At 55.7% G+C, this 57,671-nt stretch carries 51 protein-coding genes (2 of these 51 only partly in view); 18 read left to right on the top strand and 33 right to left on the bottom strand.

Annotation, left to right across the window (positions count from 1 at the left end):
- Positions 1–1,430 carry the 3' portion of an OmpA family protein gene (locus MKJ04_RS03660; protein ID WP_241639500.1) on the top strand. The gene continues 553 nt to the left of window position 1, outside the view, so the window shows 1,430 of its 1,983 coding nt (coding positions 554–1,983); its start codon lies beyond the left edge, outside the window; the stop codon is at positions 1,428–1,430.
- Positions 1,431–1,610: 180 nt separating this feature from the next.
- Here the strand turns inward: MKJ04_RS03660 and MKJ04_RS03655 are convergent, their stop codons facing one another.
- The 12 genes from MKJ04_RS03655 to MKJ04_RS03600 form a co-directional block, all read right to left on the bottom strand.
- Entirely contained in the window at positions 1,611–3,410 is a 1,800-nt protein-coding gene (locus MKJ04_RS03655) for a hypothetical protein (RefSeq protein ID WP_241639499.1), read from the bottom strand.
- Positions 3,411–3,422: 12 nt separating this feature from the next.
- Positions 3,423–3,917: a DUF1905 domain-containing protein gene (locus MKJ04_RS03650; RefSeq protein WP_241639498.1), complete on the bottom strand. Its 495-nt coding sequence runs from the start codon at positions 3,915–3,917 to the stop codon at positions 3,423–3,425.
- Positions 3,918–4,107: 190 nt separating this feature from the next.
- Positions 4,108–6,300 carry a DUF4175 domain-containing protein gene (locus MKJ04_RS03645; RefSeq protein ID WP_241639497.1) on the bottom strand — a complete coding sequence of 731 codons (2,193 nt, stop codon included), beginning with the start codon at positions 6,298–6,300 and terminating at the stop codon, positions 4,108–4,110.
- Between the two features lie 2 nt (positions 6,301–6,302).
- Complete coding sequence (locus MKJ04_RS03640) at positions 6,303–7,811, bottom strand: BatA domain-containing protein (protein WP_241639496.1); 1,509 nt, start codon at positions 7,809–7,811, stop codon at positions 6,303–6,305.
- A gap of 194 nt (positions 7,812–8,005) precedes the next feature.
- Positions 8,006–8,899, bottom strand: coding sequence for a DUF58 domain-containing protein (locus MKJ04_RS03635; RefSeq protein ID WP_241639495.1), 894 nt, complete (start codon positions 8,897–8,899; stop codon positions 8,006–8,008).
- On the bottom strand, positions 8,892–9,446 hold the full coding sequence (locus tag MKJ04_RS03630; protein WP_241639492.1) for a hypothetical protein: 555 nt from the start codon (positions 9,444–9,446) through the stop codon (positions 8,892–8,894). The genes MKJ04_RS03635 and MKJ04_RS03630 overlap by 8 nt, the downstream gene beginning before the upstream one ends.
- Positions 9,447–9,474: 28 nt before the next feature.
- Positions 9,475–10,470, bottom strand: coding sequence for an AAA family ATPase (locus MKJ04_RS03625; protein WP_241639491.1), 996 nt, complete (start codon positions 10,468–10,470; stop codon positions 9,475–9,477).
- A 176-nt stretch (positions 10,471–10,646) separates the two neighbouring features.
- A complete protein-coding gene (locus tag MKJ04_RS03620; RefSeq protein WP_241639490.1) occupies positions 10,647–11,264 on the bottom strand; it encodes a DUF4159 domain-containing protein in 618 nt (205 codons plus the stop codon).
- 350 nt (positions 11,265–11,614) lie between these two features.
- Positions 11,615–12,931 carry a TldD/PmbA family protein gene (locus MKJ04_RS03615; RefSeq protein WP_241639489.1) on the bottom strand — a complete coding sequence of 439 codons (1,317 nt, stop codon included), beginning with the start codon at positions 12,929–12,931 and terminating at the stop codon, positions 11,615–11,617.
- A gap of 65 nt (positions 12,932–12,996) precedes the next feature.
- A complete protein-coding gene (locus MKJ04_RS03610) occupies positions 12,997–13,362 on the bottom strand; it encodes a four helix bundle protein (protein WP_241639488.1) in 366 nt (121 codons plus the stop codon).
- A gap of 44 nt (positions 13,363–13,406) precedes the next feature.
- Complete coding sequence (locus MKJ04_RS03605) at positions 13,407–15,053, bottom strand: TldD/PmbA family protein (protein WP_241639487.1); 1,647 nt, start codon at positions 15,051–15,053, stop codon at positions 13,407–13,409.
- A gap of 229 nt (positions 15,054–15,282) precedes the next feature.
- Entirely contained in the window at positions 15,283–15,768 is a 486-nt protein-coding gene (locus MKJ04_RS03600; protein ID WP_241639486.1) for a septal ring lytic transglycosylase RlpA family protein, read from the bottom strand.
- A gap of 347 nt (positions 15,769–16,115) precedes the next feature.
- On the opposite strand from MKJ04_RS03600, the gene MKJ04_RS03595 reads away from it, so the two are divergent.
- Positions 16,116–17,024 carry a DUF72 domain-containing protein gene (locus MKJ04_RS03595; protein ID WP_241639484.1) on the top strand — a complete coding sequence of 303 codons (909 nt, stop codon included), beginning with the start codon at positions 16,116–16,118 and terminating at the stop codon, positions 17,022–17,024.
- A 31-nt stretch (positions 17,025–17,055) separates the two neighbouring features.
- On the opposite strand, the gene MKJ04_RS03590 is transcribed toward MKJ04_RS03595, so the two are convergent.
- From MKJ04_RS03590 to MKJ04_RS03580, 3 genes are all read right to left on the bottom strand, one after another.
- Positions 17,056–17,859 (bottom strand): carboxypeptidase-like regulatory domain-containing protein, encoded by an 804-nt coding sequence (locus tag MKJ04_RS03590; RefSeq protein WP_241639482.1) that lies wholly within the window; start codon positions 17,857–17,859, stop codon positions 17,056–17,058.
- A 189-nt stretch (positions 17,860–18,048) separates the two neighbouring features.
- A complete protein-coding gene (locus tag MKJ04_RS03585; protein WP_241639481.1) occupies positions 18,049–18,711 on the bottom strand; it encodes a hypothetical protein in 663 nt (220 codons plus the stop codon).
- A gap of 1 nt (position 18,712) precedes the next feature.
- A complete protein-coding gene (locus MKJ04_RS03580; protein ID WP_241639479.1) occupies positions 18,713–19,222 on the bottom strand; it encodes an RNA polymerase sigma factor in 510 nt (169 codons plus the stop codon).
- An 84-nt stretch (positions 19,223–19,306) separates the two neighbouring features.
- Here MKJ04_RS03580 and MKJ04_RS03575 point away from each other — a divergent pair, with 84 nt between their 5' ends.
- Positions 19,307–19,471, top strand: coding sequence for a hypothetical protein (locus MKJ04_RS03575; RefSeq protein WP_241639477.1), 165 nt, complete (start codon positions 19,307–19,309; stop codon positions 19,469–19,471).
- A gap of 75 nt (positions 19,472–19,546) precedes the next feature.
- Here the strand turns inward: MKJ04_RS03575 and MKJ04_RS03570 are convergent, their stop codons facing one another.
- From MKJ04_RS03570 to MKJ04_RS03545, 6 genes are all read right to left on the bottom strand, one after another.
- A complete protein-coding gene (locus tag MKJ04_RS03570; RefSeq protein ID WP_241639476.1) occupies positions 19,547–21,634 on the bottom strand; it encodes an insulinase family protein in 2,088 nt (695 codons plus the stop codon).
- A 141-nt stretch (positions 21,635–21,775) separates the two neighbouring features.
- Entirely contained in the window at positions 21,776–23,113 is a 1,338-nt protein-coding gene (locus MKJ04_RS03565; protein ID WP_241639474.1) for a M16 family metallopeptidase, read from the bottom strand.
- A gap of 184 nt (positions 23,114–23,297) precedes the next feature.
- Positions 23,298–24,527 carry a hypothetical protein gene (locus tag MKJ04_RS03560; RefSeq protein WP_241639472.1) on the bottom strand — a complete coding sequence of 410 codons (1,230 nt, stop codon included), beginning with the start codon at positions 24,525–24,527 and terminating at the stop codon, positions 23,298–23,300.
- A 15-nt stretch (positions 24,528–24,542) separates the two neighbouring features.
- Entirely contained in the window at positions 24,543–25,916 is a 1,374-nt protein-coding gene (dgt, locus tag MKJ04_RS03555) for a dGTP triphosphohydrolase (protein WP_241639470.1), read from the bottom strand.
- Positions 25,917–26,643: 727 nt separating this feature from the next.
- Positions 26,644–27,885, bottom strand: a complete 1,242-nt coding sequence (rocD, locus tag MKJ04_RS03550; RefSeq protein WP_241639469.1) for an ornithine--oxo-acid transaminase — start codon at positions 27,883–27,885, stop codon at positions 26,644–26,646.
- Between the two features lie 118 nt (positions 27,886–28,003).
- Positions 28,004–28,318, bottom strand: a complete 315-nt coding sequence (locus tag MKJ04_RS03545) for a hypothetical protein (RefSeq protein WP_241639468.1) — start codon at positions 28,316–28,318, stop codon at positions 28,004–28,006.
- Positions 28,319–28,462: 144 nt separating this feature from the next.
- Here MKJ04_RS03545 and MKJ04_RS03540 point away from each other — a divergent pair, with 144 nt between their 5' ends.
- From MKJ04_RS03540 to rimO, 8 genes are all read left to right on the top strand, one after another.
- On the top strand, positions 28,463–28,636 hold the full coding sequence (locus MKJ04_RS03540) for a DUF5522 domain-containing protein (protein WP_241639467.1): 174 nt from the start codon (positions 28,463–28,465) through the stop codon (positions 28,634–28,636).
- 134 nt (positions 28,637–28,770) lie between these two features.
- On the top strand, positions 28,771–29,010 hold the full coding sequence (rpmB, locus tag MKJ04_RS03535) for a 50S ribosomal protein L28 (protein WP_241639466.1): 240 nt from the start codon (positions 28,771–28,773) through the stop codon (positions 29,008–29,010).
- Between the two features lie 331 nt (positions 29,011–29,341).
- Positions 29,342–29,530, top strand: coding sequence for a 50S ribosomal protein L33 (gene rpmG, locus MKJ04_RS03530; RefSeq protein WP_241639465.1), 189 nt, complete (start codon positions 29,342–29,344; stop codon positions 29,528–29,530).
- Positions 29,531–29,532: 2 nt separating this feature from the next.
- Entirely contained in the window at positions 29,533–29,685 is a 153-nt protein-coding gene (locus tag MKJ04_RS03525) for a DUF4295 domain-containing protein (protein ID WP_101444291.1), read from the top strand.
- 108 nt (positions 29,686–29,793) lie between these two features.
- Positions 29,794–30,750 carry a signal recognition particle-docking protein FtsY gene (gene ftsY, locus MKJ04_RS03520; RefSeq protein WP_241639464.1) on the top strand — a complete coding sequence of 319 codons (957 nt, stop codon included), beginning with the start codon at positions 29,794–29,796 and terminating at the stop codon, positions 30,748–30,750.
- A 141-nt stretch (positions 30,751–30,891) separates the two neighbouring features.
- Positions 30,892–31,422 carry a carboxypeptidase regulatory-like domain-containing protein gene (locus MKJ04_RS03515; protein ID WP_241639462.1) on the top strand — a complete coding sequence of 177 codons (531 nt, stop codon included), beginning with the start codon at positions 30,892–30,894 and terminating at the stop codon, positions 31,420–31,422.
- A gap of 371 nt (positions 31,423–31,793) precedes the next feature.
- Positions 31,794–37,154, top strand: a complete 5,361-nt coding sequence (locus MKJ04_RS03510) for an SBBP repeat-containing protein (RefSeq protein ID WP_241639460.1) — start codon at positions 31,794–31,796, stop codon at positions 37,152–37,154.
- A gap of 168 nt (positions 37,155–37,322) precedes the next feature.
- Complete coding sequence (gene rimO, locus MKJ04_RS03505; RefSeq protein ID WP_241639459.1) at positions 37,323–38,636, top strand: 30S ribosomal protein S12 methylthiotransferase RimO; 1,314 nt, start codon at positions 37,323–37,325, stop codon at positions 38,634–38,636.
- Positions 38,637–38,947: 311 nt separating this feature from the next.
- Here rimO and MKJ04_RS03500 read toward each other — a convergent pair whose 3' ends face one another.
- Positions 38,948–42,295, bottom strand: coding sequence for a polysaccharide lyase family protein (locus MKJ04_RS03500; RefSeq protein ID WP_241639457.1), 3,348 nt, complete (start codon positions 42,293–42,295; stop codon positions 38,948–38,950).
- A 201-nt stretch (positions 42,296–42,496) separates the two neighbouring features.
- Between MKJ04_RS03500 and MKJ04_RS03495 the strand changes: the two genes are divergently transcribed.
- Positions 42,497–42,739: a hypothetical protein gene (locus MKJ04_RS03495; protein WP_241639454.1), complete on the top strand. Its 243-nt coding sequence runs from the start codon at positions 42,497–42,499 to the stop codon at positions 42,737–42,739.
- 34 nt (positions 42,740–42,773) lie between these two features.
- Here MKJ04_RS03495 and MKJ04_RS03490 read toward each other — a convergent pair whose 3' ends face one another.
- Together MKJ04_RS03490 and MKJ04_RS03485 are read right to left on the bottom strand one after the other, a co-directional pair.
- On the bottom strand, positions 42,774–43,154 hold the full coding sequence (locus MKJ04_RS03490) for a PH domain-containing protein (RefSeq protein WP_241639451.1): 381 nt from the start codon (positions 43,152–43,154) through the stop codon (positions 42,774–42,776).
- A gap of 57 nt (positions 43,155–43,211) precedes the next feature.
- Positions 43,212–43,469, bottom strand: coding sequence for a hypothetical protein (locus MKJ04_RS03485; RefSeq protein WP_241639448.1), 258 nt, complete (start codon positions 43,467–43,469; stop codon positions 43,212–43,214).
- A gap of 316 nt (positions 43,470–43,785) precedes the next feature.
- On the opposite strand from MKJ04_RS03485, the gene bshC reads away from it, so the two are divergent.
- Positions 43,786–45,363 carry a bacillithiol biosynthesis cysteine-adding enzyme BshC gene (bshC, locus tag MKJ04_RS03480; protein WP_241639445.1) on the top strand — a complete coding sequence of 526 codons (1,578 nt, stop codon included), beginning with the start codon at positions 43,786–43,788 and terminating at the stop codon, positions 45,361–45,363.
- Entirely contained in the window at positions 45,363–45,932 is a 570-nt protein-coding gene (locus MKJ04_RS03475) for a 5-formyltetrahydrofolate cyclo-ligase (protein WP_241639442.1), read from the top strand. The genes bshC and MKJ04_RS03475 overlap by 1 nt, the downstream gene beginning before the upstream one ends.
- Before the next feature lie 16 nt (positions 45,933–45,948).
- Here MKJ04_RS03475 and MKJ04_RS03470 read toward each other — a convergent pair whose 3' ends face one another.
- The 4 genes from MKJ04_RS03470 to mnmD form a co-directional block, all read right to left on the bottom strand.
- Positions 45,949–47,034, bottom strand: coding sequence for an endonuclease/exonuclease/phosphatase family protein (locus MKJ04_RS03470; protein ID WP_241639438.1), 1,086 nt, complete (start codon positions 47,032–47,034; stop codon positions 45,949–45,951).
- 307 nt (positions 47,035–47,341) lie between these two features.
- Entirely contained in the window at positions 47,342–47,650 is a 309-nt protein-coding gene (locus tag MKJ04_RS03465) for a hypothetical protein (protein WP_241639435.1), read from the bottom strand.
- Positions 47,651–47,922: 272 nt separating this feature from the next.
- Positions 47,923–48,411 (bottom strand): glutathione peroxidase, encoded by a 489-nt coding sequence (locus MKJ04_RS03460; protein ID WP_241639432.1) that lies wholly within the window; start codon positions 48,409–48,411, stop codon positions 47,923–47,925.
- Between the two features lie 220 nt (positions 48,412–48,631).
- A complete protein-coding gene (gene mnmD / locus MKJ04_RS03455) occupies positions 48,632–49,309 on the bottom strand; it encodes a tRNA (5-methylaminomethyl-2-thiouridine)(34)-methyltransferase MnmD (RefSeq protein ID WP_241639430.1) in 678 nt (225 codons plus the stop codon).
- Between the two features lie 199 nt (positions 49,310–49,508).
- Here mnmD and MKJ04_RS03450 point away from each other — a divergent pair, with 199 nt between their 5' ends.
- The 3 genes from MKJ04_RS03450 to rlmN all read left to right on the top strand — a co-directional run bounded on the left by MKJ04_RS03450 (position 49,509) and on the right by rlmN (position 52,095).
- Positions 49,509–49,937: an acyl-CoA thioesterase gene (locus MKJ04_RS03450; RefSeq protein WP_241639429.1), complete on the top strand. Its 429-nt coding sequence runs from the start codon at positions 49,509–49,511 to the stop codon at positions 49,935–49,937.
- 234 nt (positions 49,938–50,171) lie between these two features.
- A complete protein-coding gene (locus MKJ04_RS03445; protein ID WP_241639427.1) occupies positions 50,172–50,783 on the top strand; it encodes a hypothetical protein in 612 nt (203 codons plus the stop codon).
- 238 nt (positions 50,784–51,021) lie between these two features.
- A complete protein-coding gene (gene rlmN, locus MKJ04_RS03440) occupies positions 51,022–52,095 on the top strand; it encodes a 23S rRNA (adenine(2503)-C(2))-methyltransferase RlmN (protein ID WP_241639425.1) in 1,074 nt (357 codons plus the stop codon).
- Between the two features lie 138 nt (positions 52,096–52,233).
- On the opposite strand, the gene MKJ04_RS03435 is transcribed toward rlmN, so the two are convergent.
- The 5 genes from MKJ04_RS03435 to MKJ04_RS03415 all read right to left on the bottom strand — a co-directional run bounded on the left by MKJ04_RS03435 (position 52,234) and on the right by MKJ04_RS03415 (position 57,355).
- Complete coding sequence (locus MKJ04_RS03435) at positions 52,234–53,196, bottom strand: YihY/virulence factor BrkB family protein (protein ID WP_241639423.1); 963 nt, start codon at positions 53,194–53,196, stop codon at positions 52,234–52,236.
- A gap of 390 nt (positions 53,197–53,586) precedes the next feature.
- On the bottom strand, positions 53,587–55,041 hold the full coding sequence (locus tag MKJ04_RS03430; protein ID WP_241639421.1) for a DUF4403 family protein: 1,455 nt from the start codon (positions 55,039–55,041) through the stop codon (positions 53,587–53,589).
- A gap of 96 nt (positions 55,042–55,137) precedes the next feature.
- Complete coding sequence (locus tag MKJ04_RS03425; protein ID WP_241639418.1) at positions 55,138–55,455, bottom strand: thioredoxin family protein; 318 nt, start codon at positions 55,453–55,455, stop codon at positions 55,138–55,140.
- Positions 55,456–55,905: 450 nt separating this feature from the next.
- Entirely contained in the window at positions 55,906–56,553 is a 648-nt protein-coding gene (locus MKJ04_RS03420; protein WP_241639415.1) for a hypothetical protein, read from the bottom strand.
- Positions 56,554–56,629: 76 nt separating this feature from the next.
- Entirely contained in the window at positions 56,630–57,355 is a 726-nt protein-coding gene (locus tag MKJ04_RS03415; RefSeq protein WP_241639412.1) for a DUF3891 family protein, read from the bottom strand.
- Positions 57,356–57,653: 298 nt separating this feature from the next.
- On the opposite strand from MKJ04_RS03415, the gene MKJ04_RS03410 reads away from it, so the two are divergent.
- Positions 57,654–57,671, top strand: partial view of a transposase gene (locus MKJ04_RS03410; RefSeq protein ID WP_262918045.1) — the start only. The gene runs 267 nt beyond the window's last position; 18 of the gene's 285 nt are visible here — the first part of the coding sequence; its start codon is at positions 57,654–57,656; its stop codon lies off the right edge, out of view.

The following is a 57,671-nucleotide window of genomic DNA, read 5'->3' as shown; positions in this document are numbered from 1 at the left end:
GGCAAACGGAGCGCAGCAACTGGACGGGCAACGGCTACATCCAGCTATACATCGCCAAGGCCACCTCCGACAGCACGTATGCCGCGCCTGTGCCGCTGCCCGCCTCCGTAAACACCGCCTACCACAACGGCCCAGCTGTTTTTCTGGAGAAAGAGCAGACGCTCTACTTTACCCGCACGCAGGTAGTGAAAAGCAGCGGCGGCCGCGCCAACTCCGACCCGACCAGTTGGTTTAAGGGCAGCGACAACGGCACCCATACCAACCGCCACGGTCTTTATACCGCCGTGCGCAAAGGCGATAAGTGGGACAATGTGAAAGCCTTCAAGTACAACAGCACCAGTGAGTTCTCTATCGGCCACCCGGCCATCACCCCGGATGGGCAGGTGCTGTATTTTGTGTCTGACATGCCGGGAGGTTTCGGCGAGACGGATGTATACTACTGTGAGCGCCAGCCCGACGGTTCCTGGGGCGAGCCCGTGAACGCGGGCAGCGCCATCAACACCAGCGGGCGCGAGAGTTTCCCCAGCCTGAGCGCGGGCGGTACCCTGTACTTCTCCTCCGACGGGCACCTGGGGATGGGCGGTCTGGACATCTTTAAAGCTATCGGGGCGCACAAGGCATGGACGGGAGTGGAGAACCTGAAGTACCCGCTCAACACCTCGCACGACGATTTTGGCATCCTGGCCGACAGCGCGGGCACCAGGGGCATGCTTTCCTCGGGCCGCATGGGGCAAAGCAGTTCCGACGAAATCTTTACGTTTGAGGAATACCACGTGCCCTGCACGCTGATCGGGCGCACCGTGGAGCGCTTCGCCGTTGCGGGCACCTCCCGAAAAAAGGAGGAACCGGTAGCGCGCGTGCTGCTACAACTGACCGAGGAGGGCGGCGGGACCCCGCTCGAAGTATACTCCGACAGCAACGGCGACTTCGCTTTTCAGGTGAAGGCGGGGATCAGCTATGTTATCCGGGGCTCCAAGCCAGAGTACCTGACCCAGACGCGGAGCCTCACGCCCGACTGCCGCTTCAACACAGACTCGCTGAAGGTGGAGATGGTGTTTAACCGCAGCACGCCCAACAAGCCCATCGTGCTCGATAATATCTTTTACGACCTCGACAAATACAACATCCGGCCGGACGCCGCCAGAGAGCTGGACCAACTGGTGCAGATGCTGAACGATAACCCAGAAATTCGCATCGAGCTGAGCTCCCACACCGACAGCCGCCAGTCTGACCGCTACAACGAGATGCTCTCGCAACTCCGGGCGCAGGCCGCCTCAGACTATGTCGTGTCCAGGGGTATAGACCGGGATCGGCTCAAGGCCAAAGGCTACGGCGAGACGCGGCTCATCAACCGCTGCAAAGACGGCGTGTCCTGCTCCGAAACAGAGCACCAGGAAAACCGCCGCACCGAGTTCAAAATTCTGAGGTAACACCCGTCCCATACCCCCGACCTGACCTGACCTCACAGTGTCCGAAGGTCCTGTGAGTGTCTGGGAATGCAGTGCCCGAGAATATCAACATCTGAGAATGCAGTGCCTGAGAAGACCAGTGCCCGAGAATATCAGTATCCGGGAAGTTCAGCTATCCGGGAAGGCCAATATCCAGAAAGATCAGAACTTTTCCTCCAGCCACAAAAAGCCGCTGCTTAGCACAAACAGCAGGAAGAACCACAGGAGTGGCAGGGGCTTTTGGGTATAGGCAATGGCGCCATCGGCTGTAGGGGAAGCCTGCTGCTGTGCCAGGAAAGCCTGCGTTTCCTGCCGCCTCGCCTGCAAATCTGCGAAAACCCAGTCGGAAGTATCCTGCACAAAAAAGAAATAAGGCGCGGTATCCGGTGCCTGGGCGCGGTGCCAGCCACTGCGGTGGGGCCGGAAGGTGCCGCTGAACTGCGCAGGTTGCACCGGGTTTTGCGCCAGCGGCAAGTCTACCGTGGACGAGTCGGCAAGGCGCATGACGGTGGCGGCTGGCAAGGCAGGGTATGGAGTGGTATAATCAGTGAATGTGAGTGTGAGAGGCTGATTAGGCTGCGGCACCTGCGGGTCCGAGAGCTGCCAGAACCTGTCCTGCACCTCCTGCCGCGCCACCCCCGACAGCAAACTAGCCCAATAGCTGGCGTATACCGCTTGCTGCCCCTCCAGTTGCCACGGAAACGTTTGGGGCACCAGGCTGAGCGCCACCTTTCCCCAACCCGCCCGCTTTGCCGCCGCTAACAGTTGGCCCGGTTGCCCGGCCACCAGACCCGTAACCGCTGTCGTGCGCACCAGGGAATAAGGTGCGGCGGTGACGGAGGCGGGAGCGTTGTCGGCCCAGGAGGCGCGGGTGCTGCGCGCGTCCTGACGGGAGCGTCGTTCCATCTGAAACGAGGTAAAGAAAGCCGTACTGCGTTGGGTGGCAGGGGCATTAGAGATGGTGAGCACACCCAGCCCCTCCTCGGTTACGGCACGCTGCAGGGTGGCCCGCTCTGTGGCAGATAGCAGCTGTAATGCCTGTGGCTCCGTGAGCACGACGTCAAACTGCTGCAGGAGCTTGGGCGTGAGGCGGTCGAGGCTGGTGCGGGGCATGTTTAGCCACTCTTGTTGGTAGATGCCCTTGCTGACGGCAGTGCGGAGTGCTACCCCGTGCTGTTGCGCCGCTAGGTGATTCTTCAGAAACCGGAACTCGAAGAGCGGCGAAGAGGCCAGCAGCAACACGCCCAGCGCTTTCACGGGCTTTACCTGCACCGGTACCTGCCCCAGCGTATCCGTTGTTCCGCCCGACTTTCGCAGGATGGTATATATAAACTGACCTGTCTGCTTTGGGGTATAGCGCAACCCGAAACGGGTAGTCGTGTCTGCTGTTGCTACTGCCGAGTCCTGTGCCTGTCCAGCCGCCTGTAGGTATAACCTTGCTCCGTTCTTCCCTGCAACTTTATACCTGCCCGATACCTCTACGGCCTCGCCCAGCGTCACGCTTTCGGGCCAATGCACTGCGGCCATACCCTCTGCCTCGGCAGCCAGGTGCGCCTTTACCTGCAGGCCATGCAGTGCCTGAAGTTCAGCCCCTCTTACGCCATACCCCAACAGGTGCACCCGGACAAGGCCCGGCTGTTTTTTCCGCAGCAGGTAAAGGCTTTCCAGGGGCGTGGCCTTGTCGGCGGACGTGCGGTAGCTGTAGACTTCCGGTTTAGCCTGTGCCTGCCCAAGCAGCTGCCGGAGCGTGTCGGGGTTATACCCCTCGGTTAACAGTATGGCGGTGCCGGGGCTGATCGCCTGTTTGGTGGCGGGCGGAAAAACCAGCAGCACCAGACTGGCCACGGCCACGCCACTGGCCAGCAGCCGAGCTGCCAGCCGTTGCCGGTTGGGCCTTCGCCAGGCCAGCCACAGCAGCAGCGCCAGCATAGGAATGGCAAGAAGCCAGGTAAGTTGCATCATGGCAGGTATGGATTAACGCGGAGGCAGGCCAAGCATGGCCCGGAAGTTCTCCTTCCCCTCCGGCAGCTTTTTCAGGTTTTCGATTAAGGTGATGGCGCGGTCTACGCGAAGCTGGGGGTTCTTTACCGCCCCAACGTGGTGCAGCATATAGCGCTGCATGCCGGGCTTGAGCAACAGAAACCGTCTGTTGCCTTCCTCGTCCTGCCGCAGCAGCTCGGCCATCTCGGCGGGGACCTCTGTTCCGTAGGGGCTGTCGTCTTTCTCCAGCGCTACCGCTACAGTGCTGCCCAGCTTAACCTCCAGCTCCTGCATGCGCTTTTTGCTGATGGTGATATAGGCTTTTCCCTCTCCCAGCGCCACCAACCCACACTGGAAAGTGAGCTTGCCGTTTACGGTGCAGTGCAGGCGGCCCGCTTCAAGCGCTTGTGCCACCTCCTTCGGCACCTCCAAATAGTGCATGCCGGGCAGGTGCGTGAGCAGGCCGATGTGGGTTTGGAAGTGTGTCATGCGTTATATTTGATATTATTTTTTTGCTTCTTCTTATTTCTCACGCTGTCATCCTGAAAGGATCTTGCGGCAAGTTGCGTCAGCTTAACCTGCCGGGGAAAGAGGCCCGCTACGGCTGCCAAGTTTCTTTCAGGATGACAAATGAATACAAACGATGATGCCATCGCTGTGATTTCCGTCTCACTCGCCTTTACTTTTTCTGCTGCAGCCTTTCCATATACTCGTGGGCCAATTTGCCTCGCCGTGCCGTTTGCGGCTGCGGGGTTTGCTCTGCTGGTGGCAGCCCTGCCACCCATGCCCGCTCCACTGCGGCCAGGCAGGCAGGGCACAAACGCTTCCCTGCTTTCACTTCCGTGATGACCTGCCGCAAATCCTGCAACGCGCGCAAATTATTCCCCGATCCGTTGCGCAGTGCCTGCCGGGCCAACTCCTGCCCTGCCAGCTCCAGCACCTGCGCGTCCGTCGGTTTATACCTGCCGCTTTGCCGGTAGCGCTCCAGCCAGGCCAGGACCGCCCGGGTATGGGGCAGCTCCGTCTCGTTTTCGATCGTTTGCCGCTCAGCCAGCGGCGTGATCTTGTTCAGTTCCCCCGACAGGCGCAGTTCGGGTTCTTTCAGGGGCGGGGCCTCGAAGCTGGTCTTGGCCACATACGCCCGCTGCGACTGTTGCACCTCCTTCAGCATGCGCAGCGCCTTGTACTCGAAGGGCAGTGCCTCTTTTGGCTTGTGCGTGCGCAGGCGCAGCTCGGCCTCCCACATTTGCGCCAGCGATCCCTTCAGTTTTGCTTTCACGGCAGGCTCAAAAATGGTGGCCTCGTCTTCCTGGTCATGCTTGTGCACATAGGGGTCGAGGAGCGCCTGCGGGTCGTTCTGGTTCTCAAACTCCGGATGGTCGTGCCCGTCTCCGGCAGCGTGCATGGCCTCGTCGTGGCCCTCAGCGCCTTCCGGTATGCCGCCTCCCGGCCCGATGCCCGACGCAGACTCCTCGCCCAGAAACTTGCCGTAGCGCAGGCGCAGCAGCTTCTGGTCCACGCCGATGTTGTTCGAGCGCTCCTCAAAGGCGGCGCGGGAGATGCTTTTCTGTTCCTTCAGCAGCTTTTCGGTGTCGAGGATGATCTGGCGCTGGCTCCGGAAATACTCCGGCACCGGGTTCACGCCCATCGACATGTCAAAGGACGACTCGACGATGGTGGTGTCCTCGATCTGCACAAAATACGTTTCGGAGCGGGTATAGCCGCGGTGGTTGTCCCGTGCCTGCAGGTAAAAATACAGCTCGTCGCCATACGTCATGCCCAGTTGCTTAAGGTCCAGGGTTTTGTTGATGGCAAAGCTGCGGCGGGTGCCTTGCAAGCCAAGGCTGATTTCCTGCTCCCGGAACTTTACCGCCTCCCCCGAGCCCTTGGCCACGGTGGCGACCATGGTTGCCTCCCGGATGCCGTAATCGTCGGAGAACTGGGCGCGCACATTTATGCGCTGCGGCTGGCCAAACAGAATCTCGGTATACTGCTTCGGGTGTTGCACCTGGATGGCCGGTGGCTCGTCCGGGATGATCTCGAGGGTATAAAATGCCGACTGCTGGCCATTAAGGCGAAAGTGGTATACCGCGGGCGAAGAGAAGCTGCGCGCCAGGGTATACACATTCTCCCTGGCCTTCAGGTTAGTCGGGGCTGTTTCGTTTAGCACCAGCTGCAGGGCTTTGGCTGGCCTGTTGGTTCGGATGCGCCAGCTGACGGTGGCCCCCTCCGCTACTTTGAGGTTCAGCCCCTCCGCCATGTAGGTGCGTTTGCCTGTATAAGCAGGCGGCGTGATCGTGATGTCGACTTTCTCAATTACGGTGGCGGTGTCTGCCGCCGGGGCGGGTGCGCCCGGAAAGCTGACCTGTATCTTTTCCGGGGCCTCTTTAGAGGGAATTGGTGCGGCCGGGAGGTATAAAATCCCGGCGGAAAGCGCCAGCGCCAGACCCAGCACCACATACGTGGCGGTGCCGCGGAGGCTAAAGGTCTTTTCTTTCTCCGGATGAAGTTCCTGCAGTTTCCCGGCTACTTTCTGTTGTTGCAGCCGCTCCAGCAGGTTCAGGGAATCGGGGTGGCGGAGCAGCAGCGCGGTGCTGTCTTCCAGCGCCGGGTACTGCCGGTTGAGGTGCCGGGCCACCTGCTGCACGTCCGTTTTCCGGAGGCTGTGCCAGTGCCAGGCCATATACCCTGCCGCCCCCAGCATCAGGGCTGCGGCCGCCCCCGCGAACACAGGCACCTGGCCCCAGGTATGCAGCAGCGCCATACCCAACAGCAGGGCCGCCAGCGCCTGCAGGGCATAGAGCAGCCCCTTCGCCCGCACATACTGCCTACGAATCCGGTGCAACGCCTGAATGCTGTTTTCCAAAGCCATACCTATCCTTTCGCGCGCCTCCCGGCGATAAACCTTTCGATCAAAAATAAGACAAAAGCCGCTAACACAACCCATGGCAACAGCTTCTCTTGCTGCGCCACCGGGGCTTTTTGCGCGGTTACAGCCGCTTTGCGGGCCGGGATGAGTTGCTGCTCGCCAAGTGCCCGCACATCATGTAGCTCCCTGTCCTGTTGCGGAAAGAGCAGGGGCAGCAGCAGGTCCGGCAGCAGGGTGCTCTGCCCCAACCCACTCCAACTAGGGCCAAACCCGCTCCGGAAAGTATATACCTGCCCCCTGCCCACGGGCTGCACCGTGAGCAAGGCCTCGCCGTTGGCGGTTGCCCAAACGGTTTGCTGCGCCTGGCGCACGGGGGCAAGGTGAAACTTGCGCACCTCCACTACTTCGGCACTTGTTGCCATACTGGTTTTGATGGTGGTGGGCGCCCCCCCCGACTGCACCCAGAGCTGCAGCCCCCGTTCCGCCACCTGTTGCTGCAGTTGCGGCGGCACTGCCCCGTTGCGCAGCCAGAACACCCAGTCTGCTGCGGCAGTGTCCTGTGCCCGGGCGATGCGGATGGGGCGCTGGGTATAGCTGTCGATGGCCTGGAGCGCAGCCTGCAGGTACCGCAGTTCCGGCTCCTGCGCCTCGTCGGCCAGCAGCGTAACCCGCAGCGGCTTCGTCTGCACCGGCACACGGCTGATGCTTTTATCTGAGAGTGTGGCCTGCAATGTGTCGTTCTGCCGTTGTAGCTGCAGTTGCTGGTTGCTGACGGAAATGCTTTTTATATCGGAGGAGGTATGGAAGCGGGTATAGGCGATGCCGTCGCGGGTGGCGTTGCCCGCTACCAGCAGCAGACTATCGGGGGAGGTTTGCACGGCAGCCTGCACCCACGCGGCGTTGGCCTCGGAGGCGACCGGAAACCAGCGGAAATTTTCGGGGATTGTGGCAGGGCGCATACCCGCAAAATAGCGCTGCTGATCGGAGGTGAAGAGCCAGACGCTGTCCTGCGGCTGCGGGTGCCTTTCGGCCAGCACAGGCAGCAAAGCCCAGTAGTTAACGCTGCTATGTATAGCCGAATCGGTACCCGCGCTGTTCAACTGCTGCCATTTTTCTTTTGTGATAGGGTTGAACGCGGGGGTATAGGTATAAAGTTGGTAGCCGCGCTGCAACAGCGCGTCGATGGTGGGCTGCAGCTGTTGGCGGGCCGCCGCGCGGTACAGCAACTCCTGCCCCACATACACGGCCTTGCGGCTTTCGGGAGTTTGCGGGGCCCGCACCACTACCGGCTGTGCCAGCGCCACGGCCAGCAGCAGCAGGATGAGGCAGCGCAGCAACAGCAGCCACACGTTGTTCAGCCGGATGCTGCTCCAGCGGTTGCTCGCCGAGGCCTCCAGCCAGCGCAGGCTGCCCATCTTCACCGTCTTGCCCTGCCGCTTGTTCCACAGGTGTATGGCGATGGGAATCATGATGGCGGAAGCCGCGAAAAGCCAGTATGGAGCGAGAAAAGTCAATTTTAGGGAATTACGAATTACAAATTAGTTCTTGGAAAGATTGTCATCCCCCTGCCTCCTTCAAAAGGAGACACTTGTGCATGATCATCCCCTTTTGAAGGGGGCAGGGGGATGATCTGCTGTTGATAATTTGCCTTTTGGATATATTAAAATCACATTCTTCATTTTTGAAAAAATAATCAGCAATTCAACCATTAGCCAAACAGCAGGCGTTTCTGCAGAAAGGCGCGGAGGGCTTTGTCCAGCGGCTCGTCGGTCACGAAGCGGTCGTAGGCGATCTGGCGGCTGCGCATGTCGCGCTCTGTTTCCTGTAGCCAGGCCTGCAGCCGGGCAAGGTAGCTTTTGCGCTGCTCGTCCGTGCTGACCTGCATCGTCTGGCCGGTCTCCATATCCTCGAAGGTGAGGGTGCCGCTGTAGCTGAAGTCCAGTTCGTTGCGGGCCATCAGGTGAAAGAGCAGCAGCTCATGCCGCTGTGCGCCCAATTTATAGAGCAACGTCGAGATCTCGGCGTCCTGCTCATACAGATCGGTCAGGAAAATGGTGAGCTCTTTCTGCCTGCGGTCCGCGAAAAGGTTGCTGGCAGCCTGCGCATCCGGGAATTTCCCCTGTGGCGCTACCTCGCTCAGCTGATGCCAGAAACGCTGCATATGCATGTTGTCGGAGCGGGGCGTGAGGTTGAGCAGCTGGTCTGCGTGCAGCACATACAGGCCCACCGCATCGCCCTGCAGCGATGCCAGGTACGCCAGCGAGGCCACCAGAAAACGCGCATACTCCAGCTTGCGCACCTTGTTGGTGTCTTCGTGGCCCATCGAGGCGCTGCCGTCCAGCACAAACCGCACCGTGATGTTGGTGTCTACCTCGGCCTCGCGGATGTAGTAGCGGTCGGAGCGGGCAAACATCTTCCAGTCGAGCTGCCGCAGGTCGTCGCCGGGCTGGTAGCTGCGGTACTGGCTGAACTCCAGCCCCGCGCCGCGCCGCAGGCTCTGGTTCTGGCCCGCCATAAAGCCCTCCACCACCGTTTTGGCCAGCAGCGATAGGTCTTTGATCGTGGCCAGCACCTCCGGCCGGATGAACTTCTCTTTAGACAAGGGTATAGCGTAGTTTCAATGGGCTGATCTGGGCTTCGATCATCGCCTCATCCAGTGCGACGTTGATCCCGCCTACCAGTTCCTGCCGCGCCTGCAGCAGGTATTTCCGGGTTTGCGAGTAAAACACCAGGGCACAGTCGTGCAGGCGCCCTTTCTCGCCCGCCTTCTGGCTGTTCTGGTAAATCTCGATCATCAGGATCGGGTCGGAGAAAACCTTGAGGCTGGAGAGCTTGCCGAACTGCAGGGAGCCCTCCTGCCAGAGTGGGGCGCTGCTTACGTTCACGTCGAACTCGTAGTAGGTGCTGGCGTCTTTGTGGCAGGTGCGGTAGTCGGCGCTGATGTTGATATAGGTCCTGAACTGGCCGGGCGGCTGGTTGATGGTGGAAAGGGCCACGGAAAACCCGTTTGCCCAAAACACATAGCCCGCCGCCGCCAGCTCTACCTGCAGCTTGTCTGAGTACAGAAAGTAAATCCGCTCGCCCAGAATGTTGCGAAGCACCTTCACCTGCTCTTCCGAAATCTTCACTATATCTACTTCTTCCTGCATACACTTATAGCGTTAGAGTTTGCGCACGTTATACTAATACGGCTTTGGGCAATTTTATCTGCAGCAGCAGCTCCTCTACCACGCGGTCTGGGGTGATGCGCTCGGCCTCGGCCGTGAAGTTGACCAGTATACGGTGGCGCAGCACGGGATAGGCCATGGCGTAGATGTCTTCGGCCGTAACCGCGAAGCGGTTGTGCAGCAGCGCGCGCGCCTTGGCCGTAAGCGTGAGCGCCTGCCCGGCCCGTGGCCCGGCTCCCCAGCGGCAGTATGTTTTCACAAAATCCAGGGAAGTCGTGTCGGGGCGGGTGGCGCGCACGATGTGGTTTACGTATTGCAGCAGCTCATCGCTGATACTAACTTCCCGCACCAGCTGCCGCAGCTGCAGCACCTCTTCGCCGCTGATGGTGGGCAGTACCTGTGCCTGCCGGGTGCCCGTGGTGTTCGCCAGAATGCTGAGTTCCTCCTGCTCGGTCGGGTACTTTATCTTTATATATAGCAGGAAGCGGTCGAGCTGGGCCTCGGGCAGCGGGTAGGTGCCCGCCTGCTCAATCGGGTTTTGGGTGGCCAGCAGGAAGAAGGGCTTTGGCAAGGGGTATGTTTTGCCGGCATACGTCACCTCATGCTCCTGCATGGCCTCCAGCAGGGCCGCCTGCGTTTTGGGCGGTGTGCGGTTTATCTCGTCGGCCAGCACGATGTTGGAGAAGATCGGTCCCTCGTTGAACTTGAAAAAGCGCTTGCCCGTCGCGTGGTCTTCTTCCAGCACCTCGGTGCCCAGGATGTCGGTCGGCATCAGGTCGGGGGTGAACTGGATGCGGCGGAAATTCAGGTCCATGGCGCTGGAAAGCGTGCGCACCAGCAGGGTTTTGGCCAAACCGGGCACACCCTCCAGCAAGCCGTGGCCACCGGCCAGCAGCGTGATCAGCACCTCGTCCAGCACTTCCTCCTGCCCCACAATCACTTTCTGGATCTCCTGCTTTAGCTGAGGCAGCTTGCCAAGCAGGTGGTGTATGGTTTGTTCGGTCATTTACTATTGAATGATGACGTATGGTGTATGTTTTTTGCATTTAGCTGGCTTTTCGCCTCGCCGGCGGGGCCTTACTTTTCTCCTTGATGGAATAAACCACCCCGCCTGCGGCACCCCTCCTTGAAAAAAGGAGGGGAGTAAAAAGGGGTATGGCTACTTTAAAGCGCCGCGCGCACTTAGCTCGTCAGCGCGTACAGGATGATGTTGACGCCGAACTTGGTGTTGTCTTCGGCCAGCCAGCGCTTGTTCCGGAAATCATAGTCCCACTCGCAGCCGTAGTCTTTGTTGCTGTAGAGCACCGCGATGCGGCCGTTAATCTCTATTGCCTTCAGGTAGTCGTGCACAAGGTCGTCGCCCCAGCCGTTGAGTTCGAACGAGGTGGTGGGCGGCCCTTCGTCAAACGTGAAGAAAGACTTGTACAGTTTGTGGTTGTTGGGGATTTTCTTCAGTGCATTAGCCCCGAAGATCTGCCGCATCTGCTCCTCAAACGAGCGGGCAAACAGGCCGTCGATGTCGTGGTTGCAGTCGTCCACAAACACAAAGCCGCCGTTGCGCACATAGGCCTCAAAGTTCTGCCGCTCCTTCTGGTTAAACTGCACCAGTTTGTGCCCGCTCATATAACTGAAAGGGTAATTAAACAGCTCAGCGCTTTCCAACGAAATCACCTTCTCCTGCTCCTCCACTTTCACGGTGGTATACTGAATCAGCGAGTGCAGGATATTGCTCGGCATACGCGGGTCGGTATCCCAGTTGCCGGAGCGGTATTGCAGACGCACGAAGGTGAAAGGATGCACTTTAAGAGGTATGAGTTTATGGTTCTGAGTCTTGAATTTAGTTCGTCACTTCACGAAAGTGCTTAATCCTGACTTGTTTATAAAATGAATTCAAAAACGATTGTCATCCCCCTGCCCCCTTCAAAGGGGGACCTTCAGCACGAGTACTTTTAGGATTACTTTATATTGTACTGTGACAGCCGCCCCAATGCAATATAAAATGCAAATCGACTATAGCAGAAAAAAGTCCCCCTTTGAAGGGGGCAGGGGGATGACAATCATTCCCAAGTTTGCTGAAGAAAACTTAAATTTTAAATAGATGCCGCACGCAGCCATCTGCATACGGCATCCAATGTATAGCTCAGCAGTTTTTATACCGCATCCGACAAACTCGTGAACGTGAAGTCGCGGATTTTCATCGGCGGGATCAGGCTGCCGCTGATGCGCTGCGGCTTGCCCAGGGCCTCCAGGTTGTTGAGCATGATCACCGGGCTCTCGTTGAAGCGGAAGTTCTTGACCGGGTACATGATTTTGCCGTTCTCGATGTAAAAGGTGCCGTCGCGGGTGAGGCCGGTATACAGCAGCGTTTGCGGGTCCACGGTGCGGATATACCACAGGCGCGTCACCAGGATGCCGCGCTTCGTGCTCTTGATCATCTCCTCCAGCGACTGGCTGCCGCCCTCCATGATGATGTTGCCGGGAGGCGGCACAGACACCGCGCCTTTGTTAGAGGCCCAGTAACGGGTGTTGTACATGTTCTTCACCGCGCCTTTGTCGATCCAGGTTACCTTCTTCTGCGGACGGCCATCGCCTGCAAACGGCGACGAGGGCACCTCGAGGTTGGAAGGGTCTGAGTACACCGTGATGCGCTCGTCCACCAGTTTCTCGCCCAGTTTGGTCTTGCCGCCTGTTTTGCTCAGGAAGCTGCGGCCCTCTTCGGCGTTGCGCTGGTCCATGTTGTAGAACATGTTCTGGAGCAGGTCGATGGAGGCGGCGGGCTCCAGAATAACGGTATACTTGCCGGGCTCAAGCGCTTTGGCGTTACGCGAGTTGGCGGCCTTGTCGGCGGCGATCTGCGAGGCCTTGCCTGTGTCCAGCTTGCCGATGTCGCTGAAGTCCTGGGTTACGTAGCCGGAGCCGGTGCCGTCTTCGGTGCGCATGGTCACGGAGAAATCCACGCTGGTGGACGGATGATAGGCAAACAGGCCCTTGTTGTTCATCTTGGCCGTGAAGTTGCTGTAGTGCTCCAGGAAACCGGCTGCTGTCAGGCCCTTAGCCGATGCGGCGGCAATGCTTTTCGCGGCCGCGTCAGCGCGGTATGCGGGGTCTACTTTGTTGGTGCTCTCAAAAAACGCTTTGGTAGCGGTATACTGCTGTGGGCCGAGCAGCTCGATGTACTCCGGGCTTTCGGGGGCCAGCCGCGCCGTTTCCTCCGAGCGGCGCACCACCTTCTCCAGCGACGTGTCGTCGAACTCGTTGATCGTGGCCACGCCTGAGCGCTTGCCAAACCGCGACTCTACCGCCATCGACACGTTCTCTTCCGCCCCACTGGTGGATACCTCGTTGCGGGCATAGCGGATGTTGCCGCCCACATTGCCGGTGAGCGTAATCTCACACTCGTCGGCCTTTGAGTAGCCCAGCGCCTTTTTCAGGATCGCCTGCGCCTCTTCTTTGCTTAATATTGCCATCTTTTAGTTTCTTGCTTTGATTTCAAACTGCGTTACGTTGTCAGTTCTGAGTCTTGAGTTCTGAGTCACGAGTTGGTTTGCTCCTTCTGCTGAGAGGTTAGGATAATGCTTTTGAGCACCCTAATCAACTCATCACACTCGCCGTGGATGCTGTTAAAGGCATCTGGTTTTATGAAATCTGAGTCTTTCAGCAGGCGCAGCCAATAGCTTGTTTCACGTGCCTCTTTTAGGGCAATCGTTAACTTGTGCCTGAAATCGGCTTTGCTTTGGCCTCCTAAGGCTTCTTCTACATTGGCTCCAATGGAGGTGCCGCTGCGTAGCACTTGCTTCGCCAGTATAAACTCCCGCTGCTCTTGCGTCAGGTGTTTATACAGCTTGACGATGCGCAATGCAAATTGATAAGACTTGGCAGCTACGATACTTTCAGCCATAGGAGGTATAACTCAGGACTCCGCATTCAGAACTCGCGACTCATTTAAATTTTGCGTGCCGTATTGATCACGTTCACGCCGTTGAAACGGGTATGGGCGGAACCGTGCGACACGGCGCTGATCTGGCTGGGCTGGCCCTTCCCGTCGAAGAACGAGCCGAACAGGCGGTAATCGCTCTCGTCGCAGGAGCCGGCGCAGGAGTTCCAGAATTCCTGGGTGTTGCTCTGGTAGGCCACATCCTCCAGCGGACCCACAATCTTCCCGTTTTTGATCTCGTGGAAGGTGGTGCCTCCAAACTGGAAGTTATACCGCTGCTGGTCGATGGAGTAGGAACCGCGGCCCGCGATGTAGATGCCTTTGTCCACGCCGGCAATCAACTGGTCCACGTTCTTCTTCTCCTTGCCCGGTGCCAGCGACACGTTCGGCATGCGCTGGAACTGCACGGAGCTCCAGCTGTCGGCGTAGCAGCAGCCATGCGACTCTTTCTCGCCGATGATGTGCGCCTGGTCGCGGATGGCCTCGTAGTTTACCAGCACACCGTCTTTAATCAGGTCCCACTTCTTCGTCTTCACGCCCTCGTCGTCCCAGCCCACGTAGCCCAGCGAGCCCGGCTGTATTTTGTCGGCGAAGATGTTCACCTTGTCAGAGCCATACTTGAAGTTCTTGGATTTCCACTTGTCCAGCGTGGCGAAGGAAGTACCAGCGTAGTTGGCCTCATACCCCAGCACGCGGTCCAGCTCCAGCGGGTGGCCCACCGACTCGTGGATGGTCAGGCCCAGGTGGTTCGGGTCGAGCACCAGGTCATACTTGCCCGCCATCACCGACTTGGCCGTGAGCTTTTCTTTGGCTTGTTTGGCTGCCAGCGTGGCGTCTTCCAGCATGTCGTAGGCTTTGCGGTAACCTACCAGTCCGGTGCCCTCGGGGCCTTTTATCTTCTCCGATGCCTTCGGGATCATATACTCATACCCCATACCCATCGGGGCGCTCAGGGCCTCGCGGGTCTTAAACTTGCCGGAGGCTTTGTCTACGGCCGTCACCGTGAAGTTTGGCCAGATGCGGTGAATGTCCTGGTCGATGTAGGAGCCCTCGGTGGAGGCGAAGTACTTCTGCTCGTTCACCTGAAAGAGGGCAGAGTTCACGAAGTTTGCGCCGTTGTCCATGGCGGCGGCGTTGGCGGCCAGCAGCAGGTCGGCTTTCTCGCCTACGGGAATCTCAAAGGCGTTTTTCTCGATGGGCGTTTTCCAGCTCACCTCGCCGTAGCCCGGCACCGGAGCCAGCTGCACGGGCTCTTTCTGCAGTTTGGCGTTGGCCTTTGCAATGGCCACGGCCTGCTCTGCGGCTCTGGCCACGCCTTTGTCCGACACATCGGAGGTGGCGGCGAAGCCCCAGGTGCCGTTGGCCAGCACGCGTACGCCCACCCCATAAGACTCGGCGTTCACGATGTTCTGTACCTGCTGCTCGCGCGTGAAGATGTACTGCTGCAGGTAGCGGCCGATGCGCACGTCGGCATAGTTAGCGCCTTTAGACTTGGCGGTGTTCAGGGCTACGTCGGCCAGGCGCTTTTTCAGGGCCGGGTCTACCTGTTCGAGCATGCGCTCAGGCGTCACGATGTCGCCGAACACAGGAACAGCGGGCAGCATCAGGCCGCCAAAACCCAGCGCCGAAAGCTCAAGGAAGTTTCGTCTTTTCAAAATGTAAGGAGTTAGAAGTAAGTTAAAGCATTAGTTTCGGTAGTTAAGTATATGCAAATTCATCTGCTTTTCAAAGTATACCCATAGGGTATAAGCTCAAGTGCAGGGTTTTATAGATGAACGCGCCATAGTTGGCTACCAAACGCCGGATGGGGGGCGGGGACAAAACAAAAAGCGCGAGGCCTGCAAAGGCCTCGCGCTTTTATAAATAAGTTTTCTGTTGGGTGCGTTAGATGCTGCTGAGCGCCAGTTCTGCCATGTCATCTGTGGCAAGCGCAAAATTAGCGAAGGGATCTAGCTCGAAAGAGAAGCCGGCTGCCGTGGCAAGCTCTGCGCCTGTCTCCAGCACTTCGATCTTTACATTCCCGATGCCCTCGGCATGGAAATCAAGCTTGCGGGCTGCCACTTCCGACACGTCGATGATGCGGTCGCCCACAAACGGGCCTCTGTCGTTGATGCGGACAATCACGGACTCGTTGTTGTCGAGATTGGTTACTTTTACCTTAGTGCCGAAAGGGAGGGTTTTGTGCGCGGCAGTCATTTTGTTCTTGTTGTAGAGCTCTCCGCTGCTGGTTTTTCTGCCATGGTAGCGGCTCCCGTACCACGAGGCCTCTCCTTTTTGTGTGTCTGTGCTTTGTGCTAAAATGGGTTGGCCAATGCCAATAAATAGAAAAATGATTACTGTTAAAATGTAGCACTTTCTATTCGAAATCATAAGCTTTGATCGTTGGTGAAGCCACAAAGTTAGGCAAAAATTCTTAAAACAAGCCTTATACGGCATTCTTCTCCCCGGGATGTGGAGGGATACAGCTTTCTTGATTTTTCTTACAGCGGGGCTATAATTCGGCAAATGTTTGTTTGAGGAGCGTAAGCAAAGATTTCAGCGCGGCAAAAGCATAGTATATTAACTATAAAAAATAATAAAAAAATATTTAAAATAAAATGGAGGAGGCCAGGAATTTTGAGCCATTTTTACTGTTTTTTATAGGGGCGGCATGTCCCGCAAGCCCGGCCGAACTTGCTGGGGATTGAGTTGAAAATTGGATTTTTATACGTTGAGATATGGACTTTGGAAAACTGCAGGACATCAGCCGCGTGGACTTCACGCTGCCCCCTACCCACCCCGATACCCTGCCCCTGTTGCAGCAGGCCGGGGCCTATACCAAGCCGCAGGTATACGTGGGCCTGCCGGTATGGGTAAACAAGGCCTGGGTGGGCAAATACTACCCGGCCCGGATGCCCGAAAAGGAGTCGCTGCTGTGGTATGGCAAGCAGTTTAACACCATCGAACTCAACAGCACGCACTACCACATCCCCAGCCCCGACACCATCGACCGCTGGCGCAACACCGTGCCGCATGGCTTCACGTTCTGCCCCAAGTTTCCGCAGCTCATCAGCCACGAGGCCGCCCTGCGCAGCACCCACGACGTAACCGCCGCCTTTTGCGAGGCCATTGCCGGACTGGAGGACAAGCTGGGCGAGGCCTTTCTGCAGTTGCCGCCTTACTTCGGCCCCAACCAACTGCCCGACCTGGATGCCTTCCTGCAGTTTATACCGGAGAGTATCCCCATCACGGTGGAGCTAAGGAATGAGGGGTGGTTTACGGACAACGTGGCTAGTCTGGAGCTGTTTGAGGTGCTGGAGAAACATAAAGTGGGCACCGTGATGACCGATGTGGCGGGCCGTCGCGACGTGCTGCACATGCGCCTGACCACGCCCTCCGCCATGATCCGGTTTGTGGGCAACGGCCTGCACCCCACCGATTATACCCGCATCGATGCCTGGGTGGAGCGCCTGAAAGAGTGGTTTGCCAACGGCCTGCAGCAACTTTACTTCTTCGTGCACGAGCCGGATAACACGCTGGCCCCGGAGCTGGAAACGTATCTGGTGGAGCAACTCAACAAAGTCTGCGGTTTCGACCTGAAGCCCCCGAAGAAATTTGTGCAGCCGGTGCAGGGGGAGCTGTTTTGAAGACTGCCTCCCTGCTGCAAAGCGGATGGATTTACTGCCTCACCGTGACGTAAGCGGACAGCTTGCCGCCCGCGGTGGTGCGCCACTCGCCCAGGCTAACGTTTCGGGCATACACATTCCCGCCGAGCACGGCCCCGTAGAAGAACAGGAATTTCTCCGTCTGCTGGCTGTCGGGCAGGTACTCGAAGCCTATGAAGAAGTCATCCTCCACAAAAATCCCATACGGCTGCAGGTCTACGGTTACCCAGCCCTCGCGCAGCGACAGGCGCCGCACAATGCTCTTTTCCACGAGCCGCTGCGCAGGTTTTCCGTCCGCGTTTCGGTAGAAGTTAATCCTGAATGTGGCCGAATCGGCTTTGCTGCTCTTCAGGAAGACAGTGGTTGACAATAGTTCCGAGCTTTTGCCATGCACATGTATAAGCTGGGCTAACTCTGAGATATCATCCGCGTTTCTGGACTCGGCACTCCCAAACAGGAAGGGCATTTTATACCGCACGCCAAGCTGTCGGATTTTGGGCGCTTTGCCCAGTACCACTACCTCCTGCAGCATATTCGGCTTTTCTGTGAGCAGGAACTGATGCATGTCTCCGGCGATGATGGCGCGAACGGGAACAGACAACTCCTGGTAGCCGATGGCGGAGAAGGTAAGGGTATCCTGCAGAGGTTCATCTCCGGGCAGTAGCTTAAACTTCCCGTCGGCATCCGCTGCGGTGCCAAGCCCTTTCTTTTTTATACCGATGTTCACAAACGGGATCGCCTCTTGCGTGGAGCCGCTTCTTACCGTGCCGTAAAGCAGCGTTGCTTGGGCCTGTGCGAAGGGGCTGGGGAATAACAAGAATAGCAGTAGAACGAGTTTTAAGAGCAGGTCTTTTTGCATGCGTGGCGCCGGGGTTTTAGGTTTGTGGTATCAGGTAGTTTTCTCTGATGATGCCATACCCGGCCGAAGGGTTGCATCGCCGCCTCTTTTTTTGACTGCCGCATCATTTTTATACCACGGGCGGGGTATGGAGTAGTTCTGGCGGCTTCAGCTGTGCTGGAACCTGTCGATCTCGCGCAGAAACTCCATCGCCTTGGTCACGCTTTTTCCGCCGGATCCTGCCACCAGGGCTTTTACCCACCCAATGTGCAGGTTTCTGTAGGAGATTTTGCGGTATAGCCACCAGGCAACCGGCACAAACGCCACACTGATCACTGCCTGACTGATCAGCCAGGCGGTATCGCCCACCTGCCAGATATTTACCCCGAAAAACAGCTTAAACCCGATCAGGATATAGGCGAAGTAAAAGGGCAGCTGCAGGATAGCCAACCGGAGATACGTGATGATGTGCGTTTGCAGGGACGCCAGTGTCCGCTGGTTTTGGGCGATGTCGCGGCTGTAGTCGAAGGTGGAGAGGAGCATGATTTGCCGGATGCACCCGGAAACGGCGATGATGGTAAACACCATGATAACGGCTGCGGCGAGCACAAGTGGCAGACTGCCCAGGTTGTTGTATATAAACAGAGCCAACAGACTGGTGAAGGCAAGACCGATGGCCAGCTCAATCAGCAGTTTGTAAAACAAGCCGTTCAGCACCGATTTTGACTTCTGCATCTGCAGGCTTTCCACTGCCTGCAACGAAAACGCGTTCGCTTGCCTGATCCTTTTGTCGTAACTGCTCAGGAGGTCTGATAATTGGTTCTCTTCCATGTTATGAGGGGGTATAGGTTAGAAATTTCTTTTTCAGGTTGTCTTTGATACGGGCGATTTTGGTGGAGACGTTGGAGGCCGAAATGCCCAGAATGTCAGCTATCTCCCGCTGCCCTTTCTGCTCCAGGTAAAGCAGCATCAGGGCCTTGTCCAGTTCTTTCAGCTCGCTGATGAACTGCTCCAGCAGGGCGAGTTGCTGCTCGTGGTTCTGCGGCTCCTCGTTTGCCGGGTGCGCGGTGTTTTCGCTGATGGGCACGAGCACCTGCTGGCGCGCCAGGTTTTTGCGGTAGAAGGAAATGGCCACGTTCAGCGCGATCCGGTACATCCACGTCGAGACTTTATACTGGTCGTTGTAGCGCCCAAACGACTTCCAAAGCTGCAGCATGATCTCCTGGGCCAGGTCTTCCCGGTCGTCGGGGCGGTGGCAGTAGGCATTCACCACTTTGTAAATGATGCCTTTGTTTGCCTGTATGATCGCCTCAAAAGTCGCTTTGTTTTTATCAGAAGCCATAAAAGCGGGTCAGGTCATTGCGGGGTTTCCAACTGTTTGTGGTTTCGGCAGCTCCCGTTGTCTCGGGTATATATAAAGTTATATATGAATGCCGGGCCAGATCAGGTTGTTTACCCTTTAACCTATTATTCGCAGCGCGGCGATGAATATCACACAGATACTGAAAAAAAACAGGTTTCTTTTAAAAACCCTGCCCCCTGCTGTCGTCGTCGGGGCAAGCGGCACCAAAAACAAAAGCGGCTGACCTAAAAGGTCAGCCGCTTTTGTTAATCGATACGGTATTGTCTTGTGTCTAACGTCTATTAGCTAACGTCCCACAGGAAGCTACATTTTAAAAGTGTCGTCGGGCAGGTTTTTGTTAACCTCGATGTTTTGCACCTCGGCTTTGATCGTTTGCGGGCCTACCACAGTCTCGACCACGTACGGGAACTTCACGCCGCTCACTTCTTTGTAGTCGCTGTAGGATTTGGTCTGCGTGATCACGCCCTGCGGCGTTTCGAGGTTGTTGACTTCCTTCAGGCGCAGACCGGTGTCTTTGGCGAAATAGTGCGTGGCTTTCTGGCCGCTCGGCAGCGTCACCTCCACGGCGTAGGCGTCTTTGCCATCTACCTTCTCCATACCCGTCAGCTTGGTTTTGATGCCCAGCTTGCCGTACTGCAGCGTCGGGAAGAGGTTGGCCTCCAGTTTCTGCGTTTGCAGTTCCTCGGCGGTTAGCTCCTTGTTCATACCCTGCATCGGGGCCTCCATTTTGCCTTTGTCGCCGTTGATGATCACGCGCTGCATCGGGTTGTTGTTCATCAGCACCTGCACGGCAAACTTGTCGTTGCCTTTCTGCTGCTGCTTAAACACGAGCGTCATACCCTGTATGCTGGCGTTGCTGGTGATGCTGATGTCTTTCAGCTTCTCGATGTTGGCCTGTCCGCCGATGGCTTTGATATAATCCGCGATCACTTGCTCCGCCGTTAAGCCCGCGGGCACGCCCATGGCGGCACGGTCCACCTTCTCGCCGGTGGCGCTATAATAAGCGATGGCGCTGTCGTCTTTGTCGAACTTGATGAGCTTGTCAGCAATCTCGGATGCGTTGCCCACGGCCAGCACATACATCTTGTCTGGGTTGATGTACTTCTGGGCCACGCGCTGCACGTCCTCGGCCGTCACGGCCTCCACTTTTTTCAGGTAGTTGGTGTAGTAGTCCTCGGGCAGGCCATAGCGGGCGATGTTGATGGCGTATACCGCTACCGTGGCCGGGTTCTCGAGGCCGCGGCCGAAGCTGCCCATGATGTAGGCCTTGGCGTCGCGCAGTTCCTCGTCGCTCACGCGCTCGTTCCGGATCTTGTTCAGCTCGCTCATGAATTCCACCACGGCGCTGTCAGTCACAGCGTTGCGCACGTTAGCGTTGGCGTTAAACCGGCCCAGAATCTCATCGTTGTTCACCGACGAGTAGGCTCCGTAGGTATAGCCGTGCGTCTCGCGCAGGTTTTTGAACAGGCGCGAGTCCATACCGCCGCCCAGGATGTTGTTCATCAGCGAGGCTGCCACGGCATCCGGGGCACCGGGCTTCAGGTCGGCGGGGTTGGTGAGTACCAGCGAGCTTTGCACCGCGCTCGGGCGGTCCACAATCACGACCTGCGTTTGCGCGGGCTGCTGGGGCAGGTCGAAGTTCATCTCCTGCACGTTGCCTTTCTCCCATTTCTGCAGCGATTTTTTGAGAAGCTTCTTCATCTCCTTTGGCGTCACGTCGCCCACCACGGCCAGGTACCCGATGTTTGGTCTATAGTAGGTGTCGTAGTAGCTTTGGATGTCCTGCAGCGTGAAATTGTCCACAGTTTCCTCCGTCATCAGCTCGCCGTAGGGGTGGTTCTTACCATACAGCACCATGTTGCGTGTGCGGCTGGCGATGGCATCCGGGTTTTCCTTCTGCTGCGCCAGGCTGGATTTCATCTGCTTCTTCACCTTGTCGAGCTCCTCCTGCGTGAATTTCGGGTGCAGCAGTGCGTCGGTGGTCAGGTCGAGCAGCGTGGGCAGGTGCTTCTTCAGGGCAGAGGCGTTGAAGCCGGTAGACGAGAAGCCCAGGTCCGCGCCGATGAAGTCCACCTGCTCGTCGAACTGGTCTTTGGTGCGGTTGGTGGTGCCGGTGCGCATCATCTGCCCGGCCGCCTGCACATAGCCCGCTTTGTCGCCCTCCAGAATCGGGTCCCTGTCTAACACCAGAGACATCGACACCACGGGTTGCTTGTGGTTCTCCACCACGTATACCTTCAGCCCGTTTTTCAGGGTGAAATGCTTGTACTCGCCCAACTCAATTTTTGGGGCAGGCCCCGGAGGCGGGGGCGTTGTTTGCTGTGCCTGGGCCGGCACTATGTATACCAGCGCAAACGCCAGCAATGCGGTACTATATAGTTTCTTTATCATGATTGCTTTTTTTTGAGACACAAGTAGTTTTGAGACACAAGTAGTAAGACACAAGACTTTTTGTAAGAAGGGACTCTTGAGTTGGGTATAGTGTTGCATCCGAAATATTTTGTCTAATGTCTTGTGTCCAGAATCTAATGTCTATTTATTAGGCTGGGCGGATTGGGGCAGGTAAATCAGCACCACGCGGTTGTCTTTGGTCAGGTATTTATTGGCAACGCGCTTGATGTCGTCCTTGGTCACGTTGAGGTAGCGCTGCAGCTCTGTGTTGATCAGGTTGGCGTCGCCGAAGTATACGTGGTAGTCGGCCAGGCTCTCGGCGCGGCCCGCCACGGTGCGGTTGCCCTGCACAAAGTCGCTCTCCACCTGGTTGCGCAGCTTCTGGAACTCGCGGTCCTCCAGCGGCTCGGTCTTCACGCGCTCAATCTCCGCGTTCATGGCTTGCTCCAGGTCATCCACCTCCACGCCCATGTTGGCAATGGCGAAGGTCAGGAACAGGCCCGGGTCTTCGGTCGGGAAGGGTATGGAGGACGCCGCCACGGCTTTCTGCTGCTTGTCTACGAGTGCCTTGGGCAGGCGCGCGCTCTCCCCGCCCGAAAGCAGGGTGGTCAGCATCGACAGGGCGTAAAAATCGTCGGTGCCTTGCTCCGGCACATGGTATGCCTGGATAACGGCGGGCAACTGGATGTTGTCATACACCGTCTTGCGGCGCTCTTCCGTTTGCTTCGGCTCCACCACATTCGGGCGGGGTATGGCCTTGGTGCCCTTGGGGATGTCCGCGAAATATTTCTCGATCAGCTTCTTGGTGTCGCTTATGTCGATGTCGCCTGCGATGGACAGCGTGGCGTTGTTGGGTACGTAAAACGTCTTGTAGAAATCACGGAACTCCTCGATGCTGGCGGCGTTCAGGTCTTCGAAAGAGCCGATCGGCATTGTCTTGTAAGGGTGCGTGGTAAAGGCGGTGGAAAACACGTTCTCGCCCATAGAGCCGTAGGGCTGGTTGTCGATGCGCTCGCGTTTCTCCTCCTGCACTACCTTGCGCTGGGTTTCCACCCCGGTTTCGTCTACTTTGGCGTGCTTCATGCGCTCGGCCTCCAGCCACAGGCCCAGGGCCACCTGGTTCGATGGCAGCAACTCATAATAATAGGTGCGGTCGAAGGAGGTGTTGGCGTTGAGCGCGCCGCCGGCCTTCTGCACCAGCGAGCTGTACTCCCCGCGGTCGATGTTGTCGGTGCCCTCAAACATCAGGTGCTCGAAGAAGTGGGCAAAGCCCGAGCGGCCCTCCAGCTCATTCTTGGAGCCCACGTGGTATAGCACCGATACTGCCACATTGGGCGTGGACTTGTCCTGGTGCAGGATCACGTGCAGGCCGTTGGGCAGGTCATATTCCGTGAACTCGATTTTGTTGTCTTTGGTCTGGGCCATCGCGGCAAGGCCGGTGGCGCACCACAAGAGACACGTGATAAATTTGCGTTTCATGCGTAAGGGTTTGTTGAAATAAGTATAAATGCGGGCCTGGCGCTCCGCTTGGGAGCCTTTTGCCCCAGGATATAAATTTAGTTCAAATTAGCGAGGGATGCCAGCCAGCGGACGCAGCCTTCGGCCAAGATTGCCGCCGGGCAGACGAAGCAAGCCTTTTTATAGACGAACACAGCGCGGGCAATCAGGGAAGAAGTTGCAATATGCGGTCAAGAACATACTGCTTGGGGAGGTTGAGCAGGAGGGAAACTGTCGCTAGACTCACTACCAGGGCTTTGATGCGTTTATTATGCCTGTGCTGATCGGGCAAAATGCAAAGATAGTACAGGAGCGCAACGAGCGCCAGGAAAACGGCAGGAGACAGCAATCTAAAGTCTAAAGGGTCGAAAGGTGAAAGCACGCGGAGGAAAAGCAGGAACACAAAATACAGACCCGCAACCAGAAAGCACAGTCTGGGGAATAGCGTTTGCCGTCGCTCAAAGTAAAGACAAGGCCGGTCATCCCTCAGTAGCCATACTATTGCGCCCGTAACTGCAGCCTGAAAAGCCAGCAGCAGAATAAAGAGTGCGTCGGGTGGCGTTGGCGCATAATGTTTCCTGATCAAGAAAAATTCGTTGACTATACCAAGCGCCTGCTTGTGGAAGAACTCATCCAGGGGTTCGCGGCCTGCCAGCCTGTCGCCACCTGAAAAGGAGCCTGTGAAGTAATAATTGATGCAAAAATACAGTGCGGCAAACCCGCAAAGTAAAAGAGCCACTGCCAAAAGCTTGAGACTGAGACTATGCTGTCCGCGGTGCCAGTAGAAGCCTGCTGTATGGGCTATAACCCCGAAAGAAAAAACCCCTACATAGCGCATCAAGAACAAAAAAGACCCTGTCAGGAATAGGAGTAGGATAATCCTGCTTGCCTGTTTGCCATACTCAAGTTGGCGCAAGAGGTAAACCAACAGCAGACAGCCCAAAGTAAAAGGCGCTTCAGACCACGTGTATGTATATACAGCTAGCATGGTATAGCTGCAATAGCCGCATGCAAGCAAGTAGCTGTTATTTATGCTGATACGCCGCATCAACAAAAAACCAAGGCCTAAAAAGAGCAGATTGAGGATTTTAGACGCCCAAAATACATTGAGCCGGGTGACGACAGAAGTGAGCGTTATCAGCACAGGATACCCCACTGGCCATGTAGTAAAGTAGACTTGGTTTTGCGGCACCTTCTCCACCGGAATGGGGTATTCATCTGACCTGTAGAAACCAACGCCCGTTCTCAGGTTTTCAGCCAGCTCCAGGTAATAGGCAGAGTCTGGAGTGGTATAGCCTGTCTCGTCTGCAATTGTCCTCAGCACAATGACCAGGCAAACAGCTATATATAGCAGGAGCAGCGCCGCGTCTGCAAACCGTACATTCAATCTCCGCATCAGCTACAAAGTCAATCAGTACATCCGGGGCAGCTCGATGCCCTTTATTTTGCGGTATAGCCCGAGCGCCGCCTGGTCGGTGAGGCTGGCCACGAAGTCGGTGATGTGCAGGATGCGCTCGTAGGCTGCCGTGCCCTCAGGCAGTTGCAGGTAGTGCGGCGGGATGAGGGCTGCCAGCTTGCGGTGGTGCTTCGACTCGGGGTGGAACACGGCTTTCACGCAGGCGTCCAGCAGGCCGCCGAGCACCTCGAAACCGGCCGCCTCAATCTCCAGCACCGGGCGGTTCTGGTAAATCAGCCTCACCGACAGGTTCTTTATCTGGTCGAGCACGGACTTGCAGGCTAGTTCGTTGATGAGCGGCTGATCGTATGTGCCACGCAGAATCTCCTGCTCATGCTCCAGAAATATGGCGGTGGTTTCCTCGATCAGCTTGCCGATGATGCGGGCGCGCAGGTACCCGATCTCCTCGCGCCAGTCGTAGAAGCTGAGGCTGGACTTGCGGTTCGGGTTGTCGTCGAGGATCTGGCGGAGCAGCTGCATACCCTGCTCCTGCGGCACCAGCCCTAGTTTCAGGCCGTCCTCAAAGTCGATAATGCGGTAGCAGATGTCGTCGGCGGCCTCCACCAGAAAGGCCAGCGGGTGCCGGTGGTAAAACACCTCGCCGCCTGTGGCTTTGTTCAGCAGCCCCAGCTCCTGGGCGATGTTCCGGAACCACGCCTTCTCGGTCTGAAAAAAGCCATACTTCTTCTCGCTGGTGTTTTTCGTGCCTTGCAAAATAGGAAGTGACTCCTTGGGGTATTTGGTGAAAGTGGCCAGCGTGGTATAGGTCAGGCTGAGGCCGCCGGGCAGGTTGCAGTGCGCCGGGTAGGTATAGGTGAGGGTGCGGAAACCGGCGGCGTTGCCCTCAAATTGCTGCAGGTCGGCTTTTTCGGCTGCGGTGAGTGTGGCCAGGTATGGCTGGGCCTGCGCGCTGAGGAAGTACGCGGAGATGGCGTCCTCGCCGGAGTGCCCGAAAGGAGGGTTGCCGATGTCGTGGGCGAGGCAGGCGGCGGCCACCACATCACCGAAATCCGCCTCCTGTATGTGCTTTTCGTGGGCCAGCTCCGGGTGGCGCTCCAGGATGCGCTTGCCCACAATGCGGCCCAACGAGCGGCCCACCACCGATGCCTCCAAACTATGGGTGAGGCGGGTGTGCACAAAGTCGCTCTCGGGCATGGGCATTACCTGCGTCTTGTTCTGCAGCCGCCGGAAGGCAGAGGAAAACACGATGCGGTCGTAGTCGCGCTGAAACTCGCCCCGCACCGACTCGTCGGTGCTGTACTTCGGGTCGGTGGTCTCAAAGCGTTTTTTGGAGATAAGCCTGTTCCAGGGGGTGGTCGTTTGTGGCATTCGCGTATGTTTAAGGTGAATGGCTACGGGCAAGATAGGCTAGAGCAAGCGTGCCGCGTATGGGTGTGCCTGCATTTCTCCATATATAAAACCTGCTGTAGTTTGTGGCCTCTGCTTTCCCAAATATACCTTTTGAGACCTTTAAAACTAAGCAAAACCTGAAATCAGGGCTACAGGAGGTATAAAAAACTATGGTGCAACAACATCATTTTTCGACATTCATGTTGCAAAACAAGTAGTTCTTGCCAAAAAAATGAGTGATAAAAACGTACTGACGCTTTGTAAACAAGGTTTATGTCCTGAAAATGGGTATAAAATCTGATGTTATAAAAGGCCCGTAGAATACCTTGTGTTATATAAAAAGTGCCTCAAATTTGAGGCATTGCGCCAGAGTCCTTTCCAAGCCTAAGAAAACAACCGTTCCTTAAAAACCTTTTCCTGCAGCATCCGGCAAGCCCGCTCCCCTCGGAAGCGCTTGCCGGATGCGCAGCGTTCCGTACAGGCAGGTGAACCCCTTCTCCCGTTGGGAATTTGCGTGCTTTAGTATCTGGCCGGATATGGCTCCGAGCCCCGCCCGTTGCAGGCACTGGAGCTATACCTGCCGCCCTGCGTGCACACCAGCTGCACCATAACAAGAAGAGGGCGATGCTGTCTGTAGCAGCATCGCCCTCTTCTTGTTTCTCTTTTGTTATTTACTCTTCAAGCCTATCAGCCTGAATGCTGCGGGTTAAAATCCCAGGATCACTTCTTCAATAATGTCGCAGCAGGCCTGCAGTTGCTCCTCGCTGATAACCAGTGGGGGCGCAAAACGGATGATGTCGCCGTGTGTGGGCTTGGCCAGCAGGCCTTTGTCTTTCAGGGCCACGCACACGTCCCAGGCGGTGCGCCCGTCGGCGGTTGGCTTGATCACGATCGCGTTCAGCAGGCCGCGGCCGCGCACCAGCGTCACCAGTTCCGGGCGTTTCTGGATCAGACCGCGCATGCGCTCCCGGAACACCTCCCCTAGCTCGCTTGCGTTCTCGGTCAGGTGCTCGCCCTTTATCACGTCCAGTGCGGCCATGGCCACCACGGCCGCCAACGGGTTGCCGCCAAAGGTAGAGCCGTGCTCGCCCGGCTGGATGCACAGCATGATCTCGTCGTCGGCCAGCACGCAGGACACCGGCAGCACCCCTCCTGAGAGCGCCTTGCCCAGAATCAGGATGTCGGCCTTCACCTCGTCGTAATAGCTGGCCAGCAGCTTGCCTGTGCGGCCAATGCCTGTCTGTATCTCGTCGGCCATCAGCAGCACATCATACTCCTTGCAGAGCTCATGCGCCCGGGCAAGGTAGCCCTTGTCGGGCACCACCACGCCAGCCTCGCCCTGTATCGGCTCCACCAGAAAGCCGCAGATGTTCGGGTTCTCTTTCAGGGCCTGCTCCAGGGCGTCAATGTCGTTGTAGGGGATCACCTTATACCCTGTCATGTAAGGGCCGAAGCCCTTTGTGGAGTCTGGGTCGGTGGAAAAGGAGATGATACCGGTGGTGCGGCCATGGAAGTTGTGCTCCACCACCACGATCTCGGCCTTGTTGGGGGCGATGCCTTTTTTCATGTAGCCCCATTTGCGGGCCAGCTTGATGGCTGTCTCCACGGCCTCGGCCCCGGAGTTCATGTAGAGGGCTTTTTCGTAGCCGAAATACTCGCATATATACTGCTCGGCCACACCCAGTTTGTCGTTGTAAAAGGCGCGCGAGGTAAGGGTCAGCTGCTGGGCCTGCTCCATCAGGGCCCCGATGATGCGGGGGTGGCAGTGGCCCTGGTTCACGGCGCTGTAGGCCGACAGGAAATCATAGTAGCGCTTCCCTTCCACGTCCCACAGGTAAACGCCTTCGCCGCGGTTCAGGACAACGGGCAAAGGATGGTAATTGTGCGCGCCATACTGGTGCTCTGTGTCGATGGCCTGCTGGCTGGAGGTAATGGTTGGCGTGTTCATAGGTATAGGTTTATGGTTTGTGACGCGCGTCGCGGGGCCGCTTGCCCTTGCGTCGCGACAGGTATGATGTCAGGTTGTTGTAAAAGTAATGAATTGGGGGCAAGTACAAAAGCCGGGGTCAGGGGCGCAGGTCGGGGCTGGTTTTGCAGCGCATGATCGCGTTCTGGAAGCCCTCCGGGTCATATTCGGCGTAGGTGCTGGTCATGAGGCCCAACAGGTTGTCGTCGGTGCGGAAGCCAAACACCTCGCGCGGCCTCGAAATAGTATCTGGCGAGGGCACCCGGTGGCGCTCCACCAGCGTGAGGCGCTCCGGCGGGACAGAGGCCGCCAGCTCCGGGCAGAAGATGGCGCCGCGCTGGATGGTGAAGGTATGGACAAAACCGCGTTCGCGCATAGCGGAGATGGTTTCGCTGAATGTGCTGTAGGTTGGCATAGGTTTTTGTGACTTAGGTGTCTTGGCCCGTGGCGTTTCGCCAGGCCGCACTATAGCGTACGCAGGGCCATCGGGAGGTGTTTGCGGAGACGCGTTTGGGGCGGGGCGGCTTAATTTGTAAATTACACCCAAAACCATACACACGTGAGCCAGCAGCTGCAGGAAGGAGAGGATTTTTACTTTAACGAGCACGGATTAATGGTGCTGACCGCGAAGTATCTGCTAAAGCGAGGATACTGCTGCAAGAACGCGTGCAAGCACTGCCCGTATGGCTTCAACAAGGCCGGAAAATCGGAGGGCGAGCGGCGGAAGGTATAAAATCTGTGTCAAAAACATGGCCCGACGTGGCTGAATACACAATTAGAGGAAAAATATCTGCTATGCCTTTGAATTTCTGTATCTTTTTTAAGATATTTGCACCCCTATTGAAATAATTTAGAAGAATATACAAGATGGCACGAGTTTGCGATTTAACAGGTAAAAGACCACGCGTAGGTAACAACGTATCTCACGCTAACAATAAGACGAAGCGTAAGTTTTACCCAAACCTTCAGAAGAAGCGTTTCTACATCCCGGAGGAAGATGCTTGGGTAACCCTTAAGGTATCTACGTCTGCGATCAGGACAATCAACAAGAACGGTATTTCTGCCGTGTTGAAGAAAGCGGTAGAGCAAGGGTTTATCTTGTTTTAGTAGCCCCTGCCGGGGCGGCGGCGCGTGGCAACAGGCTTTAAAGCCGCCGGGCAGCACGCTTCTCCGGACACGCCATCTGACCTATAGATAGATTTGACCGGCAACGGAGCGAGGTACTTCGGCAACAGCTATCCCTCGCTCCGTTGCCGTTTTTTCTACAGATGTGCCACCGGTCTTGCCCGGTTACTCACCCGTGGGCAGGCACTGGCACCGATCGCTGCGCGTGTTGTGAAACTGCGCGAAACAGTTTCACAATAAAAATTATACTTTGTTTGTTATTAGAGTTTTAAGCAGCTATATTTGCAGTCCTAAATAAAAAATTACATTAGAGATGGCTAAAAAAGCAAAAGGTAATAGAATCCAGGTTATTATGGAGTGTACAGAGCAGAAGACTACTGACATACCTGGGACTTCAAGGTACATCACTACCAAAAACAGAAAGAATACTGCTGAGCGTCTTGAGCTGAAGAAGTATAATTCGAATCTGAAGAAAGTAACTTTACATAAAGAAATTAAATAACCATGGCTAAGAAGGTAGTTGCAACCCTAAAAACCGCCACAGGTAAAGACTGGGCAAAGGTAATCAAAGCGGTGAAGTCGCCTAAGACAGGTGCTTACAGCTTTAAAGAAGAAATGGTGCCTGTAGACAAAGTGCAGGATTTCCTTAAGAAGTAAGAAGCCTACTCTACTTATAGATAGATTACATGAAGAAGTCCCATCACTGGGACTTTTTTAGTATATTACCGTATCACCGAAAGTCTTCATCCTTACAAAATCATCAGTATGGGCATTTTTGACTTTTTCAGCAAAGAGAAGAAAAAAGAGTCGCTGGACAAAGGCCTGGAGAAAACCAAGAACAGTTTCTTCGGCCAGTTAAGCAAGGCAGTTGTCGGCAAGTCTACCGTAGACGTAGAGGTGCTCGACGAACTGGAGGAGATCCTGGTGCATGCTGATGTGGGAGTGGGCACAACGGTGAAAATCATCGAGCGCATCGAGAAGCGCGTGGCCAAGGACAAGTACGTGAGCACCGACGAGCTGGACCGCATCCTGCGCGAGGAGATTGCGGCGCTACTGGAGGAGAACAACTCCGGCGACGGCGCTGACTTCGAGCTTCCGGCAGGTATAAAGCCATACGTCATCATGGTGGTAGGCGTAAACGGGGTGGGCAAAACCACTACCATCGGCAAGCTGGCTGCGCAGTTCCATAAGGCAGGCAAGAAAGTGGTGCTGGGCGCTGCCGACACCTTCCGGGCCGCCGCCGTAGACCAGCTCATCATCTGGGGCGATCGCGTGGGCGTGCCCGTGATATCGCATGGTATGAACACCGACCCCGCCTCTGTGGCCTACGACGCCGTGAAAAAGGGCGTGGAGCTGGGCGCCGACGTGGTGATTATCGACACGGCCGGCCGACTGCACAATAAGGTTGGCCTGATGAACGAGCTCACGAAGATCAAGCGCGTGATGCAGAAAGTGACAGAAGACACCCCCCACGAGGTGCTGCTGGTGCTGGACGGCAGCACAGGCCAGAACGCCCTGCTGCAGGCCCGCGAGTTTACAAAGGCAACAGACGTAACGGCCCTGGCCATCACCAAGCTGGACGGCACAGCCAAAGGCGGCGTGGTGATCGGCATCTCAGACGAATTCAAGATCCCGGTAAAGTACATCGGCGTTGGGGAGAAGATCGAGGACCTGCAACTGTTCGACAAGCACGAGTTCGTCGCGTCTTTCTTTTCACGCTAAATAGACAGGGGCCAACCCGCATCAGGACATACGACGCATGACGATAGCCGTAAACAGGGTATCGTCATGTGCTTTTATCGGATGTATACTTGTATCACTGTTGAATTGACCCCGTTTCTGCGTTTCCCAGAATCCCTGGCAATGCTTCTGTTGCTGCCATTGGCGCTGCTTTTTTCTTCCTGCAACGGCACGCATACCTCCTCCTCCCACACAAAAATTAATCCGGACCGGATGGCGCAGCAAGACACGCAGCAGCAAACCGCAAGCGATTCTGCCGCGATGCCACAGCACCCCATAGAACAGGGTATAGCCGGCAAGGTGCTGTGGAAATCGGGTAACCAGATGCCCTCCCCCGATGCCCCGCCCAGCAAAGGCAGAGGCGTGCAGCGCACGGTATATGTATACCAGCTCACCAACGCGGCGCAAGTCACCACCACCAACGGTGTTTTCCACACCAACATCACAACAAAGCTTGTAACACAGGTCGAGACAGACGCTGCCGGTAATTTCGCGGTAAGCCTGGCCCCGGGCAGGTATAGCCTTTTCTCGCAGGAGGATCAGGGCCTTTTCGCCAACCGTTTCGACGGCGAGAACAACATCTACCCGGTAGAGGTGCAACAGGGGCAGGTAACTGCCGTGGAGTTTGTGATTAACTACAAGGCAAGTTACTAGGGTACCCGCTCCGCACACAACGGGTATAAAGTTGCATTTTGCCAAGCGCCGCATCCTGACAATAATTCAATTCCCTTCCTTATAAAATAAAGGTTATACCCCTGCGGCTTTGCTCTTTGTGCTATTTTGACATCAGGCATACCTTATTGTGGATGAGCTGCATACTACTATGCCTGAGCATGCTCTATTCCTAAACGTACTATTATTCGGGCTTTTCTGCTTGCAATCTGCATGTTGGTGTTATATTGCGTATATTTTATATATACCTGACTATTTATAGCAAAAGCATGGTATATTGTTGGTATATTTATATACACATCAGACAGCGCCACGCTTTGCTTTACACACGCTTTCTCTAAATAAACAGACTTGTGGGCAAGCGGCTACTTTTTCTTTTTCTCTTTCTTACTTCGCTGTCTGCCTCCGGTCAGGATTGGCAGTGGGTAAAAGACGCCGGAGGGCCAAACTACAGCGAAAGCAAACGGATCGCCACAGACGCTGACGGGAACAGCTATGTCACCGGAAACTTCGCCACCTCCGTTACCTTCGGCACCACCACATTAACGGGTGGCCCGAATGGAAACGCTTTTATCTCAAAGTACAACAACGGAGGGCAACTGGTGTGGGCGAAGCAAATTAGCGGTACTTCCGTTGTGGAAAGCGTGGATATAGCCGCCGATGCTGCTGGCAACACCTATATCACCGGCAACTTTAAGGGGACAACCACAGTGGGTGCCTTTACGCTAACCAGCCCGGATGACAGAGCTGCTTTTGTAGCAAAGTTTGATGCAACCGGCAACGTGGTGTGGGCAAAGCAGGCCAACAGCACGGGAGGGGATGATGTATGGGGCGAGAACATTACGGTTGATGGAAGCGGCAATGTATATGTGGCAGGTATATTCTTCAACTCAGCCACCTTCGGCGCTACCATCATCACCGCCTCAAGAGATGAGCAGGTTTTTATTGCCAAGTATGCCGCCAACGGTAACCTGACATGGGTAAAAATGGCAGGCGGCCTGGGCAGCTGCTTCACCCACGACATTGCCACCGATAACAGCGGCAATCTGTATCTGACAGGCCAGTTCTGGCTAACAGCCACTTTCGGCTCCACCACGCTTTACAAGGATGAATCGATTATAACTTCTGGAGAGATTTTCATTGCCAAATATGATGCCTACGGAAATGCGCTATGGGCAAAACAGGCCGGAGGCGCAGGCCGCGATGCAGCCACAGGCATCGTAGTAGACAGCAACGGGAACAGCTACATCACCGGGTTCTTTCAGGGCAGCGCGGCGACGTTTGGCACTGCTACTGTTACAGGTAGCAATGTTAAAAATATCTTTCTGGCGAAGTATAGCGCCACTGGAGGTGCAGTATGGGTGAAGACACACCAAAGCTCCGGAGACGCGGAGGGTACCGCAATAGACCTGGATGCAAGCGGCAATATCTACACGGCCGGCTATTTTGAAGGTTCTGCCACTTTCGGCAACGCAACGCTGATCTCGTATGGCGGCTATGACATGTTCTTCGCCAAATACGATGCCAACGGCACTGTAACCGGGGCCATGCAGGCCGGAGGTTCCGGAATGGACATAGCGAAGGGTCTGGACGTAAGTGCCAACGGGGGGATCTACTTTACCGGTGACTTTAGGGGGCCCGCTACTTTTGGTAATATCACGCTTACAGGTACGGTTGTATCCGGAAAATTAAGCGCTATCACCTCCACTACAACTTCTGCCCCACGCCCTACGCTTGTAACTTCTTCTGTAAATTATAATTATTTATGCCCTGGCTCAAGCGTAAACATTCCGTTTACTACCACAGGCGAGTTTGGGTCCGGAAATGTTTTTACTGTTGAGCTTTCAGATGCATCCGGCTCTTTTGGCAACGCAGTTGCTATCGGCAGCGGCACCCAAAGCCCTATTGCTGCGACCGTCCCATCAAATCTGCCTCTGGGAAAAAGCTATAGAATAAGGACCCTTGCCTCAGAGCCAGCTATAACAGGGAGCGATAATGGTGCAGACCTGACAGTAGCCGAAGTCTTGCCCCAACCAGGCAGTATCACCGGCGCATCAGCTCCATGTATAGGCGCCAGTGGTATAAAATATGCTGTTGCCCCTGTTCCTGAGGCTGCGGGTTATACCTGGGCGGTACCTGCTGGCTGGTCTATAGCTGCCGGAGCCGGCACTGCGGAGATTACAGTAACTGTAGGAGCTGTAGCCGGAAATGTTTCCGTTCGGATCTCGAATACTTGTGAGAGTAGCAGTGCAAGTGTGCTGCCTGTTGCTCCTGTCAGTTTAAACGTTTCAGCATCTGCGGCAGTCACAACAATTACGGCAGGAACATCTACTGCATTATCAGCAACTGGTGCAGATACCTTTTCTTGGGCACCGGTGGCCGGGCTTAGTAATGCTGCTGTAGCTAACCCAATTGCCACTCCTGCCACTACTACCACCTACACCGTTACAGGCTACAGAAATGGCTGCACAAGTACTGCCGCAGTTACCATCACGGTAAACCCAGCAGCAGTTCAGGAAGATGATTGGGCTTGGGTGAAAGCAGGAAAATCAAGCGGCTATTCACCTGCTATAGGCAGAAGTGTTACCACCGATGCAGCAGGAAACGTGTATGTAACAGGAGACTTTGGCACAACCATTCAATTAGGCGCTTCAACGTTAATCAGCACGGGCAATCAAGACGTCTTCGTTGCAAAGTATGATGCCAGTGGCAACATGCTATGGGCGAAAAGTGCAGGGGGATCTGCCGGAAACGATTATTCAGATGATATAGCTGTAGACCGTCAGGGGAACGTGTATGTTGCAGGCACCTTTGGGAACGTGTTTTATGGTGATAATGGGGGCACTGCTACCTTTGATGCCATTAACCTAACCAGCAGCAGTAAAGACGGCAATATGTTTTTAGTGAAATATGATGCTAACGGCAATGTGGTGTGGGCAAAGCAGATAGCAAGCGCAGCATACGGCAGAATGCCAAGTATAGGCATAGGTCTTCAGGGAGAGGTTTATGTGGCAGGTAGTTTTACCAAGACAGTCAGTTTTGATGCAATAACGCTCACAGTACCCACAGATGAGCCCTATACAGGTAATGCTTTCATCGCAAAGTACGATACTGACGGAAATGCGCTATGGGCAAAGCAGGGAGCCAGTGCTGGCCACACTTATGCCAGTGGTTTGGCAGTGGGGGCATCGGGCAATGTTTATGTAACTGGTATATTTAGCGGATTAGCCACTTTCGGTACTGTTTCTTTTGGTAACGATCAGGTGCACAGCGACTTGTTTGTCGCTAAATACAATGAAAGCGGTAATGTAATCTGGGCCAAGCATGCCGGGGGAGGTATACAGCAGACTGATGTGTCTGATATTGTACTTGACAGTGATGAGCAGGCTTATGTTGCGGGCTGGTTTGACGGTATAGCTACTTTCGGAACTACAACGCTCAGGAACTTTGAAGGCGGCCAGAACTCGGATAGAGATATCTTTATAGCGAAGTTTGACAATAGCGGAAGCATTGTATGGGCAAGGCAGGCTGGAACTGCCATGAAACACGATGAGCCGCAGGGAATGGCTATTGACGGCAATGACAATATTTACATCACAGGATACTTTGGAGGCAGCCTTAGTGATACAGAAGGCAATTTTGCAGGTTTTGGTCCGTTCTGGATCAACAGTTTTGGGAAAGGAGACATCTTTGTCGCTAAATATAACACTGCGGGCCAAGCCACCGGTGTACTAAGGGCAGGTGGCAATGGTGAAGATCAAGGAACTGATATTGCCGCAGATACCGAAGGGCGTCTATACATTACAGGCTATTACTCAGGCAGTGCGGGGTTCGGGGAAAACTCCTCATTGCAAAATTCAAGAGCTTATGGCGTAGACGTGTTTGTTGCAAAGTTGAATGCTGTTACAGCCGCTACTCCTCCCAATATAGAAACCGGAACCATAGGTACATCTACACTGTGCCCTGGGGCAGCGCTAGAAGTGCCTTTTACTGCATCAGACACTTCAGCTACAGGTATAAATTTTTCTGCACAGCTTTCTGACGGACACGGTTCTTTTGCTACATACACTTCTATTGGTTCAGGCACAACAAGCCCTCTCACCACAGTTGTGCCAGTAAATACTCCTCCTGGCACAGGCTATCGGATAAGGGTTGTGGCTTCTGCGCCTTTTATGGCTGGCACTGCCAACAAAGCTGATTTAGCAGTTGCGAATGCTTTGCCTCAGCCAGATGCTATAACGGGAGACGCTACTCCATGTCCTGGGGAAAGTGTTGTGTACGCTGTTGCGTCAGTCAGTGGGGCCACGGCCTATACCTGGAGTGTTCCGGCAGGCTGGGCAATACAAGAAGGCCAAGGTACAGCACAAGTGATGATAAAGGTAGGTGCGCAGGCAGGGTATATTTCCGCTGTGGCCACAAAACAGTGCGAAACAAGTGCAGCTGCAACATTACATGTATATCCCGCAGCATTACCGAATAAGCCAGGGGCAATTAGTGCCGATAGAAAATTTGTTTGCCGTGGCACTCAGGTGCAATACAGCGTGGCTGAAGTAGCAGGAGCAACAAGCTATCATTGGGAAGTGCCAGCAGGGTGGGAAATCATATATGGACAGGGAGGATCTTTTATGACGGCTGTAGCAGGGGTAGAGGCAGGGAAAGTGTCTGTAACTGCCTCCAACTCCTGTGGAGCAAGTCTGGTACAAACCTTATCTGTGGTAGTAGACGCGTCAGCTCCTCCTCCTGCGGTGATAGGGGCCACTGGCTGTGTAGGCAGTAGTGTAACGCTGCAAGCCTCTGGAGCATGGACAGATTATGCTTATTACTGGTATACCTCTGCTACTGGCAATGACTATAACTATATTGCAAAGGGAACGACTTTTAAGACCCCTCCGCTTACAGCCACCACTACGTACTATGTATCACGGTTTGAAAAAGTTGGTGGCTGCGAAAGTACCAGAGCTGCCGTAACAGCCACTGTTTTGCCCGCACCTGAGGTTAATGCAGGCCGAAACGAAACCTTCTGCTTTACAGACAAGAACTTTCGGCTTGGAGGCCAAAATCTGGATGGCGGCGTGTGGTCCGGGGTGGGCGTAACTGCAAACGGGGAGTTTAACCCAGCCAGTGCCGGAGTGGGCACTCATGATGTGACCTACACAATAACACAGGGCGACTGTATCGTTTCAGCAACCAAAACAATCACGGTGACACCGGAGCCTATACTTACCCTGGCACCTTACGGGCAAGTTTGTAGTACAGTACAAAATTTTGACCTGGCTAAAGGGCAACTTACAGGTGGCTTTTTTAGTGGCATAGGGGTAGACAGTATATATTTTGATGCAACTGTGGCGGGAGTCGGCACGCATCTCATTACGTATACCTATAATTTTGACGGTGGCTGTACGGTATCAACGACACAAACAATTACGGTAGCCACCTGCACCGGCCTTCCGGAGAGCGCGGCGGCCGCGAAGCTTGTCGTTTATCCGAATCCTACTAGTTCAGATTTAAACATAGCGTTGCATTTACCGAAGCGAACAGCCTTAACCCTGCGCCTCTCCGACACAAAAGGACAAAAGCTGTATGAGCAGCGGTACCCGCAGCAGTCTGGCGAGTTTAAGCAGCTCATCAGCCTGAGAGATAAGCCCAAGGGAGTATACCTGCTGCAACTTGTCTTAGACGATGGGGTTATTACCAGGCGCGTGGTGGTGGAATAGTCAGGCACAGCGAAACCGATTTCTTCTAAACAGCCTGCCACAAAGCAGGCTGTTCTTTTATTTACCAAACATGTCGTACCTTTGCATCTTCGTTGCCAAAACGAACCAATCGGTGCCAGCGGGGGTTGTCAACTACTAACGCGTACGCTCCTTAATTTAGATAACGAAGTGAAAGTAAGAACACTCAAGAAAGATAAAGTAAACGTCATCACGCTGGGCTGCTCCAAAAACCTCGTGGATTCGGAAGTGCTGATGGGGCAGTTGCGGGCCAACGAGATTGAGGTGGCGCACGAGTCCGAAAAAGACGATTCCAACATCATTGTGGTCAATACCTGCGGCTTTATCGACAATGCCAAGCAGGAGTCCATCGATACCATTCTGCGCTACGCCGATGCCAAAGAAGCCGGCCAGATTGACAAGCTATACGTAACGGGCTGCCTCTCGCAGCGCTACAAAGACTCTCTGGAGGCCGAGATCCCGCAGGTGGACGCCTATTTCGGCACGCTGGAGTTGCCGCAACTGCTCAAAAAGCTGGAGGCCGACTACAAGCACGAGCTGATCGGGGAGCGCCTGATCACCACGCCGTCGCACTTCGCCTACTTCAAGATCGCCGAAGGCTGCAACCGTCCCTGCTCGTTCTGCGCCATACCCCTGATGCGCGGAAAGCACGTAGACCGCCCGATTGAGAGCCTGGTGAAGGAGGCGAAGCGCCTGGCCAGCATGGGCACCAAAGAGCTGGTGCTGATTGCCCAAGACCTGACCTACTACGGCCTGCAGCATTACGGCGAGCGCAAGCTGGCCGACCTGCTCCGCAACCTGTCGGATGTGGAGGGCATCGACTGGATCCGGATGCAGTATGCGTACCCGTCGCAGTTTCCGATGGAGGTGTTTGACGTGATGAACGAGCGCGAGAACATCTGCAAGTACATGGACATGCCGCTGCAGCACATCTCCGACAGCATGCTCAAGACCATGCGCCGGGGCATCAGCAAGCGCCGCACCATCGAGCTGGTGGACACCATCCGGCAGCGCGTGCCCGACATCGCCTTGAGAACAACCCTGATTGCCGGCCACCCCGGCGAAACCGACAAGGACTTCCAGGAACTGTATGACTGGGTGGAGGAAACGCGCTTTGACCGCCTGGGTATATTCACGTACTCGCACGAGGAGAACACGCACTCCCATACCCTGACAGACGACGTGCCGGACGAGGTGAAGCAGGAGCGTGCCGATGCCATCATGGAGCTGCAGCAGGGAATCTCTGTTGAGCTGAATGAGGAGAAAGTAGGCAAGACCTACAAAGTGCTCTTCGACCGCAAGGAAAGCGGCTACTTTGTGGGCCGCACGCAGTACGACTCGCCGGAAGTGGACAACGAGGTGCTGGTGCCCGCCGACAGCAATTACGTCCGCCTCGGCGACTTTGCCAACGTAAAAATCACCGACTCTTCTGACTTCGACCTGTATGGAGAGGTAGTAGTATAAAAGGCATTTGCCTTATATAAACAAAGCGCCCTGCAGGTATATCGCCTGCAGGGCGCTTTCGTTAACAGGGTACTCGGGGGTATACCAACTTCAGTTGATTATGCACGCATGACACGCACTCATAAACAAGTGAAATCTCCCTTTTGGGAGGGTGTGGGTGGATGATTTTTTGCGACTACTGCACGATCACTTTCAATCTATCTGATAAAGCCGCTATACGCTATACATATAGCCGCATAAAAAATCCGCTACCAGATGTATACCTGATAGCGGATAAAGCAGTCCTGCTTTGTTGTGGCTAAAAGCGTGACCTAGTTTTTAAGCAGTTTGATGTAGAATGGCTTGCCTTTTCCTTCCACCCTGATGTAGTAATAGCCGGGAGCCAGGGCTTCGCCAACTTGCGTCTCGTTCAGGCCGTGCCCCTTCTCCACTACTTTGGCTGTGGTGGCGCCATGAATCTGATACGAGAACCTGCCCTGCACCTGCAGCGTGAAAGAGCTGTTGGAAGGGTTCGGGAAGATATGCGCCTGCGTGCCTGCGTGTGGGCCTTTCACCCCCGTGACCACCGATTGGGCCACTTCCACGCTTTCCACCACCTCGCACCCGTTGGCGTCCACGATGTGTACCGCATAGGTGCCTGCCACCAGGCCACTGAATGTGTAAGGCGATGCCTGTGTGGACAGCGTGCCATCGGCGCCCAGCTTCACCTGGTATGGGGCGGTGCCGTCGCTGAAGGTGGCCGTGATGCTGCCGTTGTCCTGGTTGTTGCCTTTCACGTCCTCTTTTGATGTGCTTAGCGCGATGGCGGCAGGGGCGTTTATGGTCACCGTCGATGTTACCTCCTCACCTGAGGCGTCTTTCACATAAACGGTATACGTGCCCGCGGCCATGTTCTCGAGGGTATACGGCGATGCATGCATGGTATAGGTGCCGGCTGCACCAACCTTCACCTGATAGGCAGGAGCACCACCATTTAAGGTGAACGTTATCTTGCCGTCGCTGGCCCCGTGGCAGGTCACGTCGGTGGCGGCTACTGTGGCAGCCAATGGCGGCACGCTTGCCTCCAGACTGATGTAATCATACATATGGTGGCTCACCCAACCGGAGTTAGACGGCATCAGGAGGGTAATCGTGTTCTCGCCCGGCACAAGCTTGTCCATCGGGATCAGGATTTCTTTGGTAGAGTACTTGGCATAGTTGGCCTGGCGGATGAAGGCGTTGCCGTCGCCGTTGTCAGGGTAGTATGTCTTGAACGTCCTGCTCTCGTCGTTCACATAAATCCACTGCTGGGCGTGGTCGGTGCTGGCGTAGGCAATCGTCAGCTTGGCATCGCCCTCTGTCGGCATGTTGGCTGGCATCGTGAAGTTAAACCGCCATTTCCAGCCGTCGCCCGGCGCAAATTCCTCGGTAGGGTACTTGGTATGGGCGTAAGGCAACACATCGGCCCAGTTGTTGGCCTGCGTGTTATACTCGATCACCCCTGGGAAGGTGTCGCGGAACTTCCGCTCCACAAAGCCTTCGGCATAATCAAACGCACCGAGCTTGAACTCATCGCTTTTCCGGTTCGGCACGCCAACCTCCCACAGGATCTTGCCGTTGGCGCGGGCGATGTTCCAGGTCACGTCACCGAGGTTGTTGTCGCCTCCCGCCGTCACGGTCACATCCGGTATGGCGTATTCGCCCACGGCGCCGTCGGTGTAGGCGTAAAAGCTATAGGTGCCCGGCCGCACGTTCGGGATCGTGAAGGAGCCGTCTGCGTTGGTTTTTACCCAGTAATGGTAGTTCTTTGCCTCATGCTGCCACTGGTTGTCGGCGTTGCTGATCTTGGTCACACCCACCCAGGCATCGGCACCGGTAAGGGCGGGCTTGGCTGGGTCTGTGATCATGAACTTGCCGGAAACGCCGCCCCTTGCGTCGGCCAGCGGGTACTCCGGAACGTCGGTCAGCCAGGCGTAAGGCCATTTGGCTTCTTCCTCTTTGGCTCTTTGTTTGGCGTCGGCCCAGTTCTCATCGCCGGTGGCCTTTGCACTGCTATACATCAGGAAAGGGCCATACATCTTGCTCCACTGCTCTCCCTGGGGTATCACAAAGGCCTTGTCGCCGTAGTGCAGCCCGTTTAGCAGCACGTGGTTGATGCCTGCCGCCGCGATCAGGTCCTGGTGCGTCGGCCCCCCGTTCAGGTACTCGGGGTTTGGCATGATGATCCAGGTGCCGATGTTGTTCTTGTTGCTGGCATGGCCATACACGCCCGCGCCCTCACCCCAGAACGGAGCTGTGTACTCATACTTGCCGTCGTACTTGCCGGCGCGCACGCCTGTGGTCAGCTTCACGATCTCTTGGATGGGGGTAGCCTCGGCGTTGTTGAAGTCAGTCACGGAGGGCATTTCCCAGTTGCGCAGCTCGTCCACGTAGATGCGCTCAGTCAGGTAGTCGCTTCCGTCGTGGTTTATCCACTGCACCATGCGCCACGAGCCCAGGTCGAAGGCGGGGTACTCTGGCTTGTGCTCCAGGATGGAGTAAGAGTACAGGCCGGTGTCGTTCTTGTGCAGCACGTAATGGATGTCGGCGTCTGCGGGCGTCACCTGGCCGGTGGCCGGGTTGTAGGTGCGCTTAAAGGAGATGTCCACCATGTTCTCGTTCTCCACCTTCACCGAGTACACGCAGTTATACATGGTCTCGAAGCCGTAGGACGTCTGGAAATCGTAGTAGGTGCCTTTTCTTCTGTCGCCCAGCACGTTCAGCTGCTCCACGTCGTTTAGCTTCAGGGAGGTGATGTTGCTGGTCGCCTTGTCTATCCTGGCCGTCAGCACCCCGTTGCTCAGCACCACCTCGTTGGCGTATTCCCGGATCATGCTGTTCGGGTCCTGGTAAATGGCTGCGGCGGTGTTGGTGCCGTCGAAGGAGATGTCCAGCGTTTTTCCGGCCTGCACCGTGAGCTGCCCGGCAGTCACCAGGTCATTCAGCTGCGTTCGCTGGTCTCCCGCAACCTTAAGCATGCCCAGGGCACTGATGTGAATTTTGCCTCCCGCGCCCACGTACAGGCGGCCCAGGATGTTTGCGGTGCCGCCAGAAACGTTCAGGTCGGCGGTGGTGCCCTCGGTTGTAGCCAAAGCCAGGTCAGTGCCCACCCACAGGGCGCCTCCGGCCACGGTAAGGGTGGTATGGCTTGCGGCTCCGGTAGAAGCCCGCACGGCATATTTTGTAGACACAGACCCGCCGTTGATGGTGATGGTCGCGTTTGTGTTGGCCTCGGTGGCAACATACATATCCCGGCGCATGTTCAGGTCTGCCGGGGCGTTTACCGTCAGGGTGCCGTTTATGTAGTCGTTGTTCCAGGGGTAGAGCGTGCCGTTCACCGTGAGGTTGCCATCGGGTGCGATGTTCACTCTGTCGGGCCGGCTATTTGTCGTCGCGCTGCCCCCGCTATGCACAGGGTAGTGCGGGGCACCGGGGCGGATGACCAATGTGGTGGACGAAATGTTGGCGAAATCCACGGGCTGGCTCCAGTTGGCCACATCAAAATAGTCTGTGCTCACGCTGCCGACCCAGTCGGCAGTCTGGCTGAACGCCTGTGTGGAAAAGAGGGAAAGCAGCATCGCGATGCCAACTCGCCCGGCCCATTTATTATTCTTCTTTACTCTCTGTAAAAGATTTTTCATTGGCTACCAATTTTTATAAAGTGAAGAAATAATGCCAGGCCAGTGTGTGCTGTCTGAAAAGCAAAAAAGCCCGTCTGGCATTCGTTTAGATCAATTTTAGCCATTCTTATACCGAAGGCTATCCTGAGGCATCCTGCTTTATCGCATAAAAGTGAAAATATAGTACCACTATAACTTGTTTGTAGTGAGCACACTGAATGCGTGGCCCGCACAGGAGCAGTAAAAAAATGCAATGCAGCGTGCCACCCGGGGCTGGCCGTTTGCGGAAGGGTATGGCAGAAGAAAGTCAATGCCGGGTTTTATACCTCCGGGAGGCAGTACAGAACGCTTGGAGGGATGTTTCGGGAAGGGGGTATAGACTGCAGCCGTTTAGGAGGGATGACGGGGGTATGGGTATGGGCATACACGTTTCAGGCCCAGGGAAACCGTGCTCCCTGGGCCTGAAGGTATAAAAGTGAGACAGTTCGTTTGTTCGAGCCTACTTCAGCACATGGCGGCTCAGCACCCGGTAGGCTTCGTTGATGTTGTCGCCCTTCCTGAAGTCCTGCTTGATGGTGGGCTCCAGGTCCCCGGTCAGCCAGATTTTGAGTTCTGCGTCCAGGTCGCCGATGCCGGCGCTTTCCTTGGAAAACGTTTTGATGCTGCCGTAAGGAACACTCTGGTACTCGACTTTGGTGCCGGTGAGGCCCTGCTTGTTCACCAGGATGAGGCGCTTGGTGGTAAACACCAGCATGTCCCGGATCAGCTTGTAGGCCCTTTCGATGCGCTCGTCCTCAATCAGGATTGGCTGAAACTCATTGGTTATCTTTTCGAGGGACACCTCGGAGGCGTGTCCCATCATTCCGCTTAGTAAACCCATTTTTCTCTTGTTAGTTAATTGGTAGGTATAAAACACAAAAGGTGGCAGCGATGCGGCTCAGGCTTCTGCCGCCAACTCCTTCTTGATTCTTTTCTTGTCGATCTTGCCGCTGGCAGAGAACTGCCCCATGTGCAGGATCAGGTCTTCTGCCGACACGTTGGCCGCCGGTATAGGTATGGCGAAATAGCCCTCCAGGTTGCGGTACACAATCTCGCGGTCCGGCTCGTACCTGGTGGGTTGCTCCAGAATGCTTCGGATAAGCCGCTGCGACGGATGCGCCTCGGGGGCGGGGGATAACGTTCTGGGAGAAGCCATAGGTATGGTTTTGGTGCGTGGAGGTCGGTTTCACTGCTGCTTCACCGGCTTTGCCGTTCTCTCTATACCTGTTTCCGGCGCGTTCTGTTACCAGGGGGAGGGAGCGTGCCGAAGACCTGCGCCGGCGGACGGTATGCAGACGCATCCCCGGTGCCAGTGGTGTCGCGCATACCCTGCCTCCTGCTTTCTGTCGGATCTCCTGCAAAACCCGGAATAAAGCAGTTACTTTGTGGTGCAGCCGGTAAAATACGGGTTGGCTGCAACACATTTCGGGGTTAGCTGTTAAAGAGGCTATACCCAAGGCAAAAACATGCAGATGGAAGTATCCTCGATGAAAATCACTACCACAGACTACGCCGCCACCGGCGCATTCTCCCAAACGATATCCGATTATCTCTGTCGCAGCGAAAAGCTGCGGCCGTTCTACAACCACTTCCCCACGCTGGAGGCCTTCGGGGCGCAGCTGCAGGAGAAAAGCTTCGGCGAGGCACAGCGCCATACCCTGCACCAGGCCCTGCAGGAGCAGTATACTTCCGTTGCCAGTATCAACCCCAATGTGCAGCAGAACATCGACCTGCTGCTGCAGCCCAACACGTATACCATCACCACGGGCCACCAGCTCAACATCTTCACGGGCCCGCTCTACTTTGTCTACAAGATCATCACCGCCATCAACACCTGCAGGCAACTGCAGCAGCAGTACCCCGACTACCACTTTGTGCCGGTATACTGGATGGCCACCGAAGACCACGACTTTGCCGAGATCAACCATTTCAGCCTGTTTGGCAAGCAGTATACCTGGGAGTCGGATCAGAAGGGGGCCGTGGGCCGTTTCTCGACCAGCGACATGGAGACGCTGCTGGCAGAACTGCCGGAGGCATACCCCATTTTTGAGGACGCCTACCGCAACAGCAACAACCTGGCAGACGCCACGCGCGCCATCACGCACGCCCTTTTCGGGGCATACGGCCTGGTGAGCATCGACGGAGACCATGCCGGCCTGAAGAAAGCCCTGACCCCGGTAGTGGAAAAGGAACTGACCGAGCAGCTGTCGAACAGGCTGGTGGAGGAGACGAGCGCCCAACTGGACGAGCTGGGGTATAAGCCGCAGGTATTCTCCCGCGAGATCAACCTGTTTTACCTGCAAGACGGCCTGCGCGAGCGCATCGTGCGGGAGGGCGATCACTATAACGTGCTCAACACGAGCATCAGCTTTACGGCAGAGGCGGTACGGCAGGAAGCGCAAGAGCATCCCGAGCGCTTTAGCCCGAACGTGATTCTGCGGCCGCTCTACGAGGAGCTGATCCTGCCGAACCTGGCCTACATTGGCGGCGGCGCGGAAGTGGCTTACTGGTTCCAGCTGCGGAAGCTGTTCGACGTATACCAGGTGGCGTTTCCGGTGCTGATGTTGCGGAACTCGGCCCTATACATCAGCCGCAGCAACGCCAGCCGCATGCACAAGCTGGGCCTAAAGCCGGAGGAACTGTTCCAGGATATTCAGGATCTGAAAAAGCAACTCTCGGGGCAGCTGCACGAAGAGGAGATTAGCCTGGAGGCGCAGCGGAAAGCCGTGGCCGCAGCGTTTGCCGAAGTGGAGCAACTGGCCCGGGAGATAGACCCGACCCTGGTGAAAGCCGTGGGCGCGGAGGAGCAGAAAGCCGCCAACGCGCTGCAGATGCTGGAGAAGAAAATCTCGAAGGCCCGCGACAGCAGGCACGAGCAGACCTTTAAGCAGCTGGAGAACCTGAAAGAGAAGCTCTTCCCGGGCGGCAGCCTGCAGGAGCGCCAGGACAACCTGCTCTCTTACCAGACCAACAACCCCGACTTTATACCTGCCCTGCTGCAGGCCTTTGACCCACTGGCCTTTAAGTTCACCATTCTGGAAGAGGAGTAATGCTGAAAGCGGAGCTGCGGAAACAGATGCTAGAGTTCCGGCGCGGCTTGCCTCCTGAAGAGGTGCAGCGCCGGAGCCTGGCTATAGCCGACCAGTTTTTCCGGAGCTTCCCGTTGCAGGCCGGGCAAACGGTGCATGTTTTCCTGCCCATTACAAAGCACAACGAGGTAAATACCTGGCCCATCATCGAGCAGCTCCGCACCGAACACCCCCAGGTGCGGGTAGCGGTGCCGGTGACGGATGTGGCGCAGCACGTGCTGACGCACCATGAGCTGACGGATGAGGCCGTGCTGGTAGAAAACAGGTGGGGGATACCCGAGCCGCAGCGCGCGCAAATCATTCATGCCACGGAAGTAGACCTGGTGCTCGTGCCGCTGCTGGCGTTTGATCTGGCAGGGCATCGCGTGGGGTATGGCAAAGGCTTCTACGACCGTTTCCTGGCCGACTGCCGCCCCGATGTGCTGAAAATCGGCCTGTCGCTGGAGCCGCCAATAGCCTTCATCGCGGACTTCGACCCCTATGATGTGCCCCTGGATGCGGTGGTGATGCCAGAGGGGGTATGGCCTTAGCGCATCCGCCTTTCCTTTAGTCTTTTCGGGCCTCCGCCTGGCCTTCCTGTATCGTTTCGGTCGCTTCCTGCTGTGTGTCGCCGTCAGCCTCCGGCTCTTCCTGCTCGTATTTGTTTTCCGGCGCGAAGCTCAGCTTGATGTAGATCGGGAAATGGTCTGAGCCAATGTCAGCCAGCCTTTCTATCTCGACCAGCTTGAAGTGTTTGGAATGGAAAATGTGGTCGAGGGGCCAGCGCAGCAGCGGGTACCGGGCGTTGAAGGTGTTGTAAAAGCCCCGGCCAATGCGCGGGTCCAGCAACCGACTCACCTCCTGAAAAAGCTCCGTGCTCTGCGACCAGGCCACATCGTTGAAGTCGCCAGCTACCACCACCGGGTATTTCGAGTCCTCAATGTCGCGGGCAACCATCACGATCTCGGCGTCGCGCTTCTTGGAGTTCGGGTCTTCGGTAGGCACGGGCGGCTTGGGGTGCACCGCATGAAACTCTACCCAGGTGCCGCTCCGCAGCTGCACGAACGTCTTCACCGACGGAATTTCTTTGTCGAGCAGGTAGCTCACCCGCTGCTGCCGAAGCGGCAGCTGGCTGTAGAGGTGCATGCCATAGGTATTGCTCAGCGGTATCTCCACCCGGTAGCGGTAGTCTTTGGTAACAGGCCTTACTTCCCGCTCCCACACAGAGTCCGATTCCAGCAAGAGCAGAATGTCCGGGTTCTTCTCTTTGGCCAGCGCCACCAGGTCGTCAAACTTGTCATTGGTCATCAGCACATTAGCCACCATGATGCTCAACAAAGCGTCTTCCCCGGCGTTGGCCTGGTCTACGCGCTTTACCTCGCTCGGGGCCAGAAAGGTATACGGGAAGATGTTGATCGCCTGGTAGACAATCGCGACGGCCAATCCGCCGATAAGGAATTTGTCGCGTATGCGGTTTTTGGTGCCCAGCCACCAGAACAGGGCAAGGCAGAGCAGGGCCAGCGAGAAAATCTGCATGCGCGGGTAGTCGAACACGCGCACATACCAAGCCTCGAGCGTGAGCAACGGCAAGGCAGTGGCAAGTATGGAAAAGGTACCTAATGCCTGTATAAAAATAACGGTTGCTTTCTTCATTTACGCTTGGTGTTGCTTGTTGCAGTAGCTGCCCTAAAATTAGTGAAAGGTATGGTTTCTTACGTAACAGTACGCAACAAAGGGTGTGATGTTGATTTTGGGCACCACCATGCCGAGGGAGGTATACACAGGATGAGGTGCGAATAAAACTGTCTGCCACGCTAACTGCCTGGAGTACACACAAAAAAGCCCCTCCACCGAAAAGCGGAAGGGCACTTTGCATGGCAGGGAGGGGCTTTTACTTGCCCATTTTTGGGTTTTGTTGTACTGTGTCCACTCGGGCACTTTGCATGGCAGGGAGGGGCTTTTACTTCTTGCGTTTTCCGGCACTGGCTGTTCTTAGCTGCTGCACGGGGCCAAATTCTGCCTGATCGATTGTCTTGCCGCTCAGGTATATTTTGCGCAACTGCACTTCCACCGGCGCCATCGTCCGGGTCATGTCAGAAGCGATTACCTTTGCGTAGAACTCTTTCGCCTGCACCACTGCCCCACGGTCGAAGGCATGCTTCTGCTCGCTTTTGCTGATGGGCAACCCCGGAATTACCTGATACGTCGTGCAGACAACCTCATATTTGGGTTGGCACGCTTTTATAACTTTTTTTAGAAGCGTTTTCATGTAAGAATTTATTTAGTTAAGATTCCAATCGCTTCGTAAATAAGCATATTTATCAATTATTATACTAATATATTTATTTGTAAGAATGCTAAAAAAGTATAATTCTTTTTGATAGACAAGATGTTATGGGATAGGTGCTATACCACGCCTTGCAAGTCAGCGGTAGAGGCAAAATCATACTGCCCGGGCCGGGTATAAAAGCGAGGGTGCCTTGAGAAGCTTTTGGGGTTGCAAGCCCATATCCGGAATTTGGATTCGTAGCCTTTAGTGGCTTAGCACTCAGACAGCAGCTTCTCGATATAGGGCGCGAGTTTCTCGGGCTTGGTTACGGGCGCATAGCGCTTTACGGGCTTTCCGTGCCGATCGATCACAAACTTTGTGAAGTTCCATTTGATGCGGCTGCCCAGCATGCCGCCCAGGTTTTCTTTCAGGTACTTGAACAAAGGGTGCGCGTTGGCACCGTTCACCTCCACCTTCTCGAACATCGGGAAGCTGACGCCATAGTTGATGAGGCAGCCTTCTTCGATCTCCTGCTTGCCTCCGGGCTCCTGCTTGCCAAACTGGTTGCACGGGAAGCCAAGGATCACCAGGCCGTCGTCTTTGTGCTTGCGGTAGAGTGCCTCCAGCCCCTCATACTGCGGCGTGAAACCGCACTGGCTTGCCGTGTTCACCACAACCACCACCTTGCCCTCAAGGGTGTCCAAAGATGTCTCTTTGCCCTGCAATGTGGTTGCTGAGAAATTGTAGAATTCTGATGCCATGAGGGTAAATGTCTATTTGGTAATGTATGGAAAGTATGGAAACTGCGATGTGGTGGCCTATGCTGTTCAAGGCGCCTGGCAGCACAGCCCTTGTTATACCGCTCCGCCTATAAGATAGCACAGGGCATCCTGTTAAGTAATTCCGAAGAGGCAGCCTGTATACCGGGCTCCTGGTAAACACGCTGGACAGCGGAAATGTTTTGTGCGTCCCGCAGATGGGCTACGCCACCGGCTTCACGCCGCGCGTCATCTCGCGTTTGCCCGGAGGGCCGGGCAGCGCCTCTACCTCAAACCCGGCGGCCTTCAGGCTGCGCTTGAAGGAGCCTTTGGCACAATAGGTCACCAGCACGCCGCCGGGGCGGGTTGCCCTGTACAGTTTCTCGAACATGGCGTCCGTCCAAAGCTCGGGCTGTTTTTCGGGGGCGAAGGCATCAAAGTAAATCACGTCGTAGTACGCGCTCGGGGCCATAAACTCCTCCAGTGTTTCGTGTATCTTTTGCAGCGTGAAGTAGGGGATGATGTCCACGGGCTCGTTCCAGGGGCTCTGGTGCAGCATCTGGAAGTACTCCAGCAGCTCGGGGTTGAGGATGAACTTCTCGAAGTGTAGTTCCTGCACCACTTCCTGGGGAAGCGGGTGTTTTTCCAGCGTGTCGTACTGTATAAACGCCTTTTGGGCCAGCGCCATCGGAAAGGTCAGGATGGCGTTCAGGCCCGTGCCGAAGCCCACCTCCAGAATCTTTATGTCTTTTTTCTGCGCTACGGTATATTCCAGGCCGTGCTTTATAAACACATGCTCCGACTCCTGCAAGGCCCCGTGTACCGAATGGTAATGCTCGTTCAGGTCCGGCACATACAGGGTATTCGATCCGTCTTTGGTCTGTCGTATTTCGAGATGCATCTTTTTTGCGTTACTTTACAAATGTACACATTGTGCGAGACAGCCTGCAACACCAGACGCAGCTAAAAGAACACTAATTTTATGTGCTGCCGCAGCAAACGCGCATGTCAACCGCAACGGCGTAGCGGTTATTTGCCGATATCAGCTGCTGCAGCCATACTGTCTGTTAACAATTCACCCACCATAACCATCAGCAAGAATGGCAAGAGTACAGGTACCCATACCTTCCTATACGCACTTTGAGGCGATTATACCGATCCGCATCACCGACCTGAACTATGGCGCGCACCTGGGCAACGACGCGCTGCTGTCGATCCTGCACGAGGCGCGGCTGCAGCTGCTGCGGCACTTCGGCTACACCGAACTGGAGATCGGCGGGGCCAGCCTGATCATGGCAGACGTGGCGATCAGCTACAAGGGAGAGGGCTTTTACGGCGACACGCTGCACATCAAGATGGCCTTCGACGAGCTGAGCAAGTATGGCTTCGACATTACCTACCACGTCCTGAACCAGGAGGGCAAAGAGGTGGCGCGCGCCAAAACGGGCATGCTCTGCTTCGACTACAAGGCGCGCAAGCTCGTGTCGCTGCCCGGGGAGGTGAAGGCCAGGATAGGAGAAATCAGCTAAGTGTCCGGGCCTGGCTCATCCCAACCATACCCTGTGCACAGGCGGCGGCACAGAAGATTCGGCGGGCTTTGGTAGAACTCAATCCGGAAATCAGAGTATGAACAGGGGAGAAGGGAGATCCGCACGGATGGTGCCTGCCGCCCCCGTAAACTGACCCGGCAAACGCCTGTCATACAGTTTTCGGGGCGGCAGCGCGCGAAGCGTTTCCGTAGATATCCCAAACCAGAGAACTTCATGAAAAGTCTCCCCCTGTTCATACTGCTGCTCCTGTGCTCCTGTGTTACCTCCCGGAAGGTGAAGGACTACCTGGCCAGGGAAAAAAACCAGTCGGAGGCCAAGGCCATCGTAGCGGACTGGCTGGAGCAGCACAAAGACTGGTATACCGGGAAGGCCGCCCAGGACTTCCCCATTCCGGAAAGCGTGCCCATACCCGAACCCGTGCGCGTGCCAGCCGCCAGCAAAAGCAGCCCAACCGATTCCATCCCATGCCCCGAAGCGGCCATACCCATACCCATACCCATATCCATATCCATATCCATACCTATACTGCGGCGTCCTCCCCCGAAGGCTGCCTGCCCGGACACGTCGTTACTCATGAAAACACTTCGGGCGCAGGAACTGGCTCTGAAGCAGATCCGGGCTGACACTGGGGCAGCCCAGGCGGCGCTGCACGATGAGCGGGCCGCGCATGCCGCCACCAGGCAGCAGCTTCGGCAGACCGAGGCAGAGCGGGAGTACTGGAAAGACAAGAACCGCAAGAAGTTCTGGGCGCTAATCGTGATGGGGGTATGCGGCGTGCTGTATGTGGTGTTTAAGGCGCTGGCGGCCCGGGTCCGAACCACATGAAACACGCCCTGCGCACTGGTACTCCGGCCATACCCCACCACCCACTTCCGCTGCTTTATACCGCTTTGCGGGCCACCCATGAACCAAAGCCCTTAAATTATGTTTACCTTTGTGCGGATAGTAACTGCCAGGCAGCCTGTGGGTATGGCGGAAGTCTCCCGGCCAGTTGGCGCAGTGTCGCCGGCAATGGCGGCTACTATCTTTTAACAGATACACAAACAGAACTGTACGCGGCAGCATGACTTTGATTGCAGACATCCATATCCTCAACAAGAAAGACATCCGGAAACTCTCTTTGGATGACCTGAAAGCGTGGTTGGTAGAGCAGGGCGAAAAGCCTTTCCGGGCCAAGCAGGTATACGAGTGGCTCTGGAAGCACTCGGCCCGGTCGTTTTCGGAGATGAACAACGTGAGCCTGGCGCTGCGCGAGAAGCTGGAGCTGCACTTCTCCATCAATGCCGTGCAGGTGGCCACGCAGCAGGTAAGCTCCGACGGCACCGTTAAATCGGCTTTCAAACTGCACGACGACCACATCGTGGAAGGGGTGCTGATTCCGCACAACGAGCGCAAAACGGCCTGCGTGAGTAGCCAGGTAGGCTGCTCGCTCACCTGTAAGTTCTGCGCCACCGGCTACATGGACCGCCTCCGCAACCTGGACGCCGGCGAGATATATGACCAGGTGGTGCGTATTAACGAGCAGAGCCTGAAGCAGCACGGCGAGCCGCTCAGCAACATCGTGTACATGGGTATGGGCGAGCCCCTGCTGAACTACGCCAACGTGATGAAGAGCATTGAGCGCATCACGGCGCACGACGGTTTGGGTATGGCCGCCCGCCGCATCACGGTGAGCACGGCCGGTATCGCCAAAATGATCAAGAAGATGGCCGATGACGGCGTGAAAGCCAACCTGGCGCTGTCGCTGCACGCGGCCAACGACAAGAAACGCAACGAGATCATGCCCATCAACGAGACCAACTCGCTGGAGGCCCTGACCGAGGCGCTACGGCATTACCACGAGGTGACAGGCCGCAAGGTGACGTATGAGTACATCGTGTTCGAGGACTTTAACGATACCCTGCAGGATGCCGAGGAGTTGCTGCAGTTCTCAAAGATCATCCCGTGCAAAATCAACCTGATCGAGTATAACCCAATCGAGAACGCCGACTACCAGAATACGAACGAAGACCGCTGGCAGGCCTTCATCTACTACCTCGCCGACCGCGGGGTGCAGGTGAACGTGCGCCGCAGCCGGGGCAAGGATATTGACGCCGCCTGCGGGCAACTGGCCGTGAAGGAGAAACAAACAGCATAGCCAGAACCCGGCAGTATATTAACCTGCGAAGCAAGAAAAGACAGAGCGCCCCGCTATACCAATTTATAGCGGGGCGCTCTGTCTTTGTGCCGGAATTATTGATGTACTGCAAGCTGTGCAGTATGGAGGTATGGCGTTTTACTTCGGCTCGAATCGCCCCTGTGGTCTGGGCCTGCCGCTGTTCGCGTCCTGCGGATCGTTGACTACTTCCCGCTGCTCCACAAAAACGGCATGCGGCTTGGGGCGCACGCGCTGCCCATACTCCTCGGCGTACTGCTGGGTAAACTCCGCCCCAAAAAATATGATGAGTGAGGAGTAGTAAATCCAGACCAGGATCAGGATCACAGAGCCTGCCGCGCCGTAGGCGGAGCCCGGGTCGCTGGTGCTCAGGTACCAACTGATCAGCAACTTGCCGATGGTAAACAGAACCGCCGTAACCAGGGCCCCGATCAGCGTGTCCCGCCAACGGATATAGGCATCGGGGAGGTACTTGTATATCAGGGCAAACAGAAACGTGATCAGCCCAACCGACACAACAAAGTCTACCAGCTTGATAGCCCAATACCAGATGTCAGCTGGCAGCAGCCTGGATATAAAGTCGCTCAGGATAGAGATAACGGCACTAATCACAAACGACATCAGCATCAGGAAGGCAATGCTCAGGATGATGCCGAAAGAGAAGACGCGTTCTTTGGCCATGCGCAGAATACCGTTGGTGGGTTTCACCTTCAGGTTCCAGATGCTGTTGAGCGACTGCTGCAGCGTGGCAAAAAACGTGGTGGAGGCAAACAGCAACGTGCCGATACCGATCCAGAGGTGAATGCCCGACGCGTTGATCTGGGCGTTTTCCACAATCTTCTGAACTTCTTCCGCTGCCTCCGGCCCTACCGCTGTCGAGATTTCATTGGCCAGCTTCCCGGACACGGCCTCCTCCCCGAAAAAGAAGCCTGCAGCCCGGATGATGATGATGAGCAGCGGCGGTATTGAGAAAATTGCGTTGAAAGCCAGCGCAGCCGCTAGCCGTAACGAGTCATTGTCAGAGAACTCTGATCCAGATCGTTTGATCAGATCAAATACTCCCCTCATTGTATAATCTGCCATAGGCGGTGTTTAAATCTCCTTGTTGTCCGAGGTTTGATACGCAGCTATCGGCCTTTAGTTAGCGTGCTTCCTGCCGCCACCCGCCGGTTTCCGTAGCCCGGAAGGGAAGGTTTTGAGCAATATCAGTCCTGATTTTTGCAAACAAACGGTGGCAGGGTGTTGCTGAAGTGGCGCTTTTTCTGACTGTGGCGTTACCCCTATGCAAAAGAAGGCGAGACCAGGTATAAGTCGCAGGCATCGTCCTGAAAACAGCTTTTGAAAAGATTATCCATACACCCCAGAACAGATGCCGCCCACGGGTGATGAAGAGACGGGCTCCATAACACAGTGGGCACTTCCCGCCGGGGGATTTAAAAGTCGGGGGAGGTATAACCGGGCGCTGGCTGGCAGCTACAGTTTGTCCACCGTTGCTGTCAGGGTGCCTTTTGCGTTTACCACCGCCTTGATACCCTCCGGTGTCAGGTAGATGTTTTCGGGGGTGAGGTGCTGGATGTTCCCGCGCAGCAGCAGCGACTCGTGCACACGGCCCTGCCTGTCGAGCGTGGCCTGCAGCAGCTTTCGGGTGTCGTTCAGTTGCTGTTGCACTGGTATGTTCACCTGCTGCTGAATCATCCCGACGAACTTGTTCTTAGCCAGCCAGCTGGCTGTGTTCAGCAGCTTGTCTTTCGTGTCGAGGTCATAGTCCACGTCGCGCACCCGGATGGAGGCGGTTTCGGCATCGTAGTATGGCGTTCCGCGCAGGTATACCTTGCCCACGATCTTCTTGGTGAACAGGCCTGCCTTTGTCTTCCCGTCTACATCCAGCATCAGCACCAGTTGCTCGCCGCTGGGCGTGATGGCGGCATCCTTTACCGTCAGCTGGCTTTTTCCGTCGTCAAAGGTATACGTCTGGTTGGCGACCTGCCCCTGCAGCAGTTTGCTTGCGTGGGCATAGGGCACTGTGGCGGTCAGGCCAACCTGTATGTCATCGGCAAGGCGCTTGTCTACAAGCAGCTTGGGCAGGTTGCGGTTAAGCTGCACCTGGGGCTTGCCCTCCGTGGAAACCGTGATGTAGGACGTAATGCCGAGGCGGGTGCTCAGGGTGCCGTCTTTGGCTTGCAGCGGGGCCATGCGCACCTCCTGCGGCACCACCGTGAGCCAGGCGTTCAGGGCATCGTCCAGCTTCACGGGCTCCTGCAGCAGTAGCCAGGCATCGGTCACGTATTTTTTCATGTCGAGGTGCTGTTGCAGTTCTTTGTCCAGCTGCTTCGAGAGGGTACCCATCTGCTGGCGCAGCGCAGGCTCCACAAAACGCGCGAGGCCGATCTTCAGCGGGCCCAGCGTGAGCACGGGCTTGGTGTTTCCCCAGGCAAAGTCGCCGCTCGTCACGGTGCTGATGCGGTAATCATCGGTCAGGCCAAGCTTGCTCTCCGTTTTAATAACCATGTCGAAGCTGGTATCCTCGGTTTTGTCGATGGCGGGGCAGAGCTTGCAGGGGTCCCACTTCCAGCGGCCTTTGGCGTAGATGTGCAGCGGCACGCTGAAGTAAATCTTGTCTCCTTCCGCCCGCACGCTCATCCTGCCGCTTTTCGTGACGGTAACGGCCACGTTGTCGTCGCTCAGGTTGTCGTCTTTGTAGAGCACACCCGCAACCTCCTGGTTCAGCCTGCTTTCCAGGGCCGCGATGGAGATAGAAACGGGCACAGCGATAGACGAGAGCTGCGGCTTGTACAGCGGGGCGGCCAGGGCGGTTGCGGCAGGCGCCTCGGCATTGAGCTTGCTGGTGCTGGAGCAGCTTTGCAGGGTATAGCCCGAGAGTAAGGCCGCCATCAGAAAGGCAAGGAGCCGTAAGGTTGATTTCTTCACAGAATTGCTGAAATTAAAAAAGTGGCGCAAGTTAGCACGCCTTTCGCATACCAGCTATACCTGCCGTGGCGCCTGCCGTAAATTTTTAAGCGCCAGCTAGCTTAGCTTTTCGAGCAAGACCTTTATCTCGGCCTCTGTCCTGACCAAGCCACACTCCCGCAGGATGCCCTGGCGGTATATGGCGAAAAAGGGCGTGCCGGTCAGCCTTACCTCCTGGCTGGAGACGGGGTTCTCAGAGGCGTTCATGCGCACAAAGGTAATGTCGCTGTAAGCAGGGTCAGAAGAGAAGTTGGCAAAGGAGGGAGCCAGCAGTTTGCAGACGGCACAGTTTTCGTCGATAAATTTCACAATCACTTTGTCGTTCTTGAATATCAGCTGCCTCAGGTCGTGGTCGTCGGATTCTCTAATTGTCATAGTTTTTTTCTTCTCAGCGCAAGGTATAGCAAACGGGTCGGCTGGCTCATATCAAGAATAAAGCCATAGTGCCGCAATGGTTTTGGAGGATAAAGTAGCGTCGTTTATTTGGCTCAACAGTATAGGCTTTGTACAATTTAATGCGGTATTTTTGCAAAGTAAGGCTTAAACACCTGTGCATGCAGATAAGTTTGCCTAGAGCAGAAAAATAACTACCGGTACGCCCCAAGCTAATTCTGACCAAAGTTGGGAATACCGGCAAAACCGGTTGTATCTGCCTCAAAAGCAGCAGTGGTTTTGAGGCGTGTCGCTGTAGCTATACCCGCAGGCTGAGGTTTTAGGCTTCTGATAAGTTTGTAGGGTATAGCTGGGCACTGCAGCAAGTTCTAAAACAGGAAAGGCCGGCTAACAGATGTTAGCCGGCCTTTCCTGTTTCGCATCACAAAAGATTTAGAAGGCAAAGCCCACCCGCAGTCCTCCAGTGCTAAACGTAGAGAAATTAAAGTTGTCATAGCCTTCTAAAGTATAGTTTTGAGCAGCATTGTCATTGCTCTTAACCTTCACTTCCTTAATTCTCCGATAGTCTGCACCCACACCGGCCTCTATGCCAACGTAAAAGTTCTTAACTATATAAAAATCTACACCAGCGATCCCATTCACACCAAATGACAAATACCCCCTGTCGTATGAGTTGGGATTGGTTGACAATGAATTAATCACTTCAATGCCATTACCTTTTAAGTGCTTGTAGCTGTAACTGATTGGGGTAGAAAAACCTATATAAGGAGAGAGGCGGCTGGTACCGGCAAAATGTTTCTCAACACCTGGGGCAAAACCGACTGAGAACCTGGTGGCTTTGCCATCATCATTTAGTCGGTCATTGTCAATGCTTGCATCCACACTATAGCGGAAGGCAACGTTATCGGAACTGAATTTACGCAGCCGGAGAGTGGTAGAGGAGTAGCCGCCCCACCCCAAAGAGGCTTCCAGCGTTTTGTTTCCTGCTACGGGTTTAAGCGTTTCATCTGCTGTAGACTGCGCATTGGCAGCGAAGGTAACGCCACAGGCAAGGGCGAGAAGGGCAAGCTTTGTTTTCATATATAGCATATGTTTATGGTTGTGAATAACAACGCTAAATATATATGATTATTTGTAATGTTCTATACTATATATGTTACTTTGCTAGCACCCATGTCTTATACCCTACCTTGGCCTGGTGCAGCGCCAGGGCCAGTTCGGCGTCATCTTTAAATTGCAGTTGCTCCAGCTTCCTGTGCTCTACCTGCACCTGCAGTTGCTCCGGGACAAACGGCCAGGGCGATACCGACAGGTCATTGTTCGGCAGCTGTTTCACGAAATAAGCCTTTCCATCCGGCCCGGTTGTGATTTCCAGTTCGCGCGCGTCGGTGGGTACTTCATTGCGGCACAGGATGAGCGAGAGTCGGTCGCACCACTGCATTACCGCATACGCTTTCTCAGCCTCCGTACGTTTTATGCCCAGGCTCTGGCGGCAGGTCTGCTGCAGCTGCGCCTGTTCATCCAGAAAGCTGTCGATTTTCTTTTGCTGCCCGCGCAGGGGCTCATACAGGTAACGCATGTGCATGGAGGTAAGCAAGGCCACCCAGCGACTCTGGAACCGGACCGCCTGCATCAGGTCCTGCGCCTGCTCCAGGGTGGTAGGCTGCAGCGTGAAGTCGGCGGGCGCACCGGCGGGCGTCAGTCCGTCCTTGCCGCGCCGTGCTTTCTGCCGGTTGTCGTGGTTGGCAATCGCGATCACGGTTTCAGTCCAGTACAGGCACTGCAGTTCCGGCTTCAGGTGGTGGGCCAGCTGTGCCGCCAGTACCCCGTGCGCCTGTTGGTATATAACCTCCCAGCCTTCCGGTATAGCGTTTACGATCATGGGTATACATGCTTTAGAAGAGGTATAACCGAATTCTGAGTAAGAAGGTTAAGAAGAACGTTGGGATGAGGGGGAATTCGCTTATACCGATATCAATTGCACAGCACGCATACCACTCCCTCATAACACATGAAGCACCCCTCCTCTGAGTAGAATCGTTTTTATTCTGCTGCTAAGGTCATTTTGATTGGGGCTTGACTTTGGCAACGGCCTGATAGAGAATCGGGTGTGCTATGTGTGTGGGGAGCTGTCACTGCTTGACGGCCTGGACGGATGACCCGCCATCAGCCGCGTGGTCATGGTGGAAGCAAGCAGG

Origin of the sequence: Pontibacter sp. E15-1 (assembly GCF_022601975.1) — a bacterium.
Taxonomy (GTDB): domain Bacteria; phylum Bacteroidota; class Bacteroidia; order Cytophagales; family Hymenobacteraceae; genus Pontibacter.
The sequence above is the reverse complement of the archived record's forward strand: the minus strand, read 5'-3'. Positions and strand labels throughout refer to the sequence as shown.

Coding starts and splice junctions, on each gene's coding strand:
- MKJ04_RS03655 (WP_241639499.1), bottom strand. CDS start 3,410: ATGATGCAACTTACCTGGCTTCTTGCCATTCCTATGCTGGCGCTGCTG.
- MKJ04_RS03650 (WP_241639498.1), bottom strand. CDS start 3,917: ATGACACACTTCCAAACCCACATCGGCCTGCTCACGCACCTGCCCGGC.
- MKJ04_RS03645 (WP_241639497.1), bottom strand. CDS start 6,300: ATGGCTTTGGAAAACAGCATTCAGGCGTTGCACCGGATTCGTAGGCAG.
- MKJ04_RS03630 (WP_241639492.1), bottom strand. CDS start 9,446: ATGCAGGAAGAAGTAGATATAGTGAAGATTTCGGAAGAGCAGGTGAAG.
- MKJ04_RS03625 (WP_241639491.1), bottom strand. CDS start 10,470: ATGACCGAACAAACCATACACCACCTGCTTGGCAAGCTGCCTCAGCTA.
- MKJ04_RS03615 (WP_241639489.1), bottom strand. CDS start 12,931: ATGGCAATATTAAGCAAAGAAGAGGCGCAGGCGATCCTGAAAAAGGCG.
- MKJ04_RS03610 (WP_241639488.1), bottom strand. CDS start 13,362: ATGGCTGAAAGTATCGTAGCTGCCAAGTCTTATCAATTTGCATTGCGC.
- MKJ04_RS03600 (WP_241639486.1), bottom strand. CDS start 15,768: ATGATTTCGAATAGAAAGTGCTACATTTTAACAGTAATCATTTTTCTA.
- MKJ04_RS03595 (WP_241639484.1), top strand. CDS start 16,116: ATGGACTTTGGAAAACTGCAGGACATCAGCCGCGTGGACTTCACGCTG.
- MKJ04_RS03585 (WP_241639481.1), bottom strand. CDS start 18,711: ATGGAAGAGAACCAATTATCAGACCTCCTGAGCAGTTACGACAAAAGG.
- MKJ04_RS03580 (WP_241639479.1), bottom strand. CDS start 19,222: ATGGCTTCTGATAAAAACAAAGCGACTTTTGAGGCGATCATACAGGCA.
- MKJ04_RS03575 (WP_241639477.1), top strand. CDS start 19,307: ATGAATGCCGGGCCAGATCAGGTTGTTTACCCTTTAACCTATTATTCG.
- MKJ04_RS03570 (WP_241639476.1), bottom strand. CDS start 21,634: ATGATAAAGAAACTATATAGTACCGCATTGCTGGCGTTTGCGCTGGTA.
- MKJ04_RS03565 (WP_241639474.1), bottom strand. CDS start 23,113: ATGAAACGCAAATTTATCACGTGTCTCTTGTGGTGCGCCACCGGCCTT.
- MKJ04_RS03560 (WP_241639472.1), bottom strand. CDS start 24,527: ATGCGGAGATTGAATGTACGGTTTGCAGACGCGGCGCTGCTCCTGCTA.
- dgt (WP_241639470.1), bottom strand. CDS start 25,916: ATGCCACAAACGACCACCCCCTGGAACAGGCTTATCTCCAAAAAACGC.
- rocD (WP_241639469.1), bottom strand. CDS start 27,885: ATGAACACGCCAACCATTACCTCCAGCCAGCAGGCCATCGACACAGAG.
- MKJ04_RS03545 (WP_241639468.1), bottom strand. CDS start 28,318: ATGCCAACCTACAGCACATTCAGCGAAACCATCTCCGCTATGCGCGAA.
- rpmB (WP_241639466.1), top strand. CDS start 28,771: ATGGCACGAGTTTGCGATTTAACAGGTAAAAGACCACGCGTAGGTAAC.
- rpmG (WP_241639465.1), top strand. CDS start 29,342: ATGGCTAAAAAAGCAAAAGGTAATAGAATCCAGGTTATTATGGAGTGT.
- MKJ04_RS03525 (WP_101444291.1), top strand. CDS start 29,533: ATGGCTAAGAAGGTAGTTGCAACCCTAAAAACCGCCACAGGTAAAGAC.
- ftsY (WP_241639464.1), top strand. CDS start 29,794: ATGGGCATTTTTGACTTTTTCAGCAAAGAGAAGAAAAAAGAGTCGCTG.
- MKJ04_RS03515 (WP_241639462.1), top strand. CDS start 30,892: ATGCTTCTGTTGCTGCCATTGGCGCTGCTTTTTTCTTCCTGCAACGGC.
- MKJ04_RS03500 (WP_241639457.1), bottom strand. CDS start 42,295: ATGAAAAATCTTTTACAGAGAGTAAAGAAGAATAATAAATGGGCCGGG.
- MKJ04_RS03490 (WP_241639451.1), bottom strand. CDS start 43,154: ATGGGTTTACTAAGCGGAATGATGGGACACGCCTCCGAGGTGTCCCTC.
- MKJ04_RS03485 (WP_241639448.1), bottom strand. CDS start 43,469: ATGGCTTCTCCCAGAACGTTATCCCCCGCCCCCGAGGCGCATCCGTCG.
- bshC (WP_241639445.1), top strand. CDS start 43,786: ATGGAAGTATCCTCGATGAAAATCACTACCACAGACTACGCCGCCACC.
- MKJ04_RS03475 (WP_241639442.1), top strand. CDS start 45,363: ATGCTGAAAGCGGAGCTGCGGAAACAGATGCTAGAGTTCCGGCGCGGC.
- MKJ04_RS03470 (WP_241639438.1), bottom strand. CDS start 47,034: ATGAAGAAAGCAACCGTTATTTTTATACAGGCATTAGGTACCTTTTCC.
- MKJ04_RS03465 (WP_241639435.1), bottom strand. CDS start 47,650: ATGAAAACGCTTCTAAAAAAAGTTATAAAAGCGTGCCAACCCAAATAT.
- MKJ04_RS03460 (WP_241639432.1), bottom strand. CDS start 48,411: ATGGCATCAGAATTCTACAATTTCTCAGCAACCACATTGCAGGGCAAA.
- mnmD (WP_241639430.1), bottom strand. CDS start 49,309: ATGCATCTCGAAATACGACAGACCAAAGACGGATCGAATACCCTGTAT.
- MKJ04_RS03450 (WP_241639429.1), top strand. CDS start 49,509: ATGGCAAGAGTACAGGTACCCATACCTTCCTATACGCACTTTGAGGCG.
- MKJ04_RS03445 (WP_241639427.1), top strand. CDS start 50,172: ATGAAAAGTCTCCCCCTGTTCATACTGCTGCTCCTGTGCTCCTGTGTT.
- rlmN (WP_241639425.1), top strand. CDS start 51,022: ATGACTTTGATTGCAGACATCCATATCCTCAACAAGAAAGACATCCGG.
- MKJ04_RS03435 (WP_241639423.1), bottom strand. CDS start 53,196: ATGGCAGATTATACAATGAGGGGAGTATTTGATCTGATCAAACGATCT.
- MKJ04_RS03425 (WP_241639418.1), bottom strand. CDS start 55,455: ATGACAATTAGAGAATCCGACGACCACGACCTGAGGCAGCTGATATTC.
- MKJ04_RS03420 (WP_241639415.1), bottom strand. CDS start 56,553: ATGAAAACAAAGCTTGCCCTTCTCGCCCTTGCCTGTGGCGTTACCTTC.
- MKJ04_RS03415 (WP_241639412.1), bottom strand. CDS start 57,355: ATGATCGTAAACGCTATACCGGAAGGCTGGGAGGTTATATACCAACAG.